Annotated in this window: 50 protein-coding genes, 3 rRNA genes and 1 pseudogene (1 of these 54 cut by a window edge); 9 read left to right on the top strand and 45 right to left on the bottom strand. The window is 45.2% G+C overall.

What is annotated here, in order from left to right:
* Positions 1 to 947 carry the 3' portion of a tyrosine-type recombinase/integrase gene (locus tag MKX64_RS06240; protein ID WP_341035525.1) on the top strand. 25 nt of this gene lie to the left of the window's left edge, so only the last 947 of its 972 coding nucleotides appear in the window; its start codon lies beyond the left edge, outside the window; it ends in the stop codon at positions 945 to 947.
* Here the strand turns inward: MKX64_RS06240 and MKX64_RS06245 are convergent.
* The 9 genes from MKX64_RS06245 to MKX64_RS06285 form a co-directional block, all read right to left on the bottom strand.
* On the bottom strand, positions 876 to 2018 hold the full coding sequence (locus MKX64_RS06245; RefSeq protein ID WP_341035526.1) for a tyrosine-type recombinase/integrase: 1143 nt from the start codon (positions 2016 to 2018) through the stop codon (positions 876 to 878). The two genes, MKX64_RS06240 and MKX64_RS06245, sit on opposite strands and share 72 nt — an antisense overlap.
* A 1765-nt stretch (positions 2019 to 3783) precedes the next feature.
* The gene (locus tag MKX64_RS06250; protein ID WP_095398655.1) at positions 3784 to 4641 is read right to left on the bottom strand and encodes a nucleotidyltransferase domain-containing protein; all 858 of its coding nucleotides are present in this window, start codon (positions 4639 to 4641) and stop codon (positions 3784 to 3786) included.
* A 222-nt stretch (positions 4642 to 4863) separates the two neighbouring features.
* Complete coding sequence (locus MKX64_RS06255; RefSeq protein WP_095267453.1) at positions 4864 to 5736, bottom strand: SDR family oxidoreductase; 873 nt, start codon at positions 5734 to 5736, stop codon at positions 4864 to 4866.
* Positions 5737 to 5883: 147 nt separating this feature from the next.
* Entirely contained in the window at positions 5884 to 6216 is a 333-nt protein-coding gene (locus MKX64_RS06260) for a winged helix-turn-helix transcriptional regulator (RefSeq protein ID WP_095267454.1), read from the bottom strand.
* A gap of 50 nt (positions 6217 to 6266) precedes the next feature.
* Complete coding sequence (locus MKX64_RS06265; protein ID WP_095267455.1) at positions 6267 to 6647, bottom strand: DMT family transporter; 381 nt, start codon at positions 6645 to 6647, stop codon at positions 6267 to 6269.
* On the bottom strand, positions 6644 to 7387 hold the full coding sequence (locus MKX64_RS06270) for an SDR family NAD(P)-dependent oxidoreductase (protein WP_217989081.1): 744 nt from the start codon (positions 7385 to 7387) through the stop codon (positions 6644 to 6646). Before MKX64_RS06270 ends, MKX64_RS06265 begins: the two co-directional genes overlap by 4 nt.
* A gap of 169 nt (positions 7388 to 7556) precedes the next feature.
* Positions 7557 to 8741, bottom strand: a complete 1185-nt coding sequence (locus tag MKX64_RS06275; protein WP_095267456.1) for an MFS transporter — start codon at positions 8739 to 8741, stop codon at positions 7557 to 7559.
* Positions 8738 to 9565 (bottom strand): MerR family transcriptional regulator, encoded by an 828-nt coding sequence (locus MKX64_RS06280; protein ID WP_095267457.1) that lies wholly within the window; start codon positions 9563 to 9565, stop codon positions 8738 to 8740. Before MKX64_RS06280 ends, MKX64_RS06275 begins: the two co-directional genes overlap by 4 nt.
* A 685-nt stretch (positions 9566 to 10250) precedes the next feature.
* Positions 10251 to 11126, bottom strand: coding sequence for a LysR family transcriptional regulator (locus MKX64_RS06285; protein WP_095267458.1), 876 nt, complete (start codon positions 11124 to 11126; stop codon positions 10251 to 10253).
* A 97-nt stretch (positions 11127 to 11223) separates the two neighbouring features.
* Between MKX64_RS06285 and MKX64_RS06290 the strand changes: the two genes are divergently transcribed.
* The gene (locus MKX64_RS06290; protein WP_095398606.1) at positions 11224 to 12417 is read left to right on the top strand and encodes an MFS transporter; all 1194 of its coding nucleotides are present in this window, start codon (positions 11224 to 11226) and stop codon (positions 12415 to 12417) included.
* Positions 12418 to 12447: 30 nt separating this feature from the next.
* Here the strand turns inward: MKX64_RS06290 and MKX64_RS06295 are convergent, their stop codons facing one another.
* Positions 12448 to 13449 (bottom strand): zinc-dependent alcohol dehydrogenase family protein, encoded by a 1002-nt coding sequence (locus tag MKX64_RS06295; RefSeq protein WP_095267460.1) that lies wholly within the window; start codon positions 13447 to 13449, stop codon positions 12448 to 12450.
* Between the two features lie 135 nt (positions 13450 to 13584).
* A complete protein-coding gene (locus tag MKX64_RS06300; protein WP_095267461.1) occupies positions 13585 to 13986 on the bottom strand; it encodes a MerR family transcriptional regulator in 402 nt (133 codons plus the stop codon).
* Positions 13987 to 14157: 171 nt separating this feature from the next.
* On the opposite strand from MKX64_RS06300, the gene MKX64_RS06305 reads away from it, so the two are divergent.
* From MKX64_RS06305 to MKX64_RS06320, 4 genes are all read left to right on the top strand, one after another.
* Positions 14158 to 15564, top strand: a complete 1407-nt coding sequence (locus MKX64_RS06305; protein ID WP_176475585.1) for an MFS transporter — start codon at positions 14158 to 14160, stop codon at positions 15562 to 15564.
* A gap of 322 nt (positions 15565 to 15886) precedes the next feature.
* On the top strand, positions 15887 to 16081 hold the full coding sequence (locus MKX64_RS06310; protein ID WP_095267463.1) for a hypothetical protein: 195 nt from the start codon (positions 15887 to 15889) through the stop codon (positions 16079 to 16081).
* 288 nt (positions 16082 to 16369) lie between these two features.
* Positions 16370 to 16810 carry an Rrf2 family transcriptional regulator gene (locus MKX64_RS06315; protein WP_095267464.1) on the top strand — a complete coding sequence of 147 codons (441 nt, stop codon included), beginning with the start codon at positions 16370 to 16372 and terminating at the stop codon, positions 16808 to 16810.
* A 189-nt stretch (positions 16811 to 16999) separates the two neighbouring features.
* A complete protein-coding gene (locus MKX64_RS06320; protein WP_095267465.1) occupies positions 17000 to 18184 on the top strand; it encodes an MFS transporter in 1185 nt (394 codons plus the stop codon).
* 254 nt (positions 18185 to 18438) lie between these two features.
* Here MKX64_RS06320 and MKX64_RS06325 read toward each other — a convergent pair whose 3' ends face one another.
* The 29 genes and pseudogenes from MKX64_RS06325 to MKX64_RS06470 form a co-directional block, all read right to left on the bottom strand.
* Positions 18439 to 19530, bottom strand: coding sequence for a HAMP domain-containing sensor histidine kinase (locus MKX64_RS06325; RefSeq protein ID WP_095267466.1), 1092 nt, complete (start codon positions 19528 to 19530; stop codon positions 18439 to 18441).
* Positions 19520 to 20212, bottom strand: coding sequence for a response regulator transcription factor (locus MKX64_RS06330; RefSeq protein WP_095267467.1), 693 nt, complete (start codon positions 20210 to 20212; stop codon positions 19520 to 19522). Before MKX64_RS06330 ends, MKX64_RS06325 begins: the two co-directional genes overlap by 11 nt.
* Positions 20213 to 20246: 34 nt before the next feature.
* On the bottom strand, positions 20247 to 20804 hold the full coding sequence (locus tag MKX64_RS06335) for a class I SAM-dependent methyltransferase (protein WP_095267468.1): 558 nt from the start codon (positions 20802 to 20804) through the stop codon (positions 20247 to 20249).
* A gap of 851 nt (positions 20805 to 21655) precedes the next feature.
* Complete coding sequence (locus MKX64_RS06340) at positions 21656 to 22861, bottom strand: cytochrome P450 family protein (protein ID WP_425320451.1); 1206 nt, start codon at positions 22859 to 22861, stop codon at positions 21656 to 21658.
* A gap of 27 nt (positions 22862 to 22888) precedes the next feature.
* The gene (locus MKX64_RS06345) at positions 22889 to 24466 is read right to left on the bottom strand and encodes an MFS transporter (RefSeq protein WP_095267469.1); all 1578 of its coding nucleotides are present in this window, start codon (positions 24464 to 24466) and stop codon (positions 22889 to 22891) included.
* Between the two features lie 105 nt (positions 24467 to 24571).
* Positions 24572 to 25150, bottom strand: a complete 579-nt coding sequence (locus MKX64_RS06350) for a TetR/AcrR family transcriptional regulator (protein WP_341036260.1) — start codon at positions 25148 to 25150, stop codon at positions 24572 to 24574.
* A 90-nt stretch (positions 25151 to 25240) separates the two neighbouring features.
* The gene (locus MKX64_RS06355) at positions 25241 to 25927 is read right to left on the bottom strand and encodes a DUF6320 domain-containing protein (protein WP_095267471.1); all 687 of its coding nucleotides are present in this window, start codon (positions 25925 to 25927) and stop codon (positions 25241 to 25243) included.
* Positions 25924 to 27204, bottom strand: a complete 1281-nt coding sequence (locus tag MKX64_RS06360; protein WP_341035529.1) for an alcohol acetyltransferase — start codon at positions 27202 to 27204, stop codon at positions 25924 to 25926. Before MKX64_RS06360 ends, MKX64_RS06355 begins: the two co-directional genes overlap by 4 nt.
* 572 nt (positions 27205 to 27776) lie before the next feature.
* Positions 27777 to 29402, bottom strand: coding sequence for an NlpC/P60 family protein (locus MKX64_RS06365; protein ID WP_341035530.1), 1626 nt, complete (start codon positions 29400 to 29402; stop codon positions 27777 to 27779).
* Positions 29327 to 30127, bottom strand: a complete 801-nt coding sequence (locus tag MKX64_RS06370; RefSeq protein ID WP_341035532.1) for a ParA family protein — start codon at positions 30125 to 30127, stop codon at positions 29327 to 29329. The genes MKX64_RS06365 and MKX64_RS06370 overlap by 76 nt, the downstream gene beginning before the upstream one ends.
* A 996-nt stretch (positions 30128 to 31123) precedes the next feature.
* On the bottom strand, positions 31124 to 31927 hold the full coding sequence (locus MKX64_RS06375; RefSeq protein WP_341036263.1) for a protein kinase domain-containing protein: 804 nt from the start codon (positions 31925 to 31927) through the stop codon (positions 31124 to 31126).
* Positions 31928 to 32098: 171 nt separating this feature from the next.
* Entirely contained in the window at positions 32099 to 34291 is a 2193-nt protein-coding gene (locus tag MKX64_RS06380) for a DUF3732 domain-containing protein (protein WP_341035533.1), read from the bottom strand.
* Complete coding sequence (locus MKX64_RS06385) at positions 34288 to 34800, bottom strand: three component ABC system middle component (RefSeq protein WP_341035534.1); 513 nt, start codon at positions 34798 to 34800, stop codon at positions 34288 to 34290. The genes MKX64_RS06380 and MKX64_RS06385 overlap by 4 nt, the downstream gene beginning before the upstream one ends.
* A complete protein-coding gene (locus MKX64_RS06390; RefSeq protein WP_341035535.1) occupies positions 34797 to 35969 on the bottom strand; it encodes an ABC-three component system protein in 1173 nt (390 codons plus the stop codon). Before MKX64_RS06390 ends, MKX64_RS06385 begins: the two co-directional genes overlap by 4 nt.
* A 764-nt stretch (positions 35970 to 36733) precedes the next feature.
* Positions 36734 to 36829, bottom strand: a complete 96-nt coding sequence (gene comI, locus MKX64_RS06395) for a competence inhibitor ComI (RefSeq protein ID WP_219930309.1) — start codon at positions 36827 to 36829, stop codon at positions 36734 to 36736.
* Between the two features lie 286 nt (positions 36830 to 37115).
* Positions 37116 to 37603 (bottom strand): annotated as a pseudogene (locus MKX64_RS06405) (tyrosine-type recombinase/integrase).
* Positions 37604 to 37731: 128 nt separating this feature from the next.
* Positions 37732 to 38271, bottom strand: a complete 540-nt coding sequence (locus MKX64_RS06410; protein ID WP_341035539.1) for a hypothetical protein — start codon at positions 38269 to 38271, stop codon at positions 37732 to 37734.
* A 148-nt stretch (positions 38272 to 38419) separates the two neighbouring features.
* Positions 38420 to 39178 (bottom strand): class I SAM-dependent methyltransferase, encoded by a 759-nt coding sequence (locus MKX64_RS06415; protein WP_341035541.1) that lies wholly within the window; start codon positions 39176 to 39178, stop codon positions 38420 to 38422.
* Positions 39179 to 39374: 196 nt separating this feature from the next.
* Complete coding sequence (locus MKX64_RS06420; RefSeq protein WP_341035542.1) at positions 39375 to 39821, bottom strand: GNAT family N-acetyltransferase; 447 nt, start codon at positions 39819 to 39821, stop codon at positions 39375 to 39377.
* Between the two features lie 101 nt (positions 39822 to 39922).
* Positions 39923 to 40441: a GrpB family protein gene (locus tag MKX64_RS06425; RefSeq protein WP_341035543.1), complete on the bottom strand. Its 519-nt coding sequence runs from the start codon at positions 40439 to 40441 to the stop codon at positions 39923 to 39925.
* A 27-nt stretch (positions 40442 to 40468) separates the two neighbouring features.
* Positions 40469 to 40882: a hypothetical protein gene (locus tag MKX64_RS06430; RefSeq protein WP_341035544.1), complete on the bottom strand. Its 414-nt coding sequence runs from the start codon at positions 40880 to 40882 to the stop codon at positions 40469 to 40471.
* A gap of 29 nt (positions 40883 to 40911) precedes the next feature.
* Positions 40912 to 41349 carry an aminoglycoside 6'-N-acetyltransferase gene (gene aac(6') / locus MKX64_RS06435; protein WP_341035545.1) on the bottom strand — a complete coding sequence of 146 codons (438 nt, stop codon included), beginning with the start codon at positions 41347 to 41349 and terminating at the stop codon, positions 40912 to 40914.
* Positions 41350 to 41397: 48 nt separating this feature from the next.
* Entirely contained in the window at positions 41398 to 41940 is a 543-nt protein-coding gene (locus tag MKX64_RS06440; RefSeq protein WP_341035546.1) for a hypothetical protein, read from the bottom strand.
* A 123-nt stretch (positions 41941 to 42063) separates the two neighbouring features.
* Positions 42064 to 42543, bottom strand: a complete 480-nt coding sequence (locus tag MKX64_RS06445) for a hypothetical protein (RefSeq protein ID WP_341035547.1) — start codon at positions 42541 to 42543, stop codon at positions 42064 to 42066.
* Positions 42544 to 42683: 140 nt separating this feature from the next.
* The gene (locus MKX64_RS06450; RefSeq protein ID WP_341035548.1) at positions 42684 to 42962 is read right to left on the bottom strand and encodes a hypothetical protein; all 279 of its coding nucleotides are present in this window, start codon (positions 42960 to 42962) and stop codon (positions 42684 to 42686) included.
* Positions 42959 to 43510, bottom strand: coding sequence for a helicase (locus MKX64_RS06455; protein WP_155619151.1), 552 nt, complete (start codon positions 43508 to 43510; stop codon positions 42959 to 42961). The genes MKX64_RS06450 and MKX64_RS06455 overlap by 4 nt, the downstream gene beginning before the upstream one ends.
* Before the next feature lie 72 nt (positions 43511 to 43582).
* Positions 43583 to 43867 (bottom strand): hypothetical protein, encoded by a 285-nt coding sequence (locus tag MKX64_RS06460; protein WP_341035549.1) that lies wholly within the window; start codon positions 43865 to 43867, stop codon positions 43583 to 43585.
* A 106-nt stretch (positions 43868 to 43973) separates the two neighbouring features.
* A complete protein-coding gene (locus MKX64_RS06465; protein ID WP_341035550.1) occupies positions 43974 to 44612 on the bottom strand; it encodes a hypothetical protein in 639 nt (212 codons plus the stop codon).
* Positions 44613 to 44715: 103 nt separating this feature from the next.
* Positions 44716 to 45786, bottom strand: coding sequence for a Gfo/Idh/MocA family protein (locus MKX64_RS06470; RefSeq protein ID WP_095267492.1), 1071 nt, complete (start codon positions 45784 to 45786; stop codon positions 44716 to 44718).
* A 210-nt stretch (positions 45787 to 45996) separates the two neighbouring features.
* Here MKX64_RS06470 and MKX64_RS06475 point away from each other — a divergent pair, with 210 nt between their 5' ends.
* The 3 genes from MKX64_RS06475 to MKX64_RS24290 all read left to right on the top strand — a co-directional run bounded on the left by MKX64_RS06475 (position 45997) and on the right by MKX64_RS24290 (position 48639).
* On the top strand, positions 45997 to 46887 hold the full coding sequence (locus tag MKX64_RS06475; RefSeq protein ID WP_341035551.1) for a MerR family transcriptional regulator: 891 nt from the start codon (positions 45997 to 45999) through the stop codon (positions 46885 to 46887).
* Positions 46888 to 47347: 460 nt separating this feature from the next.
* Positions 47348 to 47956 carry a TetR/AcrR family transcriptional regulator gene (locus MKX64_RS06480; protein WP_341035552.1) on the top strand — a complete coding sequence of 203 codons (609 nt, stop codon included), beginning with the start codon at positions 47348 to 47350 and terminating at the stop codon, positions 47954 to 47956.
* The gene (locus tag MKX64_RS24290) at positions 47956 to 48639 is read left to right on the top strand and encodes a hypothetical protein (protein ID WP_445670816.1); all 684 of its coding nucleotides are present in this window, start codon (positions 47956 to 47958) and stop codon (positions 48637 to 48639) included. Before MKX64_RS06480 ends, MKX64_RS24290 begins: the two co-directional genes overlap by 1 nt.
* Before the next feature lie 36 nt (positions 48640 to 48675).
* Here the strand turns inward: MKX64_RS24290 and MKX64_RS06490 are convergent, their stop codons facing one another.
* From MKX64_RS06490 to MKX64_RS06510, 5 genes are all read right to left on the bottom strand, one after another.
* Entirely contained in the window at positions 48676 to 50649 is a 1974-nt protein-coding gene (locus MKX64_RS06490; protein ID WP_095267495.1) for a stalk domain-containing protein, read from the bottom strand.
* A gap of 233 nt (positions 50650 to 50882) precedes the next feature.
* A 5S ribosomal RNA gene (rrf, locus tag MKX64_RS06495) occupies positions 50883 to 50999 on the bottom strand.
* 203 nt (positions 51000 to 51202) lie between these two features.
* Positions 51203 to 54254: ribosomal RNA gene (locus MKX64_RS06500) — 23S ribosomal RNA — on the bottom strand.
* 357 nt (positions 54255 to 54611) lie between these two features.
* Positions 54612 to 56164, bottom strand: a 16S ribosomal RNA gene (locus MKX64_RS06505).
* Together the 16S, 23S and 5S rRNA genes form the textbook arrangement of a ribosomal RNA operon.
* Before the next feature lie 565 nt (positions 56165 to 56729).
* A complete protein-coding gene (locus tag MKX64_RS06510) occupies positions 56730 to 57614 on the bottom strand; it encodes a UbiA-like polyprenyltransferase (RefSeq protein WP_445670817.1) in 885 nt (294 codons plus the stop codon).
* Between the last annotated feature and the right edge of the window lie 57 nt (positions 57615 to 57671).

The raw sequence follows: 57671 nt of genomic DNA on the forward strand, positions 1-57671 counted from the left end.
TTCTCATAAGTGTTGAACATCCAAGTGCCGTAAAGCAGCAATTAAGCTTCGACGATTTACTTCAATCATTTATTCTCGACTGCAAGGCCAAAAACCTTTCGCCATTGACACTTCGTTTTTACCAGGACAGTGTCCGTCAAATGAAAGAAGCTTTTCAGGAGCAACAAGTCCCATTAGATATGTATACGATATCGGTCCGCGACATTAAGAATTATTTTATTGCTTACCTCTTCGATCAGGGGAAATCGGACAATACGGTGAACGGACGAATTAAAGCGGTGAAGCAGTTTTTGAAGTATTTGCACGAGGAAGGCTGGCTCAACCAAAACATCGCCGAAGAGCTTCATGTGGTCAAAGCGGAAAAACTTATGCTGCAAACCTTTACCAAAGAGCAAGTCGCCGCTTTGCTGGAACAACCGGATCGAAAAACGTTTACCGGCTACCGCGATTTTACGATGATGACGGTACTTCTGGAAACGGGTATGCGCATCAGTGAGCTTTGCCATTTAAAAATAAGTGATATTTTCTTCAGAGAAAAGGAAATTCGGATTACGAGAGGAAAGGGCGGCAGAGCGCGGAGAGTACCCTTTCAACAAACATGCGCCAAAATCATTCGCCGTTATTTGGACATCAGGGGCGATCTGGAGACGGACGCCTTGTTCGTCAACATCAATGATGAGTCGATCAGTACTCGCGCATTGCAAGATAAAATGAAAGCTTACGGTCACGCCGCAAACATTTCGGGAGTCAGGGTTTCCCCTCACACGTTCCGGCACACGATGGCGAAGTTTTACATTCTGAACGGGGGTGACCCGTTCACCCTGCGGCGCATTTTAGGACATGCCACACTCGATATGGTCGATTACTATGTCGAATTATTCAGCAGCGATATCAAACAGCAGCATAAAAAATATAGCCCGGTGGAAAACATGAAACGCATCATCTAAAAATGGCAAGGAGAAGACACTTATACAAATCGTGTCTTCTCCTTCTTGATTACAACAATCTTCCCTTGTACAAATGCCGCATAGGAGAAGATTTCGTATGCTTGGACCGCATTTTTCTGGCCGCCACAGATTGACATAGCGTTTTACCATATCTTGCGACGTGTGGCCAAGTATGTCCTGTAAGCTATAAGGATCGCCGTCATTTAAAATATACATTTTGGCAAACGTATGCCTAAGCGTATGCGGACTCACGCGTACGCCCGTAATGCCAGCGTCTTCACCATATTTACGTAGTGAAGACTGAAACGCACGTACGCCCAGCGAACGCCCGTCCAATGTAACAAAGAAATACTGTGAGGACAAATCCCCTCTTGCTTTGATATATCGGATTAGCAACTTACGAACGTCATCGCAAAAAGGAATATCTCTCGGCTTTTTGCTTTTACCGATGACCCCGAGGAGCTGGCTCTCCTTGATGTCTACCTGATTGATTTTCAGCTTGGTCAGTTCCCCGACACGCAAGCCACAATCCAAAATGAGGGATAACATAACGAAATCTCGAAATCCCGTAAACGTGCTTTGATCTGGTTGCTTAAGCAATGCCACCACCTGCTCCTCAGTAAATGATGGTATAGTAGGTCGGTGGCCTTTTCGCAATTTTAAGTATTCCGCCGGATTATAAGGAATCCAACCTTCATCGAACAAAAACTGATAAAATCGCTTAATCGCTTTAATTCGGTTATTGATGGTGTTAAGTTTATAGCCTTTTTCCTCTACCATAACCATGATAAAATGATTCCGTAAAAAATCCGGCGTCACATCATAAATTTCTGCTTCAACTTCCTGCTCCTGCAAAATTCGCTGATAGCTTCTCAGACTGCTTTGCTCGAATTTGATGGTATCGTCACTTGATGTTTCCGCTCTACGAGCCTGAAGGAAAAGCTTGACCGCCTCTTCCCAAGTTAACCGGTAGCCAGAACTTGAGAATGACGCTACGTCATATAGCTCATTGCTGCGCCTCGTATTTCCAGAATCACTTTTGCGAAAAAGGCTGACAACATTTCCATTCATCCGTATCCCCTCCAATCTTGTATGGGTCAGCTTCCTAAAAAATGAACGAAGACAAAACACCCGTCTATTATCTATTTCATTTACAATAAAAAATCGGACCCTTTTGGGCGGAATACGGCTCCCCTTCGTCTTATTATCACGATCAGTGTAATAAGAGTTAAGCAGACCAACAATTGTGCGAATCAAGAAGTCAGGTCTGAAACGACATCCTATTCCTTCATGGTTTTGCTTTTGATAAGAGTAAACTCTTTTTCCGTAATCAGTGACCGAGCTAATTCGACTCATCATAAGCCCCCGTTTGGTTCATTACAACTAAAATAGAGATGCGACAAAGACCGATCACCTTATACGCATCTCTGTTCTTCCTTGTTTTGGTTGTATCGCATAAATCCAATTCCAACGGTCGGTGGTTAACGGCCTCATAGGTATACTCTCCCAGGATCGCTGCAAGCCGCCCTCATTGCGTGATCTGCCTAAAAGCAGAGCTGTGACAGGACGGAAGTATCATTATCCCCCCCGCATGGGTCATCGCCTTAAATGGAACCACCAATTATTATTGCACGGACAAACACTGCTCTTACCCTGCTACTTCAAACACAGATCGAAAGAACAAGCAGAGTGGTCTTGGCGTACCTGCAATTTGACTTTCCTAGACATGCGGGGAACGTACTGGAATGGATGATCTTTAATTTTCAAGGTACGGAAAAACAGCAGGGGACATACCCCTCTATCATCCGTTTCATTTTGAGGTCAAGATCGGCCTTACTGCGAAAAAATAAATAGGAGAGGATAGAAAGCTCTTGGTACAGAGATTAGTAATCTCCGGCAGCGTGAGCAATAATGATGGCGTGGTGATTACATTATGAAAAGAAATGGTCCAAACAAGAGAGGTGCTGAGCTTTGTCAGAAAGCTTGAAAAAATGATGAATCAATTTGAGGGAAAAGATCGTGAAGTATTTCGAGATATCATCATTCGCATACGCCGAAAGTTAATCTCGGTTACAGAAAAGATGGGATGTATCTGTTGCCGAAAAAAATCAAAAATAACCGCCCTTCTAGAGAGCAAATGCCATTCCTTCAATTAAAGACTTTACTCCCTATCTCCTCAAACATGTGGAGGTGACAGTTGAGTCTTGTATAAATCAAGAGAATCGCCGAAAAGCGAACGTGTACTGTTGAACAAAGGAAGTAAGGAACCTTCCTAATTTGGCATATGTGCTAGGATTCTGTTATGATCGCTATCTAGGCCTTGATTTATTTGTCCATGTACAGAAGCATTAAAACCAGTCTTGATTAACTTATAAATAAAAATACATCAATCACGATTAAAATACCGCTTACCATTATAATCATTGCAGAATAAAAATACATCTAGTTTGAATGGAAACCAGGCTCCACTTTCACATCTTACATCATCCTCTTCAAAATTAATAACCTGTTCGATCGTTCGTTGTGTTAAATACAAGTGCAGTATTATGAGCAAGCATTATTGATAGGTTGTATCGTCCTCTTTCCAACGAATAATCGTCTGCCGTGAAACGCAAAGGAGGTAAAGGGCATGCGGTATAGAAATTGATCGGAAGGCCCAATCCCCGATGATGGCGTGTTTCAGGGTCATTTAACGTTCTGACTGATGTATAATTTCGTGTTGTCGTCACTGCCGAGGGGCCGCCGGAGAGCAGCCCTTTTTCGCAGTAAATAATTAAAGTGACATCACGAATGAAGGTATCAGACATATCGAGATGTGTAAAACCTCTGCAGTCCTCTATTTATTTAACCCAGGAGACACCCTGCTGATTAAACTTTCCGTTTCTGAAATGAGCTCATGTAAGATATCAAGGGCTTGACTTGTACTGTCTTTCTTTGTCGAAAGGAATGAAAAAACTCGGTCTACTCTTTCCTTATATTTTGAAGGTTTCACACCAAAGCCATCAATCATGCGAACCGCCTTTTTTTCGTTAATACAATATTGTTTATTCACTGCAAACAATACCTGATTAAGACATGAAATCGTGCGAAAGACGTGACCCGCAACATAGGAAATGTCATCTTTATCTGCATTATCCTTCGCAAACATATAAGAAAAGGATGCTTCAAACATGAAAAAACGGGTCAAGGCATTTTGTAATGATTTCGGATAAGGCACCGTTTTTGCTTTAAGTTTAGCAATTTGATTTGTTGGATCAAACAATGGTCTACAAATGGATATTTCCCCCATATACATAACATTAAGGTAAGCGTGTGGATGCCCCGTATGATAATGAGACGAAATTTTACCTACTAAACAATCATCAATGACTTGTGAAACTCTTCTTATATCGCGATAAATTAAATCTACATGGAATCCTTGAACAACAATCCACCCACCACCATTGATCCAAGAACCCCAATCACCCAGGGCTGTAACCAAATTCTCTCTGTGGTCATCGTCCAATTTTGTTGCAGCTTTGTTAATTGCTGCGATATCCAGACTGGCAGCATCCTCATAATAGATCCCAATATCGATATCTGAATGAGAATGGTGGGTTCCCCTTGCTCTCGAACCGCCCAAAACGACTCCGACTATACCGTTTATCCCTTCGAGTTCTTGGCAGATTTGGTCAATAACGACTTGGACATTCATCAACATTCCCAACCCCTTTGTTAACTTTCTTCCTCCAAACTTCCATAAATCATTTCGTTATCGCTGTGTTGGATCATGTAACAAGTCCACAGTAAGAAATGAGCGCATGTCCGTAGCCGGAACAAATGAAATTAAAGCGTCACAGAGTCTATTATGAATAGGAACCTCATGGGACAACTGCAACATGATCCCAATGATTTCAATCCTATCTTGACCAACCTTTTAAGCAAATCCTTGCTCTGCCGCATAATTCCCCCAGTGAGGCTGGCTGCCATCCCGATCGGTGAAACCGTACTCTTCGGACAACGACCAGGTACTGAGTGCCTGTCCGGATTTTTGCGCCACCTGCGGATCTGAAGCCAAAGCCACAACCGCTCTGCCTATATATGTCGGAGTTTCGGACATGAGAAAATGTGGATCTTGCTTCCCGGCTTCCCTCCAATTGTTTTCGGTTACGCCGAAATGATCCAGCATAGCCTCCGAGCGCAGGAATCCTGGAGTTAGAGCCAATGCCGTCACGTTATGGGGACGCAGCTCAGCCGACATCGACTGGGCAAGATGGATGACCGAGCTTTTGGCCAGGCTGTAGTACAGATTGCCCCGATACCGGTAATCGGTCCCATCGGTTATCTCGATAAGCAAACCTTGTTTTCTTGCAACCATTAACGGCACTCCATAATAGCTTGTAATCATGTGGGAATGTACCGCTCGCCGCTGCATAAGCAAACCATTATCCAGTGAATGCTCCCAAAATGACGTGTTCCACTCGGTTAAAGGGTCTCCGCCCCATATATCATTGACCAGAATATCAAGTTGTCCATCCTGCTCACTCCGGATCCGTTCGAATAGCGCTTTGACCTCTTTCTCCACGGTGTGGTCAACCCGCACTGCTATCCCGTTGCCTCCCGCTTCGGTTACCAGTTCCGCCGTTTCATCGATCGTTTCCTTACGGTTCATGTTGGATAGTTGTCCTCTAGTACTGCGTCCTGTACAATAGACCGTTGCCCCTGCTTCTCCTAGTGAAACAGCAATGCCACGCCCGGCTCCCCGGGTTGCTCCAGCCACAACGGCCACTTTTCCCTGCAATGGTTTCAAAGAAATCAGCTCCTTACTATAGAGTCTCTCCAACTGTCTTCTGTTCTACTTAATCGTAACAAATTAATATGACATCTACTGTCATAATACTGAAGAGAAATCCTCTTTAACTTCCGCTCTTGCTCTTTCAAAGATCAAACGTAACCACTATCGATTTAAGCAACGTTCATTATGTTTGAAGCCCCAATCACACATGAACGATAACACAGTGCCCAAAGTTCGTCCGTAGTCTGTTAATGAATACTCAACCTTAGGAGGGATCTCTTGATAAATGACCCTTTTAATTAGGCCATCCCGTTCAAGCTCGCGCAATTGATTGGTCAGCATTCCCTGACTGACATCTTGAATCGTTCTCTTCAGTTCTCCGAATCGCATCGTTCCTTCATGAAACAATATAAACAAGATAAGGGGCTTCCACTTACCACCAATGACCTTTAAGGTTGTAACGATTCCCGTAATGTCTACCGGCAAATTATTCATACAGATAGGTCCACCTCCACTTCTACTTCATTATAATTATAAAAAGAAGTCTAGTGGAAAGTTTTTTCCTGTACCTGTTCATTCGCAATTTGCCGAGCATTCTGTTCCGGATTTCCCTCGATCATTTTTAATCCGACCATTCCTGCAAAAATTAAAGCTAAAAAGATAAACTTCTGCAAGGAAGGCTTCTCACCAAGAGCTATGATTCCCACTATCGCCACTCCGAGCGTACCTGTCCCGACCCATATCGCATACGCTGTGCCGACAGGTAACGATCTTAGTGCTAGAGTCAGCAAATAAAGACTGATACCTGCAGTCGAAATGCCAATGATACTGGGCCATAGTCTCGTGAGGCCAGATGATTGTTTTAATGCAATCGCCCATACGATTTCCAATAAGCCGGCGATAATCAGTAGTATCCAAGCCGTCATACTGCGTATCCACCATCAACGGCAAATGCCGAGCCTGTAATAAACCTCCCGGTTTGTCCGGCTAAATGCAGTGCCATGGAAGCAATATCGTCTGTGGTGCCGTAATGCCCTAGAGCAGTGAGACTTTTCTCTCCTTCCGAACCTTCGCCGTCCGCCGGATTCATATCCGTGTCAATCGGTCCCGGATGTATGACATTCACCGTAATGCCAAGCGGACCGAGGTCTCTTGCAAGGCCTTTCGTTAATCCGGTAAGAGCGGATTTGCTCATGGAGTAAAGACTAAATCCGGGACCTGGGACTCGATCCGCCAGACAGCTTCCAATACTGATGATACGCCCCCCAACACTCATATACGGAACAGCAGTCTGAATGGCGACAAACACCGCTTTGGCATGAATCGCCATCGTTCGATCGAATTCGTCTGCAGATACATGTTCAATGGGTCCAAAAGGAAATATGCCCGCATTATTTACCAAGATATCGAGCTTTCCGAATGTTTCAGCAACACGTTTCACGGCCTGCTCCACATCAGCAGATATTGCGCTGTCTGCTTGGATGGCAAGGCCGCGTCGACCGACTGACTCCATGTCCGCTAATACCTCGTCTGCCTTTGTCCGAGAATTTACGTAGGTTATGGCCACATCCGCCCCTGCCCTGACCAGCTTTCTGGCAATCGCTGCTCCAATTCCACGGCTGCCTCCCGTAACGAGTGCCACTTTACCAGCTAATGAGTTCATCATCCCTTACCCCTCCAAAAAATATGATGTAAATCTTGATTACGATTATCGTTGGTCTTTGCAATTTTGAAAAGTACGCTCTTTTTTCGTACTAGGTACGGTTTTTCGTACAATTAGGTGTTATAAGTGAGAGGAACGTGATTGTGAAATTTATTTCAATTACTTTTGGCAATTAGAGTCTGATTTTACCAAACGCTGTGTCACGACGTGTTCTTTGATCATAGCTAAATAACCATACCGCCAACAACAGGGCGGCCAATGCCATGAGTAGGCTGGACCAGCCTAGATCATCTACAGAGGAGCTATTAATTACCCATCCTCCAATTCCGGAGCCGAGCGCGAAGCCAAATTGAATAAACGACGTATTGATGCTGAGTGCAATATCCGGCGATTGTTTCACCTGGGTAACCAAATATAATTGCTGGGCCGGGGAAGTCATCCATGTTGCCGCCATCCATACCATGATCAAGGGGATGACAACATAGATCAAGCTATTGGTCCAGGCCAGCAGTAGCAGCGTTCCAGCCTGAAAGGAAAGTCCGGCATAGATGGTGAACTTGGGCCCCCTCCTATCCGCTACACCCCCTCCGAATCTTGAACCGATAAAACTGCAAATTCCTGCCAATAACAGAATGGTGGACAGCCCCGTCGCCGAGAGATCGAAATTTGATTGCAGGAATGGTGTTATATACGTAAATAGTGCGGAGTAACCACCGATATAAAAAAGCGTTATAAAAACCGCCAAAACAATCTTTTTATCCTTCAAAACAGACAGCTGCATGCCGAGCGTCACGGCTCGTTGCTCTGCAATGGTAGGAACTCTGGTGTAGACAGCAATCATAGGGATCGCAGCTAGCAGGCCAACGATGATGAATAGGCTTCTCCATCCTAGCGCTTCGCTTAAAAACGTGCCAACAGGTACGCCGAGAACGAGTGAACTGCTAAGTCCCATCAAGATCGTGCCAATCGCTCGCCCTCGATTCCGCTCATCGACCAGACGCGTAGCGACAGCCATGGCGATAACAGTGGCTGCACCTCCACTAAGCCCTTGGATCACCCGTGTCAACAGCATCAGCTCAATCGAAGGACTAAAATATACCAGGATACTGCTAAAAATAAAAATTCCGAGCATGACAATAAGCATTTTCTTACGGTCCACTCGGATCGTTGCTGCGATCAAGATGGGGGAACCGACCGCAGCTGAGAGGGCGAATGCCGTGACGAGCATCCCAGCAGCAGAAGTTGTAATTCCGAGATCACTCGCTACTAAGGGAAGAATGCCGCTGATGATGTATTCAACAGTACCGATAAGAAACACCGCCAGCGCAAGCAAATTAACGATCCACTTATTGCTCATGAGAGACCCTCTTGATCTACTATCGGAATTTGGATTTCGATCAGTTTAACCCCAGATTCCCCTGCCAAAGGTACATAGGTTTCTCTGCCAGGCAGATCGCCGCGAATAGTGCAGCCCCGCCGCTCAATCCATTCAGCAAGATATACACATGCCGTCTCCAAGTATACGGCATCAGAACGGAATAACAACGTGGTCAACGTCACCGGTGACAGGAAACGAAATTGTAGATGCTCAGGCAGCTTTAATGTTTCCGATCTCACGGCATATCCCACCTCGAGCTCAAACTCATGTGCCGCGCCACCGGATGCGTTCCACAACACTGTCTGCGGACCGGATAGAGCGGAACGGGTCCGGCTATCCAGCAGACGATCGAAAATCCCGAAAAGGTTTGGAATTTCGTCAACAGTTCCTACAGATGCGTAAGTGACCATTTGCATAGACTCAACCCGCTTCACAACGACCTCCAATTCTTTATCCATCTTCCCTTTATGTTCCAAAAGCTGCATACGCTCTTTGATCCGTGCAAGCCTAGATTGTTCCGTACTAAGCCGCTGCTCGATTTCGCTTTCTTTGAGCCTCAGCATACCACGAATCTGTTCAGCCGAAACGTCTTCTTGCAAAAGCTGTGCGATTTGCTGCAAACTAAATCCTAAATCCTTAAGAATGACGATTCGATTGACTCTTAATAATTGTTCCGCGTTGTAATACCGATACCCTGTCACCTCGTCCGTTGCGGCCGGCTTTAAAATGCCAATCTGATCGTAATAGCGCAGCGTTTGTAACGGTATACGACTCAGGTTGGAAAATTCGCTAATTTTAAACACTGTCCCACCTTCTTTCTTATTGATGAGTTAGAGTATACACCCTCAAGTCAGGTATAAAGTCAACGGTTTATCTGTTCCGAAGTGATGCGAATATGAAAGATTTCAGGATTACTTGACTGTGGAATGCTGTTGAAAAAGGTTCGAGCATTTATAAAAAATTCTCGGACTACCGTCTGCTTCAATCTTCAATACGATTCATTGAACTCGTTTTTTGGCATGTCTTCCGTCAAAGTGGATCGACCCCGATGTATGTGTAAACAAGCCTAGAGTAGTGTAAGGGAAGGTTTAACAGCCACGAATCGGTGCTGACTGGGGCATATTAGCATCTGCATGTTACTCCTGTTCCTGATCCTTATAAATATATCGAGACTGGTTTGATCAGAACAAAAGACAAGTATTTGAGCTATGCATATAAAGCTTTTGCAGAGTTAGTGAAATCAGTCGGTTCAAGCTCGCTGCAGGAAATTCAACTTTCAATCTGAAGATTCTAATCCAGTAGCCCAAGCTGTTCAATATAATGATAAAAACAAAGGTGACCCTCAAGGGAGTCAGATTTGAAGTATCCATCTTGCGGGTTATAGTCGGGTATTTTTCTAATGACAACACGGACGATTACCCATTGCCAACCTCTATACCGAATACAGTAATAAAGAAATCGCATCGACCTTCATGCTTTCCTTTGTTTTTAAGACTTATTCAAAACATGGCTGGCTACAGCAAGAAAAGCTTTTACGGCAGGAGAGGAAGCGGCAATCGAGGGGCAAGCAAGGGCGACAGTTCGCCAATGCTCCACATCCAAACGCCTGATTTGAAGGTTGGGTTGTGTCTTCAAAAACAGAGCAGGACCAATGGTAATACCAAGCCCTTCTTGTACCATATTGGCGATGGTATTGCAGTCCTTCACTTCGAAACGGATACAAGGCGCCACCTTCGCTTGCTGAAATATCTCTTGAACATGGGACTGGTACATTCCCGTCGGCATAATAAACGGTTCATCCTGCAAAGACCGAACCGGGACGACATCATCCTGGTTAAATTTATGTCCCTTGGAAAAAGCAACAACCATCTCGTCTTTCGCCAGCGGAATCCATTCGACGGCTGATTTCGCGTCTGGCTGTACGACGAACCCGATATCGATCACACCAGTAGATAACCATTCTATTATCTCTTCATACGTTCCCTCAAAAAAGCGAAACTCGATTTTAGGATGCTGCTTCTGAAAATTAGCCAGGATTTTGGGCAGCAAGCAGGCCGAAGCACTGGCAAACGTACCGATGCGGATCGTTCCAACCTCTAATTTCGCGGCTCGTGCGATCTCCTGCTGGATAATTTCCATTCGGTTTAGTATTTCCCTTATGTGAACAATCGTTCTTTGTCCTACCTCCGTAAGCAATAGTCCATTCTTCCTATCCCGAATCAGCAACGTTGTAGACCATTCGGACTCCAAGTTAGCGATCGCATGGCTGACAGCTGATTGCGTCATATTCAATTGATCCGCGGCTTTTGTGAAACTCCCCAATTCAACCACTTTGGAAAACACTTCGAAACGGGCAATAGTCATGATCTTTTGCTCATCTCCTATATGAACAACATTAATTTTACTAATCTTAACACACTGTTTAAAATAAGGGCAGGATCATGAGAAGGGAAGAGAGATAATGAATCGATTCGCAATTTTTTTACTTGCATTAGGCGCGTTTGTAACGGGTACGGCCGAATTTGTCGTTTCCGGCATTTTAGAATTGATCGCGGAGGATCTGGATGTATCGATCGCCGCTGCCGGTCAATTAGTTACGTTTTTTTCGCTTTCTTATGCTTTCGGGGCTCTTTTTCTAGTCATGCTGACAGCCAAGTTTGAACGTAAACGAGTGTTACTATTCGCCATGCTTACATTTATAGCGGGCAACCTGATCGCATTCTTTAGCAGTTATTTCGGCCTCCTGATGTTTTCACGTATTGTCTTAGCGATGAGCGGCGGGCTGTATATCGTCATTGCCACACATTATGCAGCCAGGCTTGCACAACCGGATAAACGTGGTAACGCAATCGCCATCGTGATGACGGGCTTTTCGGTATCTTTGGTGCTCGGGGTGCCGTTCGGAACGCTGATGGCTGCCTATATGGACTGGCGATACATTTATTTAACGATTGCGGTCATAACGCTGGTCACCTTCCTTTTGCTTTATCGATTCATTCCGAAGCTGGATGGAACTGAACCTACGCCATGGAGACAGCAATTGCATTTGCTGCGAAGCAAACCTTTGATTACGGGTTTGTTGATCACTGTGTTCTGGATTCTCGGTTACACGATGATATTTGCCTATATTGGTCCATTTCTGGCCCGTTTGGCTGGCTTTTCTATCGAAGGGATCAGTACGGCGTTGTTCGTTCTAGGTGTGTTTGCCTTTATCGGGGCGCGGTTCGGCGGGTATGCCGTGGATAAGTGGGGGCCCGTTCGCACGATATTTATAAGTCTGCTGTTACATGCGGCAGCCTTGATTGCACTTTCGGTGATGCAGGGGACATCGCTCGGTGTCTTCGTGATCTTGATGATCTGGGGAGCAGCGGCATGGACGACCACGCCTGCCAGCCAGTTTTATTTGATCTCATTAAGGCCGCAAGCCTCGGAAACCGTCTTAAGCTTTAATACGGCATTGATGAATATCGGGATGACAGCAGGTGCCGCTCTGGGAGGTGTAGTGATTGACAACGTATCCGTGCTGCATCTGGGTTGGCTAAGCGGAATGGTTGTCCTCATTGCGTTAGCTACAGCGATATATTCATTTACTTCGCGTGAGAAACAGCCCTGCAACTATGATGACACGCTTACCCAGATAGCTTGCGATAAATGAGCGATTGACGTTATCGGTTCCATCGCTCATTTATTTAACGTTGCCACTGGTTAAGAAGATCTTACCTTGATAGTATTCGAAGCTTGAAGCAACACGCACCGCTTCTTTGATGTCCATTAGATTAAAGTGAGATGCGGGTTTCATAAGTGTCAGTTTTTTATCAGCGATCAACGAAATGAGATGCGATAATGTTTCTTGCCACGTCTGTACGGATACTTGTTGGTTCCAATGTCGCAAATGAAACATCTTAACGTTGACTTTGGCTTTACTTGTAATGTCTGCCCAGTTGACTTGCGCGCCTGATAAAAGTCCAATGCTTAAACAAATTCCGTTGGGCCGCACGCAAAAAGCCAGCTCTGTGCCCGATGACCCGCCGACGGAATCAATTGCAGCAGTTGCGCCAACCCCTTTCGTCAACTCCATCACAGTTTCATGCAAGGACATGACGGCTGTATTGATCACAAAAGAAGCGCCGAGCCGCAGCAATTCCTCGGTATAAATGCCGCTCCTCGTAACGGCAATCAGCTGAAAACCGATGATCTTGGACAGCTGTGCGAATATGCGGCCAATGGAGGATCCGCAGGCGTTGACTATCACCACATCATCCGGTTTTAACGCTAATATTTCTTGGCAGGCAAGCCACGCAGTTAATGGATTGATATATGACTGAGCCGCTAAGTGAATCTCCATCGAATCGGGTATTGGAACAGCAAACGCTGCCGGTGTCTTCACATATTCCTGCCAAGTACCTTCCCCTCGCAGCGCCAGAACACGCTGGCCAACAAGTTGTCTACTGACGAACGGACCTACCTCCACGATTAAACCCACCCCTTCATAACCGGGGATCATTGGCAACGAGGTTCGGTGAGCATATGCCCCGCTAATAGGGATCAAGTCTGATGGATTAATCGGACGGGTGATCATGCGCACCAAGACTTCTCCGTCCCTTGGATCTTCAATGGTTTTGTTCTCGACTTTCAGGACATCTTGAGGAATTCCAAACTTACAGAATTTAATACATTTTGCTTTCATACATCCTCCTGGTCCTTGTTTATTTGAAATTTTTCTCGTCAAATAGTACCGATGTAAAAAATTTGCAGCGGTATACGGTTTTGTCGTTTCGATAAGTCCTGTATGCATAGTGAACAATGGGAACGTGAGGGGGATTTAGCTTTGGAGCTGTCGGTTGTTTTCAACCTCTAGCCAATAAGAAAGCAGATGGCTTAATTTTGCTTCGGTTTCTTTCAATTTTTTGATTTGTTCCTGCGTGTTTCTTAATTTTTCACTATACATCGATATTGCTTTCGGTGCGCATTGAGCGGGTGCCATCTCAAATATCTCGGTCGGCGAAGGTGAATCCGATGAACAGTTTAATATCGGACTAATTTCGTCTGTGCTGAAGCCGATATCCAGTAACAGCTGAATAGTCTTCACCCGTTCGATGTCCGATTGTTGATATTCGCGATATCCATTTTCCAAACGTTGCGGTTTTATGAGTTCTTTTTCTTCGTAATAGCGTAACGATCGAATGCTCACTTCCGTTTTCTCCGATAACTCTCCGATTCTCATCGTCTTCAATTCCTTTCTTATCCTGCTCTTTCTCCAAAAGAATTGGTATCTTCATTAGATGGTAAAGCATGACATTACGTCAGGGTCAAGATTCTGCTTTCGGGGATTGACCCTAACACGGTGTCATGTTTTAAGGTGAGTTTATCACAATTTCGTAAAGGGATGAAGACGATGAACAACTTGAATAGGAACACGGACCGAGCGGGGATACGAGAGTGGATGGGGCTTGCAGTGCTCACGCTGCCCGTTTTGATTCTCGCCATGGACATGACCGTTCTGTATATGGCGCTTCCGCATATCACCCAGGATTTGAATCCGAGCAGTATCCAGTCGTTATGGATTGTCGATATTTATGGGTTTATGGTAGCCGGTTTTTTAATGATGATGGGAAATTTGTGCGACCGCGTTGGACATCGAAAAATGCTCGTATTTGGGGCAATTTCGTTTTGTATCGCTTCACTGCTTGCAGCCTATTCCAATAGCACGGAAATGCTGATTGCAACTCGTGCTTTTTTGGGAGTCGCCGGTGCAGCCCTCATGCCTTCCACCCTTTCTTTAATAGGACATATGTTCAAACTAGAGAGGCAAAGAGGCATTGCGATAGGTATATGGATGAGTTCTTTTGCAGTGGGGACTATCATTGGTCCGATGGCAGGCGGGATCATGCTTGAATTCTTCTGGTGGGGATCGGTATTTCTGTTAGCAGTTCCTGTTACCATACTGCTGCTGGTATCCGCTCCGTTCTTACTTCCTGAATATCGGGGGGCGCTGACGGTTCGGCTAGATCTACCTAGTGTGATCCTATCATTGGCTTTTATTATGGCGCTCATCTTCGGAATCAAAAACATAGCCCAATCCGGATTGAATGCGCTCCCTCTGGTTTCGATTGTGGTCGGATTGCTGCTCGGTCTGATATTCGTACTTCGACAGAGGCGTTTGCCGAATCCGTTGATGGATTTGCAGTTGTTCCGACAGCGGCCGTTCAGTACTGCATTAGCCGTTTTGTTATTATGCAATTTGGCTATAGGCGGGGTTTATCTCTTTGCCACACAGTTTCTGCAGTTGGTGTTGGAATTATCACCCCTACAAGCCGGCTTATGGCTTCTCCCTTCTGCATTCGCTGTTATTTGCGGCTCGATGCTCGCCCCGAATCTCGCTCAGAAAATGAATCCGGGTTTCGTAGTCGGATCCGGATTGCTGGTCTCCGTGGTCGGATTTCTGTTCTTAAACGGGGTTAAAACGGAAGCCGGGTTGCCGTTGCTCATCACAAGTCTGGTCATTTCGTTCTTAGGAGTAGGTATGGTTCAGTCGCTCGGTGTAAATCTGGTTGTCGGGTCGGCACCGGCTGAAAAATCGGGTACAGCCTCTGCCTTATCTGAAATGAGTACGGAGCTTGGAATGGCACTTGGAGTTGCGGTATTAGGAAGTGTGGGCTCTGCTGTCATGGGAAGCACCAACATGTTAAACGCAACCCATGATTCCTTTACTTTCGGACTGCACGTAGTCGGTGCGACCAGCGCAGCAATTACATTTGGAATAGCTGTTATCACCTTTGCCGTTTTTCGGTATAAACATTGACCAGGGCAGACTCACCAAAGATCATTCATCCGCTTGAATGGCTTGGCTCATTTATACTATAATTTAATGAAACCGCTGTGCGATTAGGGGAGCATGTGCATATGAAACGCGCAAACATGCCGGAGTTAATCAGCTGGCGGCGACTTTCGCCGCCAGATACATCCCCCCCTCCCGTGCATCGTGTCCGTCTCCAAGCAAGCGAGTATTACTGTATTCTGTTCGGTGGAACAGTGGGAAGAAGTTTCCCTGACTTAAATTCCGATCAAAGCACCGCATTAAATGCTGCATTGAAAATAAGCCCTAAACGAAAGGAGTAATAAATATGCCCCCAATTATTAAGTTTTTCGTCTTACTTGCTTGTGCAGGTTTTGTGTTATTTATCATGTATGCCAATCGAAATATGCGTTCAAAAAACTTAAATGGCGATGTTGGTCCGGTCGGCAGCAGTTCAGTTGGTGAAAAAAATCATACAGATCCTGGGGCCGACAGCGGTTCTGATGGTGGTGGCGGAGACTGATTAAATAGGCTTCTTCTGTAAACATTCCCCTGCAAGGCCCCCACGCTTTTGTGCTCCATCCAATATTTCAAACATGAGTCAGCTAACAGACTCTAAAATCTAAATCATTTCCGTCACCTGTATTTTTCGACCACAGCTTAAGTTCCTTGGCGCCATATTGTACAGCATGATAGCGAATTTTTGAAATGCAGAACCTTGATCCCTTTAATAGAATACATCATTTGTTAACGCTTATCGTTGACATACGCAAGCAATGTAACTAAAATGGTTTTATTGGGAGGGATTTCAATGGCAGTCGCTAGCAGATTTACGGTTGCACTTCATGCATTGACCTGGATTGCTGAAATGAGTAAAGAGAATACGGAGCATGTTCCTTCTGATCGGATAGCGGAGAGTGTGGGCACCAGTCCCGTATTTATCCGTCGAATTTTGGGAATGCTTGGCAGGGCGCATCTTGTCTCCGTAAAACACGGGGGGAAAGATACTGGGTGGAAGCTGGCAAGACGTCCAGAAGATATTACATTGTTACAGGTATATGAAGCGGTGGAGCAAAAGCCGTTGTTCGAGCTACATCACAGCACCCCGAGCAATACCTGTCTCATCGCCAAGGGAATACGTCCGGCATTAAATACGATTTATGGAAAAACAGAGAATGCAATGAAGAATCAGTTGTCTGAATATTCGATAGCCGATTTATTAAAAGAAACGCTTACGCAAGCCTCATTATAGTGTGCGTGTTCAACGTGTTCAAAACGTAATGAATTTTCAATGCGATAAAGGATGGTTTGCTGTCGTTATGATCAAGCAGCCACCTTTTGAACACGTCTTTTTTTAATAAAAAAATGATTAGACAAAAAATTTTGACCATCAATGTAACTGGTTTAGTTGTATTGATAAAATGCGAAAGGGAGTTTTATAATGAATCGTTTGATTATTTTACTTTTGACCATCGGGGCTTTCCTGGCAGGAACGGCTGAATATATAATTGCAGGCGTAGTTGATATGGTAGCGTATGATCTCCAGGTTAGTATCGCGCTAGCCGGACAGTTAGTGACAGCCTACGCTCTGGCTTACGCCATTGGCGCACCATTAGTCGTTATGCTGACTGCGCGTATGGAACGAAAAAAAGTAATGGTTGCGGCTATAGGTCTATTTATTATCGGTAACCTGATTGCTTGGTGGAGTCCAAATTTTATCATGTTGTTCGTTTCGCGCTTATTATTAGGCGTAAGCGGTGGAGTGTACACCGTTGTTGCCATGAGCACGGTCTTCAAACTCGTCTCCCCGGAGAAGCTGGGCAATGCGATCGGCACACTGACAATGGGAATCAGCGGATCGCTTGTATTTGGCGTGCCGCTTGGAGTAGCGCTTAGCGGCTGGATCGGTTGGCAAGGTTCGTTTGCTGTATTGGCCACTGCAAGCTTTATAGTCATGCTTGGCATCGTACGCTTGATTCCTGCCATAGCCGGTGGTGAAGCCATACCTTTCAAGCAACAATTCGCGGTATTTAAGAACCGTAAGATTGTGAGTGGTTACTTTATCACGTTATTCTGGATTGCCGGTTATGCGATAACGTATACGTTTTTGATTCCTTTTCTTCGGGAAACAGTGAACATGGATACCGCTGCCGTAAGTCTTACGTTGTTCATACTAGGTATTTTCGCGATGGCAGGCTCACGCTTGGGAGGCTATGGTGCAGATCGGTGGGGTCTTGTCAAAACGGTTGTGATCAGTATGTCCATTCATGCGCTTGCTTTGCTGCTCCTTCCCATTATGAACATAGCGATGCTGTCCACAATCACAATTGTCGCGGTCTGGGTTGGCTCTGCTTGGATGACCTCCCCTACATTACAGACGTATTTCATACAACAAACACCAGCGTCTCCTGATTTGGCTTTAAGCTTAAATACTTCGGTGCTGCAGTTTGGCATTGCCGTGGGGGCCGGTTTTGGAGGAGTTGCTGTAAATGCCGCAGGCTCGGTAGCCGTCACCCCCTGGATTGGAGGGGGGCTGGTTATTCTAGGCATGATTGCCGCGTGGATTTCCTTTTCTATGCAACACACACCATCTGCTGGGCAGCATGAGAATAGGGAAACCGTTTAATTAGATTTCACGGATAGGTCCGGTGAGAGTCAGCTAGCCAGCGTCACTGCCATACCCTCCCTTATGAGTCTTGATCGCATTAACGGTGAGTGCAGGAGTATCACGATCGGTGTCTTCGTTATCTTATAAAAGTGTGAAGTCGTGGCACGGACGAACATGCCCGCCTATCAGCCCTTATTTGATCTATTTGATTGACATCGTATCCGTGCCCATCGGGCTTGATTAGTGAAAGGGTTGTTTTTAATTGCAGAACATTAAAGATGCTCTGAGCTGCACTTTGCAATCGGTAAAAGTATTGAGAAAACAAAACGCCCATCGTTGTGCTCGAATGCAATATATCCTCCATGCTGCTCAACGATATTCTGGACAATGGAAAGACCTAAGCCCGAACCTGCAGGAAGTTTTGGATCAAGATGACGACTGACTTGATAAAAACGATTAAACAGCTGTTGCTCGTCCTCTTTTGTAATCGGGGTTCCAAAGTTTTCAACCTCTAGAACAGCATAACCATCTTCGACCATGTACAATCTAATGTTGATGGTCCCGGGCCTATGTGAAAACTTCAATGCATTCAAAAGCAAATTGTCTATTGCTCTGACCAATTTTTCTGCATCAATGGACACAATCACGTTTTTCTTTTCCCATTTGGTTGTAACCGCTAACCCTTTTTCATTTGCCAGCGGCTCAAACTCATGCACGATTTGCTCGGCCAAGTGCTGAAAATCTAACGCCTGCAAGGAAAGGCGAAGATTCGGATTCATTAATCGGGTGTTCTCAAACAAATGATCAACAATTTTGTTTAACTGTTCAAGCTTGCGGCAAGCATGATCTACAAACCGCTGATATTCCTGCCGGTTTTTAAAAGATTCTGTCCGAATCAGATCGAGGTATGCATTAATACTTGTTAATGGTGTCCTGACATCGTGAGATAGACCTGTAATCAGTTCCATTTTGATCTGCTCCTGAAGGCGTTCCCGTTCAATTGTTTGTTGAAGCTGTTGCGCCATACGGTTCATTGCCAAGGCTACCTCGCCTAGCTCATCCTTTCTTGTGACCGGTATCCGGTAATCCAGTTTGGCATCGCCTATCTTTTTTAGTCCATCCGTTATTTCATGAAAATACATTCGAATCCGATAGGTGAACAAGGAAAAGCAGAGAAAAAAGGTGCCCAGAAAAGCGAATATCGGGACGTAAAAAAAAGTGAATCCATACGGCGTCGCATTCAGCAAGCTGCCAATCACTGACATGACTAGTAAAGCTAAAGCGGCACTGCCCAGAGCTGCCGCTAAAATTTGATAGCTGAGATTCTCCCTGAGGTTTAATTTGTGAAACCATTTATTGTTCAATTTTATATCCAACTCCCCAAACCGTCTTAATATACATCGGCTTTCTCGGGTCCTTCTCAATTTTTTCCCGCAAGTTGCGAATATGCGCCATGACCGTATTTTCGGTATATGACAAGGATGGGTCCTTCCAAACGCGTTCATATATTTTATCCGTATTGAAAACAATGTTGGGGTTTGAAGCCAGTAACTCCAAAATGGCAAATTCAGTCGGCGTCAGTTTAACGTCCCTTCCGTCAACCGTTACCTTGTGTCGGTCGGGATCAATGACGAGGCCCCCAATTTGAATGTTATCTTCTTCCTGTGCCGATTTCACATACATGCTATTTCTTCGCAGTTGTGCTTTCACTCGTGCCACTAATTCCAAAGGATTAAAAGGCTTCGTCATATAATCATCGGCTCCACTCGACAATCCTGTAATTTTATCCAAATCCTCTGTTCTGGCCGAAAGCATGATAATGGGCACGTTCGATTGTTGCCGGATATTCAAGCACGCTTGCACTCCATCCAAGTTTGGCATCATGATGTCCATAATAATGACATCAAATGCTTGTCGCTTCAAACATTCAACAGCCTCATGACCGTTTTCTGCCTCAATTACATCGTATCCTTCATTTCGCAGATATATATGAATGACATCCCGTATTTCCGGATCATCATCAACAACGAGTATATACGTGCTCATGCGGATTTACCTCCTTTCGACTCTTCCTTCAACATCAGTTGAATTTCTTTCTGCACACATACAAAAATGCTGGCGGTATATTTAAAGGGATAAACTTAATCTGCTGCAGATTGAACTTTTCACTTAACTCTTTTTTCATCTGAAGCGAGTACTGAAAAGCAACAAACCAGCCGCCGGGTTTAAGACAAGTTGAAATTTGCTCTAAAAGCGTCTCTCGGACGGATTTGGAAAAATTAAAAAAGGGAAGTCCGCTCCATATGCAATCCAATGCACCGATCCCTGACTGCTGAAGCATTGCCTTCATTTGAAGCGCATTGGGATAGCATCTGAAATCCGGATACGCTTTAGCCAAATTGTCTCGAAGCCGCTCGTCCTGTTCAAATAAGACCAGTTCCCGCAGTTGGATTTGCGAAAGATACTTCGTAATCGCACCGGTACCCGCACCCAGCTCTGCAGCATAATGAATTTCCTTCCACGGAACGCTATTCGCCATCTTTTGCCCTAAAAAGCTTGAACTTGGCACAATGCTTCCTATTAATTTGGGAGATTGCACAAATGTCTGAACAAATAACAATGCTTCTTTATATTCCATCGAAATCCCTCCTTGTCTTTAAGGATGATCATAGCGAATACACTTAAAGAAATATTAAGGGATTTTCTGAATAAATTCTGAAGGTAAGAAAGCACTTCGTCAATAACATTCCCACCCCTGTCGAGAGGTGTTCATTAATGCTGTTTAATGGTCAAGTTCTAGAATACTTCACACCATGTCTTCTTCACTTTACTTAAAAAATTCATTCAATCTTAGGGTTTATTATATGATTGACACAACGAAAGAGCTTTAAAATCAAAGCTTAAAACAATCGGATCAGCATACTACAAATGTCATTTTCATACTCAATATGATCACATCAGGACAGACCATTCCCTTATTTTCCTTGAAAAGATTATCTTTATTCAGTTGGAGAAAAAATCATATAGATCATGATACCGACAGCAGATCTGATGGCGGTGGCGGAGACTGATTCAGGAAAGGCTACTTCTGTCCATATCCCACTACTAATACCTCCAATTTTCATACGCTTGTAATGAATAACGGCAACAATGCTCAAAAATTATGTACTATGTAATTGTAGCAGGTAAATGTAGGTTGATCTGGTTGTTTGAATCATGGAATCACACTTGTTCCTCGGTAAGCGAGGATATTGCGGGCTGATGACCTCTACGCAGACTCAAGTGTTTCGAGAGATTGTTAGGAATCCAACTTGCATAATCGAACAGGTGTATCGTTAACTGAAAACAAGAGCATTCTGTAAAATTTGTATGTTACAATAAACGCTGCAGCCTGTGAACTGCAGCGCCGATAAGATGTTATCAAACGGGCCAAGTTTCAAATAGATTGTCCGCTCTCGGGTATAGTAGTCATCGCTCTGTAATTTAAAGCTAAAACAAAACAGGTAATTCTTCTAGACCACGCATCAGCATTCCAGGTTTCCACTTCAAATTCTCTACTTCTGTAGCTAGCCGTATTTCTGGCATTCGTTTCAACAATGCTGTAATGGCAATTTCTCCTTCTAATCTCGCTAAAGGAGCCCCAAGACAGTAGTGAATGCCTTTACCGAATGCAAGATGTTTATTTTGTCCACGAGTGATATCAAAAACTTCGGGATCTTGAAATTGCTCAGGATCATGATTCGCAGAATTTAAAGCAACAAGGACTTGATCTCCTTCATGAATTGTTTTATCTCCTAATCTAATTGTTTCAGTAGCCCATCGGTTTGTGCTGAATTGAACAGGCCCATTATAGCGTAGAATTTCCTCAAGGGCTGACTTTATTAAATTTGGTTCATTTTGCAACCTTACCTTTTGATCGGGATGTGTTAATAAAGCATAGACTCCATTAGTGATCAGATTAACGGTCGTTTCATGTCCTGCGATAATTAAAAGCGAGACAATTCCATACAGCTCTTCTTCTTTTAGACGATCACCATCTTCCTCAGCTTGAATTAGTTTACTAATTAAATCATTCTGAGGGTTTTCCCGACATTGCTCAAACCACTGCTGCAAGTATGCAACGAATTCCTCCAAATGAGTTTGTAATTCTTCTATTCGTTCTGGTTCTTGGGGTGGATCAACAAGTGTATTAGACCATTTACGAAATTCATTTCGATCTTTGCTTGGTACACCAAGCAGTTCACATATAACAATAATGGGCAATGGAAATGCAAAGTCATTGATTAAATTCATGTAACCTTTATTTTGAACTGCATCGAGTAACTCATGTGTGATTTCCTCAATACGCCCCCGTAAACTTTCAATCATACGCGGTGTAAAAGCCTGATGGACCAAGCCGCGTAGACGCGTATGATCGGGAGGATCAGAAAATAACATATTTTGTACTAAAAGATTTGCTGACCCCTTGTCCTGCTTGTCTTCAGTAGCGAAATAATTGAAGTTCTTTGTAAAACGAGGATCCTTTAATATTGCTACTGCATCTTCATACTTGGTAACAACCCATGTGTATTGACCATTATTCATCTTAGCGAGGTGAATAGGCTCATTTTCACGTAGGTTTTTAAATGTTGGGTAGGGATCTTGGCTAAACTCAAAAGAAAATAAATCTTTATTTCTGGAACTCAAAATACTCAATCCTTTCCTAATGTTTTTTTGGATACATCATTCAGTTCTGGCGGATACGTTACGCAGCAGAAAAACGGTTAACCCAGCCACTAGTAAAGCAAGCACGGCACTAGTGGCAGCAATCGTATTCAAGCCCACTGTGAATGCCTCGCGCGCCAATCCGACTACCTCTGCTGCCAGCTCTGCGGGCAAGGCTGCGCTCGCCTCCACAGCGCTTGGGAGAGAGTCCTTTACAGCCTGTACTGCGGAAACGGGAAGTTCCTCGGGCAGCGAACGGCTTATTTGGCGATCATAAACCGCTGTTGCAATACTTCCCATTATGGTAATTCCTAATGCTGCTCCCAATTCGGCACTTGTTTCCGATATCGCGGAGGCAGATCCGGCTTTTTCCGGCGGGGCTGCTCCGATAATGAGGTCGGTCCCCAGCACCGTTAACGGCGCTATGCCTATCGAAAAGACCACACTGCCAACAACCAGGACAGACAAAGCTGAAGCAGCCTCTACCTGGGTAATGGCAGCCAAGCCTGTACAGGAGATGAATAGACCCGTCCCGATCACATAAGCTGGGGGAAAGCGACGGACAAACCACGGGGCTGCCACTGAGCCCATAATAATTCCCCCTGCTGACGGGATCAGCCAAAGCCCTGCCATAAACGGGGACAGATGCTGCACAAGCTGCAAATATTGGGCAATATAAAAATTAAGGCCGCTTATGGTAAGCAAGCCAAGCAGCATCATGCACAGCGCGCCGCTAAAAACAGGAAGGCGAAACAGCCTAATATCCACTAAAGGATCCTTCACATCATTTTGTCGATACACAAACCCCCACCCAATGAGCAAACCGGCGGCTATGATCAAGATGGACAACACATCGAGCCCTTCTTTGGCCATACTCTTAATACCATAAACCACGCACAGGATGGCTGCCAGGGACATGATCGCGCTAAGCAAATCCAGACGTTCGTTTGTCGGCTCCCGATATTCAGGCAGCAAGGACGGAGCAGTAACAAGCAGCAACAGCATCACGGGTACGCCCAGTAGAAAAACAGAGCCCCACCAGAACCATTCCAGCATCAATCCCCCGACGACCGGACCAAGCACACTCCCCGCCACTAGGCACATCATCCATACGCCAATCGCACTACTGCGCTGCTGAGGGTCCAGGAACATATTTCTTAATAAGGATAATGTGGAAGGCATCAAGGTTGCACCTGCGATGCCCAGCAGTGCACGGGTTGCGATCAGCATTTCCGCACTGCTCGAATAGGCAACAAGCACGGAAGCCACACCGAATGTAGCTGCACCGATCATAAGCAGCTTTCTGCGTCCAATGCGGTCAGCCAGTTTTCCCATGATAATGAGGAAGCCAGCCAGTGTGAAGCCATAGATATCCACCATCCACAGCATTTGCGTGCTGCTCGGAGCAAGATCTGCCGCCAAATGCGGAAGCGCCAGATAAAGTACGCTAATATCCATAGACATGAGCAAGGTTGGCAGCGCAAGTACGCCTAATCCGAGCCACTCCCTGGCCCCGGCTTTAGCCGGAGCTTCTATAGCCGCAGCCTCCCCCGTCCTTTTCTGTTCACCTGTCGTTCTGTTTTCAATTTTGTCCATAGCGTTCCCCTCCTCTATAATTACTTTAAGTCACTTTTAACCAAAAAAAACTATTATTGTTTTTATAGTTTCGACAAAAAAAGAAAGGCGTGGAAGTACCCTTCTTTATTTTTCCTTGGAGATCAGCCCGAACAAGATAATATCCGTAATTTGCATGACAGCTTCTGTAGTGGAAATATTGTTTTGCATGTAGAATCTTTGATCATGCACGGATTGGATCGCTTCTCTTATCAACTTTACAATTAATGTGGCATTTTTGTTAATGATGACTCCTTCGTGTATCCCTTGCTCGATTAAGGCTTGCAGTTCGTTCCAGTCCTCCGTAAAAACTTTTGAGACCTTGCTCCACTGTTCTGGATAAGATCGCTTGATTTGCTCTAATAGGACTCGATCGTAAAGCTCTTTATGCGTTGGCAAGGCATTTATAACGCCTTTGATCTTCTCGACAAGCGTTAAATTAGAATTATTCAATATTTGCTCCGTTATATTGTCCACTTCGGAAAAGGTCTCTTCAATTAATGCATCTAATATCTCCGCCTTGGATGAAAAATGCTCGTAGAGCGTCCTTTTACTAATTCCTAGTCTGCGGGCCAAATCATCCATGGTTAACTTTATGCCACTTTCCTTCAATTCTTCAGCGAATGCCTCAATAATACGATGTTTGATTGTTACGCCTCCTTCGATACTAAAGAGCCAATAATGGTTTTATCAGTTTCGATTTATTATATAGTCTTGTATTATATTTTTGCAATGCAGCCACCGCCTCCTGATCCATCAAACATGAAATTTTAGCTTAATTTCTTCGCGAAAGCTGTTATCTGCGAGTAGCAGCATGCCGCCAAATGTTATCAACGAATGCAAGGCGGCCGCAACGGCAGTCCACAAAACTTGTGACAATTCTAATAAATATAACAGCAACGGAACAAAACTTAGGAAATGCAGGTTCAGTAAGCAACCTATAAGCCCTCGCCATTTTGACCTTCCCGTACAACAAATGAGAGTAACAAGCAGTGTTGCCGCTATCAGTACAAATGGAATCACATACTCTGTCGACCAGTAATGCGAACCCCCCACCACATCGATCCACAACAGCATAATCGACAGCCCAAACAACTGGACTAGGATTTTACGGCCGAGATGGGCGGACCCTACAATGGTATGCCTAATGGAAAGCCATATATACAGCAAACAAGGTAATAGATACAAACTCCACATGTTCTCCCTAGAACTCAGTATGTTAACAATAAGAAGAACGCTAATGACGGATACCACGATAAAAGAGAGCCACTTGGATATGTTCTCGCTAGACTTCTTATGTTGCCTATCCGACATCAAATAGAATGGGTACAATTGATTAGTTAAAGTAGAGATTCCAGCAGTCTCTCTGCCAAATTTCCTTCGACACAATGGGCATGTAGCATGCGAAGGATCTACGATAACGCCACAGCTTTCACACTTCATGTTTCCATCCCCCAATCATTGCTGACAATCTTCAACTCCAGTCCGCTTAGACCGCTAAGCAGTCGAAAAAAATGCATTATAACATCACTTTCTAAAATATTGCGTGCAAAGGTTATTGTGAGTGTTTCATTGACTGAGCACACGGCACAATTTATTGGAGTTTTAGAGGTTGGATACATCGTCGTCTCCATCGCTTCAACATATTGTGTCATACTGGACGGAATACTGATTCTGCCTAAATTCGTAAGCGTCATCGTCTTGACAGCCTCACTGTACCTATCAAAACCATACCGCATGGCTAGGTTTTTTAACTTGAGTGGTACAAACCTAGACAACCAGTTTTTCTCATATTTCATACTGTTTGCTATCGTCTCATATAAATACGGTTTCTTTGTTTTTTTCTTCATTTGCTCACTTACCGCTTCAAGCACTTGTTCAAATGTCAGTTCTTGCTTCATATATATTTCAATGTTGATTACAGTAAAAAAATTTCGCAAACTGATTGAAGGGAATAATTTCCTCAAATTGACGGGTAGGCTGATTACAATTGACTGTTGGCTCTCGCTGTTAATAGTCATAGTAGCGGCATGAACCGCCATGATCAGAATGGCCGTCAGGTAAGCTGTAACAGTTACTCCTTGTATCTTTGCTGCTGCATTTAACTGGTTAGCGTGAATAAAACCGTGCACGACATTATGTCCGTAAGGCATGAAGCGTGTGCCCGGAATTTTCAGTGCATTTGATACCTCGTCTTTCAAGTGTGATTGACTATTCGTGTAGTAAGCTCTAAAGCTATCCTGCGCTTCAGCATAGCGAGCAAATGAATCAGGAGGAAGAATTACCCCTTCCCTGTCATCTATCTGAACACCACTTGTATATAAATACTGGAATACTAATGTTTTGAGAAATTCAAGTGCCCCCCCACCATCCGTTATAGCATGAAAAACTTCAATGCTGATCTTGTTTTTGTAATACAGCACCCGTACTAAGCTTCCATATTGTTCTGACAGATCCACTGGCGCACAAGGATAGTTCGTTTCTTGCTCGACTATGAGCCGCGATTCTTTCTGGCGAAGAAATTTCCAGAACAAACCGTTTTGAAGTTCTACATTCAAATTCGGAAATCTAGAAATCACTTTGTCCAAGGCCTTTTGCAGTAGCTCAGGGTCGATCGGGCTAGTAAGAATCATCGACAATCGATAGGTAGAAGAATTTTCTTTCCCGGCTACTGCTGGAAACACCTTACCTGCGTGATCAAGTTTACTCCAATCCTCCATTAATCTGTCTCCTTATACGCGACTTGAATTTGAAAACTAAAAAAACCTTAATAGTTTCCTCGTTTTAAATTATTATAAAGCGGCATACTTTTATTTGCAAGCTCAATATTTTTTCGAACCGATTTGACCAGAATTAAGGCTCAAAAAAATCTGTGACCATTGAATCAAATGTCGTTGATGCAACCTCTTCATACTCCACTTTGTCCCTCACTGAATTCGCTACAACGTTGGGAAAAAGACTGATCGATTTGCTGAATTCGATATGCTTTTTCGATGTCATTTTGTGAAAAGAAGCGAGACGGTACATAATCATTGTGAACCAAATCAAATGAATTCGGATAAGCGCCCGACTGCCTTTCCTTGCACCGATACTCGGTTAATTATAGAACTTTATGTCAAAGCTACGCCTTAATCACATTTAACATTTGGCGAAGAGTCCGAGATGGTATGCTGAATGGGCCAAAGTAGCTACTGCTGTGACAGATTGTTCATTCCAATCAATAGCGTCAATAGATTCCAAAAGTGTTAAGTATTCATTTTTCAATCCTTCTTGAATTCGGTTCCATTGCTGTTCATCTACTGAATGAATATCCCAATTCTTTCATTTGAAACGGCCGCCCATACAGCACCTGCTGATCGGCGTCAAACAAATTCCGGTAGACCACTTGTCCGCGAGTGGATGAAGCATCGACGACTTTGCCGTTTCCGGCATAGATGCCAACATGGGTAATGTCCATAAACCGACCATTGCTGGCATAGCTCCAAAAGACCAAATCGCCGGGAGCCAAATCTTCAAAACGGATTGTCCACCCGTTATCGACGCAATGTCTGGCTTGTTCAGCCGCCGTCCGCGGCAACTGAATGCTCAACTGCCGGTACACCCATTGAACAAGATAACTGCAATCTGTATAGCGGTCTTGCCCGGCCAAAACTTGACTGTATGGATCGCCCAAGCGAGTCAATGCCAAGCGGACAGCTTCACCGCCCCATTCCCCTTCCGGCAGATCGTGATAAACGATTTCAAGCTGCTCAGGCGTTAACCCAACATTCGTATCTTTACCGAGAAGTGCGAACATAAGCGGTCGGAACTCCGCCGACAACATTTCATGCATGATCTCTCTTTGTTCAATTGTAAAGTCGTAGATGTCGGCCTGCTGCTCAGCAGTGTGACTGGCAACTGTAATGTGCAATATAGACTCATACCAGGTAATCGTTTCCTCACTCGTGCTCCCATCTTCATGTTCTACCGTAATCGTTTCCCTGTGTTCAATCGTTTCCACGTAAGAGTCTAGTTGATTCATGTCCCAAAATACGGAACGAATCACCCCCACCCGAGTGGCGTCCAGAGTGGCAACATCCATGCCGGTTTCGCTGTCCATTACGGTACGAACCGCAAAGACCGCAATGACATCCATCCAGTTATCGACGCGAGTATTATCAGCGCTGCCGAGATAATGGGTTTCTACACGATCCACTGTGCCTGCATCCCGACGTAAATCCTCCAGTCGGGCAGCAAATTCGTTGTCCATGTCCTGTACAATGTCAGAGAGCGGCAATACATCGCTATCTGTATTTTCATGGGAGACAAAGATACCAAAAGGGGACGATACGACCGCCGCTACAGCCATCATGATGCATAGCAAGATGATCACCGTACTGCTAACACCTAAAAGAGCCATCATGCCTTTGGCGAGTACCGCAATCATTTTGACCGCTACACGAATCATGCGAATGTTCCATCTGGCAATCGCTTGCAGCCGTTGCTTTGAACGACGCGTGGTCATCAATCGAAAGGCTGCTCTTTGCGCTTCCCTGGCTTTATGTTTCATCCTCTCTGTTGGATTATGGACCTGTCCTTTTTCTTGGCTAGGCTGATGAATTGGCTTTACTGAATGGGAAAGCACCTTGATGACTTTGCCGCCCGTTTTGACACGCCTGGATACACCTGCATGCGGCTTCACCAGCTTATGAGCGGAAGAACGAACGGGGGCGGGATTTCGTTTCCCCCCGATTGTCATTTCGCCGGGTTGTAGACTCGAACGCTTGTCACGAGAACGCACGGTAGTCTTGAATAGGGTGTTCGTGGTCGTGACACGCTTTTCGACAGGTTTTGGCATCTGGTTTAACTGTGTTTCACTTTTATCTTGAGCTTGGGGTTGTTGAGCTTGTTTCCGACTGACAATCCTGGCACGCACCATTTGATGAATATGCCGTAGATGCTTCTTCCCTTGGCACTCGTTTCCGCCGCGCGGATGGAAAGCGGAATTTCGGTGTTGAACACGCGTAGCTTGTCCCCATAGTCGCGCCGAAGAACCAACGCAATATCCTTGGCAAAGTTGGTGCGGTTGTCGACCATCGTGAGCAACACGCCATCCAATACCAGCTTCGGATTGATCTGCCTGCGTACGCGGGCAATGGTCTGCAGCAGTTGAGTCATGCCCTTCGCCGGCAAATAATGCGCCTGTACGGGAATTACAACACTATCCGCTGCTGCCAATGCATTGATGGTCAGCATGCCTAGGCTGGGCATGCAGTCAATGAGGACGTAATCGTAGTCCGCTTTAACGGCATCAATATAGGAACGCAAAATCGTTTCCCTGCTCATCGTGTTGACGAGAGAAACCTCGACAGCTGACAGTTCAATATTACCCGGCATCAGGTCAACGCCTTCGTGATGGCGCAAAATGCCTTCCCGCGCGTTATACGGTTCTTCCAGCATCGCTTTCCCCAGTAATGTAGCCAGCGTTACCGGCAGGTTGTCCGGTTCGTGAAACCCTAACGAATCCGTCAGGTTTCCTTGCGCGTCCGCATCGACCAGCAAAACCTTCTTCCCTTCAGCAGCCAAACCGATTCCCAAATTGACCGCAGTTGTCGTCTTGCCCACGCCGCCTTTCTGATTGGCGAGGGCGATCACCTTGGACATCCATTCATTCTCCTTTCACGCAAAAAGCCGGTTGCGCTGAACATGTTGTCAGGCAACCGGCTTTTTGAAGAGTATCTATATAAAAAGAGAGCGTCGTCGAAGACGGTCTCTTGAATTGGCATAGGTTATCTGGAACCAAAGTCAAACGCTCTTCACAGACTATAATCAGTTTTTCCGTAGTGAATCTACATTATAATAACTAGAATTAAATTTGTACCGTTCAATGAAATTGAGTTTAATTGACCTTCTCCGGCGAACGGCGGCTGACCGTTCTCATAGGCTTTTGTTGCCTCTTCCAGGATCGCTGCAAGCCGCCCCCATTGCGATAACTGTGGCTGGACGGAAGTATCATTATCCCTCCGCATGTTTCATCGCCTAAATGATGCCATCATCTATTTTCTGCATGGGTCGTAATCGCTCGCATCCATTCGGATGGTCGTGGCGTAACTGCATAACGGCTTTCCCTTTCGGGCTATGCGGGGAACGTACCGGATAAGGTGAATATTCGGTTTTCAAGGCGCACGAAGGAAACATCCCTCTACCTCCCAGTTCATTTTTTGGGTGAAATCGGACCGCCACAAAAAAATTATTGATAAAAAAAGCGGTAGCACAGAACCCACGCAGAGTTCTGTGCTACCGTTGTAAAAAAAATCATAAACTTGAAGGTTGTTCAGATATGCTCTAGCTATCAGCTTCGAATATCAAGTAAAAATCAGGTGCGTATATCCTGGCTGTTAAAATAATGCTATGCATAGAAGAAGCGAGAAAAGAAAAGTAAGGAATGGGAAAGGCCCCAGCAGCACGAGAGCTGAGGGTGTTTTGAGGATTTAAAGAACATTAGCATAATGCATTGTTTACTGATGTACTTGCATACCTGAGTCTACCTACAATGAACTTAATATATCTCCATCAACTTCAATTTTTGATTTAATAAAGTCCTCATAGATTCCCGTATATGAATCAAGCAATTTCTTTACTGATGGTCTATTATTACGATCATGCTCTAACATAGAGACGATTACTTCTAACCCTTTTACCATATCGACCCTTTATATCTTTAATCGGTTTAAGCTTAATAGGCTCAAATATACTTTCTGAAAATTCCAGTGGATTCTCCCCTGTGAACATTTCAGCAATTACTAGGCCCAATTGATATATATCTGTTCGTAAATCCAATCCTCTTTCACCGTTTGCATATTGTATCAAATCCGGGGTTCTGTAATATCTTGGCATAGCCACATAACCAATAAATTCAGGTAATACCCCTGATGCTCCTTGAACAAACAATTCCCTGTCATCCTCGTCAATTACACCATCTGCATCTTTAATTTCTTTTATAAGGCCAAAATCACCTAATATAGCCATTGAACCATCGATGAATATATTTTGAGGTTTAATATCTCTATGAATTATTTTGCTTTCGCTCAAAAATTTTAGCGCAGATAAGAGTTGCATTGAATAGATAAGACCCTTTTGAAATGAAATTCCATTCTTTATTTCATCCTCTAATGTTAATGGCATGTACTTCGTAACAACGAAAGGATAGTTGTAAGTGTCCGGAAGAAAGCTTCCGTCATCTATATGCCCCAATATTGACGGGTGATTCTGCTTTTGAAGAAACTTTACTTCTTCTGTAAATCTCTTTCTCCTTTCGATAGATGAGATTCTATAAAAAACCTTTAATGCAAAATGTTGACCTCTATATATTCCCCCTGTGCATAATACATAAAAGGTGATTCCATTCCCTCCCTTTCCTATCATTTGAATGTTCTTGTACCAAGCACTGTTATTTGAAAAGATTGATTTAAATGGTTCGAGGAAAAAAACCGTCTTTTGGCTTTAATTCAGGGGTAAATCTAACTTGGGAACTCGGCAAAAATTTCGTATTCATGACTGATCTCCTTTTCGTATTTTGCAAGGGTTTCAGCTAACACCACATTTAAGCACTTCAATACGGAGTGTTATCGGCTACTACTCTTCCGACAACAACAAACTAACTATTAAATCAAAATCTATTAGTCCAGAAAACTCAAAAGTCCCTTGGTCAGGAGATTCTACTAATGCATTGAATGTAATCCCGTCTACGCTGAATACCGCATTTGTAATTCTGACCCTGCACGCCTCATCCCCTACAGCTTGCCTACAAGCAGGTTCAATATGGGATTCGAATAAATCATCTGCTGCGTACTGAGCGTTTTTACCGATCATCTTTGGATCAATTTCGTTGCTCCAATGCCAAGGAATCATCTTCCGTCCTTTACGCCACCTCTCCACAAGGTGTACATTCTCCAGTCCGTCTACAACGCTCTGACCTGCATGTTCACTTACAATTACCTGCAAATTTCCATTTGTTCTTTTAATTCCAGATGAAAGTGCCTGAAAGACTTTATTAACTGCCTGTAATTCTTCATTTTCTGACTCCTCTTCGGTATCATCAGGAAAGTGAGTTTGACTCGGCTGATCAATAACCAATAGCCTTGGAACGTAGGGGATCTCTTGGCTAATGAAGAGTTCATGTAATGCTAGTAATGTAGTTACATGATATCCCAACCAGTTAGCTCCACTGCCAATTTCACGCATCCATGCACTACGACCCTTCTCGTCAATGACTCGGATGGTCAACTTATTAGTATCTAATTGAATAAGATCATCACCAGTTTCAAGTTCCAAGATCTCACCGTAGTGACCGGCAAAGCGTGAGAACTTAAACAACGCTGTTTCTTTCCTTTGAGCAAAAGCTTCAAAATCAACTTCCTTTAGTAATCGTGCTTCCTCATCCTTTAGCGCGGCGATTTCTTCCGCAAATACCCCTTCGTCAGTAAGCGACTCGTGAAGATTGATGAACTCTGCAGTTCTACCAACGAACATTGCCCTTTGTTCTCGGGTAGCCTGCATCTCTTCAGTTTCTTCTTGAATATATTCACGTTCCGCCCTTACCTGACGAAGTTCAGATTCCTTAAGCGATATCTGCTTTTGAAGGTCTACTTCTTCTGCATCTAACATAGGTGGAACGAGTTCAACGGCTTTCCACTGACCTTCAACTTTTTGAGTAGTCTCGACCAGTTTTTTAAGCTCTTTGGTAGGAGAGTCACTGTTATTTCCACAAAGGGGACAAGTATGATCAGTACTTAATCGCTCGACGAGCCATGAAGTTGAAGAGAGTCTGTCCCTTTTTCGCGAGATGTTTATCTCTGATGTTGCCCTTGCAAGCGAAAGCTCCTTTAGTTGGGTTAGCCTTACTCTCAATGTTGTGATTTCTGAATATAATGCTGCTTCCCGCTCGCGTAACCATGAAAGCCTTTCAGTATTAATATGATGTCCATCAGAATCCCAGTAGGTCGGATCTTTCTTCCATGATGCAACGATATCCTTAAGTCGCTCAAATAAAACCTGCGTACTTGTTTCATCTATCCGTAGACTAGGCACCAAACCATGTTGTGCCGCGGCTATGTATCTGCCTCTTACTTCGCCTGAGAAGTTCTCAATGTTTATTTTCAGTGCCTCGAGTTGCCGTTGTTTCCGTTCTATTAACCGTCTAACTTCTTGTAAACGGTGCTGTTTTATCAAAGTCTCCGCATCGACTACCCCTAACACTAATGGAAAAATCTCACGTATCTTTCTTGCATGTTCTTCAACATCTGCTTCAAAGAACATTGTCTCATTGTTCGCAACGATCCGTTGTGGTTGAAACATAAAGGCAGTCATATCAGAAATAGACGCTCTTCCCTTAAAACCACTACCTGTTTCATTAAAGTCCGAGTTTGCTTGAGGTATTTTTGCCAACCTTTCCAAGATGCCTTTAGCATTGTCGCGGTTCCCGTTCTTTTCGGGAACATCCGGAACTGAAACTTTCACCCCTTCGACAATCATGTAATCGTCGGTGGAATTTTGGTCACCTGGATCTCTGCGTACAAATAGTTTTTCTCCCTCTACCGTTTTGAACAATAACCCATACCAAGATGAGGTACGTCTAATTGGACCAATCTTGGGAATGGAGCAACCTCCCGATCCAAGACAATAATCGATTATTTCGATAATTGCGGATTTCCCGCTTCTGCTTGAACCTGTTATGTAATTTATCGCCCCTGGTTTAAAATCAAGTATGCGAGGAGCCTTATCAAGTTTTTTTGACCAGATGATGATTTTCAAAATAGCAAAGTTCATTTTAACGGCTCCACTCCTAAAATCGTTAGATATTCGAACGAGGACATTTTCCCAGCCCATACCCCGAGCTTATTCGCTGCCTTTAATATATCTTTTGATTCACCCGAAACCTTCTTTGGGAGCTTGTAGGAAACTGTGGATGTAAAATATCCATCTTCAAGGATAATAAGATTACATGCAATGGCTACATTCAGTGATCGAAAAGTTCTGTTCTCCATTGCCTTTAACCGGCTATCAAAATTAAAAATGACCTCGTTCTGAGCTACTGAATTTACTGTATCGCGGTCAAGAATCGAACGTAAACCTGATGACTCTCTTCTCTTTAGAATCATTTTTCTACTCGTATCATGAAACACCAAAGGAAGAACAGTCACTAAATGCCATAAGGTTAATTGCTGCAGTTCCTCCGTTGGTCGGGCTAGAAAGCCCTGGGTAAACGCCCAAAGTGCATTTGCACCAAGAGCAGGGTTTTGCATTATTTCGTACTCACGTAGGAGCGCACCGCTCATGGCTTTGTACTTCCTTTCGATAAAGATTTGAAGCGTGGATGCCAGCCAATGACTGGCTCCTGCTCATAGGTGAAGTGAGCCAGGGCGTGAAAATTCCCACAAGAGATTGACTTCGGCATAATCTCATTATGGATGAACGTGTTCTGCTCCAAGGTCAGGTCTAAGCATTCCTGTCCTTTAAGCTCTTCTGTGGGGAAGGGTTGCCTGTAAGCTCGTCTACTTGCAGTTTCCCAACATTTTTTCAAGTCCTTCTCGTATTGAAGTAGTGTTGTCTCGGAGACTGCATTATTATCTGACCATTTTATCCGTGTGTCCTGCGCGTGCAAAAAATTTAAAATAGCTTCCCTCATTACATCCTCATCCACGTTAATCCAGTCAAGCTGTTTGACAAAGCCATGAGATTCGTATTCGCTTATATCGACATCCATATCGAAAGGTTCAATGATCGCCGACAACCGAGCGACTGTCACTTTTCTGAATAATCCTTGCAACTCTTTATCAAAATCAGCTCGGGTAATTCGAGGTTGTTTTCTACTCTCAACCTGTTCCCTAATTTTACGTTTTACCCAGCTACTCATTTGATCGAATAGCCCAACTTTCATACCTGGCTCGAATACACGTAGAGCCTGAAGTTCGTCAATATTACCCCCAAATTTGGAACTCATCTTATCAAAGACGGTGATTTTTACGATCAAATTACTTAACTGTTCGTCACTCAGTTTACTGATCGTTTTCCCGTAAGGAACTAAGTCATCCCTTAAAGTCGGGATGATGCCCTTTATTTCATCACGAACAACTACTGCGGTTTTTGCATCAGCTGCTCCATTAATCCGACGCGCTAGGCAATTCGCTGAAAGTGACCCGTTTGTAACAAGATGAAATTCAGTGGTGTCAATGACAGATGGTGAACCGAGAATCGTCTCTGCCCAAATGTGAAGGGTCTTCCATAGTGCGACACTTCTGTCGGACAGTGGTGAACCAGAGTTGATCGTAGACTTATCCTGTTCCCGGATCTCGTTGCCATTATCGAGATGGACGCTTACATCATCTATATCTTCGACCCCTATTTCGAGAACATCTACCCCAGACTGGAAAAGTCTATATGTGGCACGATCAAACTGATATACATATCCTAAAGCTTGACCTGACGCAGAATGATCTGTACTCATTGATTACCTCCAACTGAGAAGTTCGAAAGTCCTACATACTAAATACGACAATTTACTTATTTTTTCCTCCCTAGTCATTGGAACTTTTGAGTCATTATTGTTACTGCCAATGCATTGTTAAAAGGATGACAGCCTAACTTGTCCGAGTGTAGACGGTAATGATGCCCGAGACAGTTTGTTCTACATTAGCCACTCAACATTTACTCCATGCATTTTCTCTATGCATTTGACTGATTTATTACAACAAGTTATACTCTGCTCATCAGCTTCGTATATCACGTAAAAATCAGGTGCGTATATCTTTTTCTGCGTATAACCCATAAGCACCTGGGTTCGTATATCTTGGCTGACAAAATTAAAGTTATGCGAATACGAAGCGAGAAAAGCGAAGTTTTGGGATGGCGAAAAGCCTTATGGGACAAGGGATTCCGGCTTTTTTGACGGGTCGAAAAATGGTTCGCATAATATGGTGTTAGACGAGGTTAACACAAACGATTTGATAGTCTTTCAATATGCTTCTATTACGCCTTTCATACGCCTTTTAATACGATTTGCTATTCCAGTTTTTTATCGCCTTTACTATGCTTTTTAATATTTTTTAAATGCTTTTCCAGTTCACTTCTTTTTCCAATTGTGTTATCATACTTTGTAAAGAAGCCGAGTGCGGCTAACACTCGGCTTAACAATTGGCTTGGATGGGGTATCCCTTCTTAGTCGAATGGATAGAAAAACCCACCTTCGGCGGTCAACCTTGGGGTGGGTTTTTATTTTCTCTTGTTGTTAGAGTTAATGTATGTTAAAAGTGCCAGGATAAACGATCCGAATAAAAACATGATCGTGATTGCATCCTTAACTTCCATGGCTTCACCTCCTTTCGAAGGGAAACCATGCCCACCCAAGATTCAATTGTCTCCCCTATTGTACCATCATCTACCAATAAGATGAAGAACAATTGTTCGATGTTTTAATCATTCTTGTACCCGTTAATTTCATCTAACTCCATATCTACGAACTTCGCTAATACCACCATCATATGACTATTACCGTATTTCGTAAACACCTATATACTTGTGGAGTTAACGAAGCCCAATGCTTGGTTTGAAATTTGGAGTGGCTTGTCGTTACCAAATCCTAGTCCTGCCTCTCCTACAAATCCAGGGGACTTCGTATTCTCCGTGCATCTTTTAGAGTCACGTGAGTGTATCGTTCTGTCGTGCGACTGCTTTCGTGGCCTAGCAACTCCTGAATGTAACGTAAGTCCGTTCCTGCTTCCAGCAAATGTGTTGCAAACGAATGACGTAGTGTGTGCAGGCTAGCTTTTTTTGCAAGTTGGATTTCAGTAGTGCTTGTTCAAACACCTTTTGTACCGTTCTTTCCGTGATGTGCTTGTCTGAGGCTTGGCCGGGAAACAACCATTTCTCGGGAGGGTGTTGTTCTACGTATTCCCGAAGAACATCAAGTGCGGATTGCGAAAGAATCGTATAACGATCCTTTCTTCCTTTTGCCTGCCTGACCTTGACTAAATAATGTTCCACATCGATGTCTTCTAGTCGTAAACGAACCACCTCACTTACCCGTAGGCCGGAGGAATACGTCAGATACAATATGGCCTTATGTTTCAGGTTATGTAACATGTTCCAACACCCGCCTCACTTCCTCTAAAGTTAGCCGTTCGGTAATTTCCCCTCCTTTTTTGGTCTTATATATGCGTCAAATGCCAAGAATTCGTCTAAGACATGTTTTGTATAGAATTTCAATGCGCTCACAGCCTGATCACATACGCATGCGAATAATGATAACCAAGCAGAGACAGCAGATATTGTTGAATACGTATTGCATTTCCCATAGACGTCCCATTATCCTGTGTAAATTGAACATAGCGACGAACATGCCCCAAATAGGTTTTGATGGTTCGCCTGCTGTAGCCTTTCAATATTAATACATCCTTCATTCTCCGTTGTTCTTTCGAATCCCACCGTACATGCTGGTTCTCACTTTGCGGTTCGGCTTCGGATCGAATCCTATTCCCAATCACCGTTTCATTTGCATGGCTGGCCGTCACTCCTTTCTCGTATAACTCCTGAATATCTGTGAGGTCCGGATCGATCGAAAATTGGCCTTCAGGATATCTTGTAAACAACGAGTGGACCACCTCTTTACGGTCAGGAATCTTCCACGCCTTCTCATCAGGCAACCATCTTCTGCCCGGAATACTTTTGATGAATGCAATATCTTCTGCAATAAAACCTTTTAGCGATACCGCCAAGTGTCGATCATCCCATCGGGTTATGACCACTTCCATTCTGATCTCCTCCTTCATAATCTCCTCAAATCCACTCCTACACAAAAAGACCCACAGTCCGTCATATCCATGACCGGGCTGCAGGTCCTCCGTGCTTCGAAGCCTATTGTTACGCTGGAATCCTATCGCATGATGTTTGTTTCCATTACTATACTGGTTTCTTAGCTTCAAAGGTAATCATCTGCTCAGCTCTATCGGGTTCAATCATAAATTTGTAATCTGCTGATGTTATGATCTCTTTATATCCTATTCTCTCAAGAATTAATTCGAATTCATATTTCCCATACCAACTAATAGGAAATCTTTGGAGCTCTGTTTGGGTTAGTCTTCCGTCTTTCCATTTTTCATATTTCAATAGGGATACGGTTTTCTGTTCAAGTAGGTTAAGTTCGATTCGTTTGTCCTCTACAATAATCACTTCATTGTTGGGGGTATTCCATGTCCTTGTTGTGCTTAGATTCGTATTTAAATCCGTCGGAATAAACAAATCGATCATTAGCCTACCATTAGGCTTCATATAAGAATTTAAATGTTCTAAGGTTGCAATGGCTTGACTTCGTCCTTCTATTAACTGAAATGATCCAGCAGGAATAATAATGGCATCATATTTGCACGGTTTTGAAAAATTATGCATTTCACCTTTATAGAGATCGGGACTAAGGTCTAATTCTTTACACCTTCTCCTACAAGAGTCAAGCATCGCTTCGGAATAATCCAATCCATCAATATCTATGCCTGCTTGCAGTAATGGGATCAAAACCCTGCCTGATCCACATCCCACTTCGAGTACTTTTCCCTTTATGTTTGAAAGACGTTCTAAGTAAAACTCTACATCTCCAAACGAGAAACCAAGTGGTTTACTAAGGTCATAAACTTCAGTACAAAGTTCTCCGTACGAACTATACATAGGGTTGATCACTCCGATTCTGAATTTAGCTCAAAGAGCCGGCTGCTCCTGGTCGGCAGGTTAAGTGGGTAGGATAAGTCTGGCGAATCTGCCACACAGAAATGCCCCTTGCGGATCAAGGGGCTAGCTTGTCTCGGGCTTCGGCGTTGACTACGAAGTTAGACGGTGGACATGCCTTTTTGAATCTTCCTTCTGATTATTTTGTGTTTGTGTCTTTATGTAAGAATATGATTCTGTCAATCACAGCAAATCCATTCTTCTCATAAAACAACTCTGCAGGTGTCCCTCGATCTGTTAAGCATACGATATTCTTGATCCCGCTTAGTTCTAACTGAGCCTCTAAATATTTCAATAGACCTGTTCCAATACCCATGTGTTGTTTCTCTGTGCTAACACACAATTCATGTACAAAAAATTCATCACCGCTCCACCACCGCTTACGAACACCAAAGACAAACCCCATGATCTCTTCCTCATCTTCTGCTACAATCCCTAAAAATCCTGGAGTATTCACAAAGTCATTTAAGTATTGATACGCCTTTACCTTTGTCCATTCATCATTCCATGGCGGTTGGTTAAAAACATGAACAAATACATTCGTACACTGCTCGAGGTCGCTTTCAGTAAATAATTTCAGGTTCATATCCCTTCACATCTCTCTTCCGTAATTTCACTTAAGTAGCTCTTTTATTATACTCCAGCATGAATATTCGTTAGAGGATGGTAAAGGCTTTCTGCGAATTTTTATATCCCCTGACTCCACTTTCTAGCTTTCGCTAGTATCTGTTGGATGATTTCTGCCTTCTCATCTGAATATTGTAATAGTGTTGTACCACCCGAATGAACAATTTCTTGCTTCACTTCTGAATACTTGAACACATCTTCAGGATGGCTTCTCAGGTAGTCCCTGAATAGAATATTATGAACCCAAATGCTCGAGCCTTGTATTGTTACCTGTAAATTAATATAGGGATTTGTTCGTTTTCGGTAATATAACCGCCCTGGAACTCCTGCTTCCCCGAATCCTTCGTATCCCAATCCCTTTAATTGTTCCTCTATCATCGTGTCGATTTCTAAAGAATTTAAGCCGATCATAATATCAATGATTGGTTTAGCTACCATTCCTTCGATTGAGGTGCTTCCAATATGTTCATAACGCTCATCATTTCCCTGGAATACCGCCGAGAGTACGCGCTTCTCTTGAAAATAAATTTCTTTCCACTCAGCTTGATATGTACTTAGGCTAATCGTCTCGTCCAGCATTCTTGATTCATCCCCAGTACCGTTTCACTACTTTTTGGGTTTGCCCCCGCCAAAGACAATGACATATCCGTCTAAATCCCTGACACCAAATTCCAGCCAATCCTGGTTCCCCATATCTTCAGGCACCGGATCATAGGCAATGATTGCGCCTTTCGCCTTGTATTCCTCATAAATGTTAGCGACTCCATCATAATCGGTATAACAGTAAGTGTCCCACCCCGTAGGCGGACCTGCCCAGTCAGCACTGCTGTAATAAGATCTCTGATTGGGCTGCACATCTTCAGGTTTACATGTCTGTTGTAATAAGAACCCCACTTGATCCCGTTCTGCATGTCCCCACCCGTCAACAGTAAATCCTAGCACATTCGCGTAATACTCCCTGGCCTTCTGTAGGTCTGAAACCAGCCTCACTTGCCTTGACTTCTTTAACTGCACACTCATTTATGATCAGCCCCTCAATCATCCTTGTTCTATATGTCTTTAATGAACGCAACGATCCGATTCACTTCTCTATATCCGATCTTTTTATGAAATGCCTGACTTCCGTCATTATGCAATTCTGCATCTGAGGCCACCTGAACACATCCTAACGACTTTGACCATTGTTCCCCTGCTTCAACTAGCTGTCTGGAAATGCCCTTATTCCTGTATTCTTCTTCTACATATATTCCTTCAATATACCCTACGGGACTTGATTTGGAACCTTCCACATAATCATATCGCAACGACATATGGATGAACCCCACAACCTTATCTCCAATTACCGCTAGATAGAAAATGTCCCTTTCTGAACACAATAATTCTTCATATTCCGCTCTTAAATGTTCCATCGTATTGTCCGGCCATAATTTCAAGGCTAAGGATACTAATGCTATGAGTTCCGATTCACTCGCCTTTACAATTAACATGAGCTTCACCACACTTCTATCATTTTCCGTAACGTTGGCAGGATAGACTTAACACACATCCATGGCTCTCATACGCTTCATATACTCATAAACATCATCCATGGGTGCTATCCCTAGTCTTGTGCCTAATAAATCTGAGATAAAGTCCAGCTCTTCTTTACGGGATTCAATCCCTTGCTTATAGTGCTTTTCAATATCCATCTTCATGTCTTCCCTCGTCTTGTACCCATCCATACGCTCCAGGATATAAAATTCTCTGAGTGTAAGAAAGATGGATAACAGATCTCGAATATTATGGGACACTCTTTTCACAGGATTGCTAAACATCATCGGCTGTATAAATAGTACAGGGGCTTCATCAAGGTCGGTTATTAATCCCCTATGGGTGTTAAACGCGAAATGGTCGCCCCCCGTCCCCGTGTGTGCGAAGACGAGGGCATCTTCCGGCGTGCATTCATAGGGAAGTCCGGCCTCACCATAGATGTAGATGCCAATATATTCATCGAGCGGTTTCCCTTTCTCCTCCATCAGTTCTTTGTTGATCGAAAGTAAGGTATGCAGTACGGAACTATTCAATCGGCTAGAATTCATGTGCTACCTCCGACACTCACTTCATATCTCGGTGCTTGATTGGCTCTTGTCCGTTCTGGATCAATTTTTTGTTCTATTAAATCACGCTTGTTATACGAATTATATAGGAGTGGCTTATAAATATTAGGAACTTATGTACTCTTGTCTTCTATACTTGTCCTGAACTTTCGGGAGTAAACTAACGATTTGTATAGCTAATCCAAGCGCGATATACATGAAATGTATCATTGAAAACGAATGAATGATATAGGCTTGAATGGCGATCCACATAATCAGTACAAAACCTGAATATAAAGAAAAGGTCCATGACCAATGCCAATCTTGAAATACATTCAGTCTTTCTGCTAACGCCGATCTCGTTTTCTTGGCTAAGCCAACGGATATAATAACGGGAACAACGCCTAACATCATAAATAATATCAGCCCTGGAACAAAATAATTCGTAAACCACGAATTTTCGATTAAGGAAAGAGGCAGACCGATGGCTTCCCCGCTTGGATCCATCATCAAGGCCGCCCCACCAACGATCGTCCCAATCCCCAACAACAGTTCAAGTAATATTAATACAATTGATTTGCCGGATGTGTTATTCCTATTGTTCATGTAGTTCGCCCTCTTTCATGAATTTTCCTCCATGCCTTTAGATCATTGGCGCGATTCACAAACGCTCGAAGAGGTTCATACAGTCAGTCCCAGCTTCCTCGAACCTGACCAACCATTATTCGGCCCTCTCACACCTGGGATCAGAATACGAAGATGATGAGCGCAAAGGCCATGATCCAAATGGAAGGAACGAGATTGATCGCTACGATAGAAAGAGGACGCATCTTCTTCACATAGATCCAAGATAATAAGGAGCATACCGCAACCGCTATTGGATATAATGTGACCATGATCATAATGCCTACTCCCCAAAGCGAATAACCGCTATCAAACACCATGAACGATACGCCCCACACGATAAACCAAGGCACTAACATCAACGCGTAGATGGACTGACTGATAAACAGAAATAATTTCATGACCTGGGCTCTGGCTTAACAAAAATAAAATGGTCGTAAGGATTCCAGACATGCAGATGATCAGCGCGATATCCTCTTAGCCACAACGCATCATTCATCCGCCGAAGGTAGAAGCCTTTCGGGAAATCATCATCATCCGTCAGCCTCCTCGAGGCTAACGTAATGGAGCCCGATGGCGCTTGATTTCGCTGTACACCGTCTCCTGAATCCCCTTCTGGCTGGTCGGCGTACTGCAATCTTATATATGGGCCCAGCTCAAGCGGGCATAATGCCAGGCCGAATTCGGCTGCTCTTTGGTATATCTGATCCGTCGTCGCTCCATCGCGAAAACCAAGATCGCCAACCGTGACTTCAACGGTTTGCAGGCTGTATCTAGTATCTGAGGTGGTAAATCGATCATCCGTTAATAATCGCTCGGCGTACTCATTCATCCTAATATCACTTTGTTTCAGCTTCTGAATGAGCTGTGCTTTCGTAAGCCCACCTATTTCTACTGTTCTTGTAGTTACTAGACGATTCGGGTACACTTCTTCGTTGTCGACATGCATTCCTCTTCCTCCTGTCAGGTGTCTATTAGATAGGCTAAAGCATATTCTTGCTCAGCCTGCAAATTTGGGATTTCATCCGGATTTGAAGCGTACATGATGCACATTCCATAATTCACTTAGAAAAAGCATCTCCGAAAGGATCTCTTCTTTACTTAATTCGTCCGAGTGGATGCGAAGCAAATAGATATCGCTGGAATCGGTTTCGATTTTATAAGTAATCGTGTCCGAAACTTGAATAAATTGAATACAGCTCCAATCCAGATCATAATATTGAAGCGCAGTTAGTGCGACTTTCCTTGCACGGGACAGCAAGTCTTTCCTTCCTTCGTCCGTGTCATAGTGAAAGAAAGATTTCATAGTGGGTTCTCCTTTATGGGAGTAACTTTGATGATGGGCCGCCTGTCCATTTCCCGGACTTATGCTGTCAACACCACGGAGCGCATGGAGCGAGATTTATGCTGTGCTACGTTGTGTTTCCACTTCTTCGCATACTCCCGACCCACATATCGCCTGTTTTCATAAAATAGGATCGTTCAATCCTTCCATCCACCTCGGTTTCAAAGGTTTTGAAGGCTTTATTCTGTATTTCATTCACTTCTTGAGCAGTTTCTAAATCACTTTCCCACACAACGTATCCATTCACACATCTTTTCCAGACAAAACGATCCATTAACGGGTGGTGAATCCTCAATGGAAAGTCCTTATGTTCTTCGTGATCCATAAAGATATGGTTGTAATAATCAATTTCATCGTTAATAGCCGCGACAATCTGAGAGTCCATGAATTCCGGATCGCCTAACCATATTTTTAAATAATAGGGTTGATTCAGCTGTTCAAGCTGTTCTTGCCAAGCTACATAGATTTCAATCAATTGATAGAAAATTTGTCTTCTGAATTTATACGGGGGATTTTTCCTTCCTATGAGGTTGGGGTTTATTTGATATAAGTTATAGAATGGGCTAATCCACAGCTTTACATATTCCTTATTATATTGAAGTAAAGAATCAACGTGGAGTTGTTTATGATAATCGGCCCAGGTTTCAAGCTTCCTCGCTTTCTTCCTCATACCGCGTATCTTTTTATGTATGGATGTTAATTTCATCGATGTACTCCTTCAAGTAGTTCGGCAAATTCACCTAATGTCCTGGTATTTTCATACACCCGGGCTTCGGCTGCCGGCATCTTCAAATACTCACATGACGATCTCATTTACGCTTTACTAATGTCATGGCTTGACTGGCAGCGGATTCATATACGGCATCCATGACCAATTGTACGCGATGACCGTCTGCAAAGGTAGGTACGTTTAAATCCACCTTCTGATTAACGATGGAATGATAAATCTGATCGACCATCGGATATAATCCTCTATAATATTGATTCGCTGGAGCTGGCAAATGACTTGGAAGGCTTTGATCTTCTATTTGCAAATTATGAAATTCTCCTCCTGAACTTATCATTAAATCCCTATCATTGTTCATGACCAGCGTTCCCTTAGTCCCGAAAATCTCCAATTTCCATCCATTTCCTCGTACTGCAGGATAGAATACATCTACCATAAAGGGCGTCCCATTCTCAAAATGTCCCATTATAGTAAAAGCATCGTCAGAGTCTCTCTGCTCAATCCCAGCGGATCCATGAAATACTGGAACTAACGTTTTTAATTCTGCATATACATCCGAAATGGGCTGATCCATCCACCACATCAATGAATCCAGCATATGTGATCCCACCGCAGATAAAAACCCACCTCCATCCTGTCTTCTTCCCTCCCAGCCTCTGTACTGTGATAATAAGTTGTTATAACCCGAGAAACTTCCTATATATTTAATGTATTGAATCTCCCCTAATTCGTTATTGCTAACCATTTCTTTGATTTTCATTCTCTCTGGAGTAAGTCTCCATTGAAAATTAACAAACCCCATCACATTGGAGTTTTGTTGTGCTTCGAGCATGCTCGAAGTTTGACATGCGCTTATTCCTAAAGGCTTCTCGCATAACACATGAACATTTTTGTTTATCGATTCCATGGTCATCTCATAGTGGTGACTGGGAACGGAGCATATGGTTATGAGGTCCAGTTCTTCTTTATCCAGCATCTCTTTCCAGTTGGTATAAATATGATTGACTTCAATTTCTTTGAACGCGTCATTGGATCTCCCTCTATAGACACTGGCAATAGCCTTAACTTCAAACCCCTCATGTAGTCCCAAGATAGGAGCATGAACCGTAGCACCGAATCCAGTGCCAATGATTCCAACTTGAATTTTCTTCATAGACAAATTCGCCCCTTAATATTTATAGTTTCGACCAGCTGGTTCGTAATAACGCTCCTGTATTCCCGCGTGCACCCGATTTTATACGATATCGACGGTATTCTCGAATAATTAAATGCATAGTTACTATCCTCTACGTAAATCCTTCATACGATTTCTACAGATTGACTGTTCCCTTGGGTGCTGGTTTACAATATTCTCGAGGTGATCATGATGCGGATTCAAGAAGTATGCGCAGCGCTAGGATTAACCAAAAAAGCGGTAGAATACTACATCCAGCAGGAGCTGCTCTCGCCTAAGGCGCTTGATAACGGCTATCGCCAATTTAGCAAACAGGATATAGAACGGTTGCGGAAAATTAGTGTTTTACGCAAGCTTGGATTAACAATAAAGGAGATTAAGCAGACGCTTGCCGATCATGGGGATGCCATGCTTCAACAGAAACTAATGCATAACGAACAGCGCTTGATGCATGAGCATATGAGGCATTCGCTGCTGGCTGAATTAAGCGCGGACGGCGATTGGCTGAAAATCGAAAGCAAACTGCGTGCCCTGGAGCAGCAGGAAACGTTAAGCAGTAAGCTGCTTAACGCCTTTCCAGGAGAATATGGCCGCTTTATCGCTGTCCATTTCGCTCATTTTCTTCCGGATGCAATAGAAAGTTCAGACCAGCAAGAAGCATTCGAGGAAATCATCAGCTTTCTGGATGATACAGCCACCTTGTCATATCCGGCGCAGGGGCAGTCAACGCTGGACGATCAGGAGGCCGGTCTGGAGGATGACCAGCAAGCGATGCTAACGCTATCGCACTGGCATCAGCTATCGGCAGACATGATTGAGCATGTGCGCCAGGCGGAGCATTTTCTAGAGGAGCATGAGGAGAGCATCAAGGCATATCTGGCCTTCAAACAATCTGAACAGTATTTGACTTCCCCTGCCTTTCAGCTGCACAAGCGGCTGCGTGAATTTCAGCAAGCCAGCGGCTATTACGAACGCTTTATTCCTGCAATGAAGCGACTAAGTCCGGCTTATCGCGAATACACCGAGAAGCTTGAACAAGCTTCCGATGCGCTGCGTGCCAAATATGGTGATCGGCGTTAAGCCAGCCACTACCCGTTATTGGGCTGAGAACGCTTGATTACCCCATCATAAGTAATACTCCATAGCCAATAGAATATGTTTCTTATAATTGACCGTGTAACCGTCTAACTTATGGTCACTAAGAACCTGATGCATGGATACACACAAGCTTGCCGTATTGGCATAACCCAATCATAATAGCATTTTGTGATTCAAGCAATTCACAGTAGGGTTTCCGCTGTAAGGAATGGCAATCTATTCGTCAGCCTGTATGATGTGCCCAACCGCTTTCAATCCCATAGCTGCTATTTAAGATGACTATGGCTCGGATCCTCAGTCTCGTATATCTCGTCATGATAATCAGGTGTAAATAGCATGCAGGAAAAGGCCTTGCAGCGCCCTTCGTTACGTTATGCGTTGACAGTTTACCTTGTCAATTTTATAATGAATAATAATTCATTCATTAAAAGGAGTAACTAAATTGCCCCGTACACCTGAACAATACGAAGCTATGCGCCTTGCAACCCGCACCAAAATCCAGACAGCGGCGATGCGGCTGTTCGTTCGTCAAGGATACGGCTCCACCAATGTGCAGCATATTGCCGATCAGGCTGGCATTAGCACCGGTCTGCTGTACCGCCATTACAATACTAAGGAGCAGCTATTCGAGGAATTGGTGCAGTTCGCCATGACCGGACTTGAGGAACTGATCACCAAATTTCAGACCAGCGATGAGCCCGTTGAGGACCTGGCACGGTTCGCTAACGAAGTGTATCACGATCTGTCCGCCGGCGATGACTTTGGGCACCTCTTACTGCTGATGACGCAATCCTTCTTCTCCACGGAGACGGACGATCGGAAAGAGGCTCTCAGGCAGCTCAATACCAATCTCCTCCAAGCGACTGCAGCGCTCATCCACCAAGGGCAGCGGCAAGGCAAGCTCCGGGAAGGGAACGCTTTTGAGATGGCGCAATATTTCTTTGCCTCCATTCAGGGACTGGCGATGATGAAGGTGATGCTCGAGGATGAATTTTCCATGCCATCGAGATCGCTCTTGACCATAATATTCGATAAGGAAGGTGAAACGTAGTGAAGCACTCAGGCTCATTTAAGGTTGTCCGGGCAGATCGCGCGGGTGTAGAGGTCAGAAACCAGATGGCGGAGATTTTCGCCGACGGCTTCTCGCAGTGGCTCATGTATTTCTCTAAGGACCGGGATATCACCGCGAAGGCATTCGCGCATATGTTCGTTCTGGACCAATTTTATGTGGCGCTCGCTGGTGATCGCGTGGCGGCCTTTGGCGCATGCACGGACTGTCAGAGATTCTCCACGGAGCTTCAAAGCGCACCGCTTCGCCGGCATCTGGGCTGGTTCAAGGGCACGATGGCAGCGCTCATTCTGAAGAAGGAGTCCAAAAGCCGTTTATCAACCCGCCAGCCGAAACGGGCTCCATCGAGTTTATTGGTACTGCCTTATCTTTCCGCGGCCAAGGAGCAGCCTCGGCAGTTATACAACATATGCTGGATCATTTGCCGTACCGTAACTATCTTATCGAAGAGGTCGCTGATACCAATGCCCCGGCCATGCGCTTATATGAGAAGCTGGGGTTCACCGAATACAGACGCAAGCCCCTATCGTCAATGCAGGCCCGAAGATCTGGCATCAATCACATGGTCTCGCTGCGTTTGGAGAAGTCCTGAACCACAACAAAGCCTGCCCGGTACTCGGGCAGGCTTCCAGATCAGCTCTTCTTTGAACAACTTGAGGCAATAACATTTATAAGATTTGCATATCTCTCATAACTTTCATCTACATCAAGATCAATATGACTTTTCCGTCCACAAAAGAAACGACATTAAAATTGGAATATCCCCAAGTTTCAATGGTTTTTCCGCCTCCGGAGGTAATGTCCTTAGCAGCTGGATCCCCCCATGACAGCTGTACCTGCTCCTTCGTCATGCCTAGAGAAACCTGTCCCGCCTTAATCTGTTTCCAGATGGAGGCGGACCATTTGTATTTTTGATAAGGGTCGTACGTTAATAACGAAGACCGGTCTGCAAACAGCTGCGTCACTTCCGAAGAGCGCATAGAGTAACTTTTCACCGTTTTCCCTGATGCCGTTTTGAAAATCACGTTGAATTGACCCTTGTCGTCAGGCACAATGTCAGTTACCGTCAATTTCGAGAAGCGTTCCAGGTTCTCGAAATCATTCACCCAATACGTCCGGCCGATAAACTTAACCAAATTGCCTTGCATCGCTTTTTTGATCAATCCAGCCGTTTCGGTGGAGACCACAGTCATGGTCGCATCCGTGCCGAGGGAGATATGCGCTTGCTTCCACTTGGCATCCCAGCTGGTTGTAGCCCCTAATGCATCAGATAATAGAGAGGCCGGAATGAGCATTTCGCCCTTATCGTTCATTGGCGCAGCCTTGAGACGGATGGAGCGTTCATTCAGCTTGGCTTGGTTACTGCCTGCTTTGAACCAGAGCACACTCTGTCCGAATTTCGCCTCCACGCCTCCGTTTTTAGCCGAATAGGTACCTCCCAGTGCTTGGATAACGGACTTCGCCGGAACCATGACATTGCCTTTGACCTGTTTGGCGTATTTCAAATTGTTGCGCAGGCTGGACGATACCGTTACCGATTTGGATTGTCCGCCCGATGTCACCGTCATTTGCGTCTTTCCGACACCCGTAGATTTCAACGTGCCGTTCTTCTGGACAGTCAATAAATAAGGTTTTTCGATCTCGATGCTTGCATCTTTAACGGGCACCTTGATCTTGGCTCCGTTCGTGTAGTTCTCCTGGATACTCACTTCCAAGGAATCTCCTACATAAGGCGTCGTATTGGATATCGCAACGGATAAGCTTTTAACTACCGGGACATCCACATTCTTGTTCTGTCCATCCTTGTGATGTATCCAGCTTCCGTCACCTCGCTGCGCATAGAAGCCCTCCGACAAATCCTTTGCATTCCCGTAAATGGATGTCCTTACAATCCCGCTAAGTCCCGTGATCTGCTCCTTGAGCTTCCAGCGGTCTTTGTACGTTCCGGTTGTCCACACGGTTCCGTCCTGGAGTGTCACGATCAGAAGATCCGTCGGCTCATTGGATACATAAACGATATGAGCTGCATGTTGAGCCACGGTAACCGGGATGATCCGCCCGTTATCGTCGAAGTTCGACGTCTCGTACACTACCACGTCGCCGTTATCATGCAGCAGAGCGACGCGTCCACTGTGTACCGTCATGGATTTGACAGATGCCGGACTGTCCACGATCCCGAGCTTTTTAAACTGTCCCTTCTTGTAGTTATCCTCCAGTAGCAGTTCTCCGCTTGAGGACAATGCAGCGAATTCCTGATCCGCATTGGCAATCAGCAGAATGCCGCTGAGATTGTTTACTTTTACATTGCCGCTCCATACGGTACCATCCGACTTCAGCCAGTAGTAACCCGAAATCTGCTTCACGCCGCTTGTGCCCGGAACAACCTCGGGGCCCTTGCCAACGCCCCACTCCACTAAGCGGCCCTCCTGCGTCATCCCGATGCCCCTGTACTCATAACCACTAATGGCTACGAGGTTGCCTGGGGTTCGAATGCTATGGCGTCCGTCAATCAAGGACCACATGGAGCCGTCGCTCATCAGATAGGTATTCTTTCCCGCAATGTCCCGGATCTTGAGCTCGGCCCCTTCGGCAGAAGTACTGTCGGGGCTGCCCCCCGCCAAACCGAGTCCCACCAGCATGCTAAACAAAACGAGAACATACAACGATCTTTTCACTTATGACCTCTCCTCATCGTCCAAGTAGGAATATTTTTCTAACAGCCTCGATTGATTTCGACAAGATAGGCTGTATTTCCTGCATATGTAGTGAGACGCTGATCAATAAGGAACTAAAGAGCACTCACCGATGGATAACAATCTTCTACACTCAGTTCTTGTTGATAAACGGTGTCCCCCATAACCACAAAAAAGCCTATTGATCAGTAATTGATCAATAGGCTTTTATTATTGCCTGGCAACGTCCTACTCTCCCGGGACCCTTCGGTCCAAGTACCATCGGCGCTGGAGGGCTTAACGGTCGTGTTCGGTATGGGTACGCGTGGAACCCCTCCGCTATCGCCACCAGACATGATTTTTCGAAGCTTCCGCTTCTCAAAATCGCTGCGAGAAAATATCAATCCTTATAAAGGACATGCAGCTTGATTTCAGATGTTTTGATCACCTGAAAACTAGATACGAAACGATTTGCGTTATATTATCCGTAGCATACCCCAATGTTGTATCGGGGTTAGCATATGCTTCCGTAGCGAGCTTTACTTCGTAAAGCTTGTAGGATAAGCCCTCGACCGATTAGTATTGGTCAGCTCCATGCATTGCTGCACTTCCACCTCCAACCTATCTACCTCGTCGTCTTCAAGGGGTCTTACGAATTGGGAAATCTCATCTTGAGGGGGGCTTCACGCTTAGATGCTTTCAGCGCTTATCCCTTCCGTACGTAGCTACCCAGCCGTGCTCCTGGCGGAACAACTGGTGCACCAGCGGTACGTCCATCCCGGTCCTCTCGTACTAAGGACAGCTCCTCTCAAATTTCCTACGCCCACGACAGATAGGGACCGAACTGTCTCACGACGTTCTGAACCCAGCTCGCGTACCGCTTTAATGGGCGAACAGCCCAACCCTTGGGACCTACTTCAGCCCCAGGATGCGATGAGCCGACATCGAGGTGCCAAACCTCCCCGTCGATGTGGACTCTTGGGGGAGATAAGCCTGTTATCCCCAGGGTAGCTTTTATCCGTTGAGCGATGGCCCTTCCATGCGGTACCACCGGATCACTAAGCCCGACTTTCGTCCCTGCTCGACTTGTTGGTCTCGCAGTCAAGCTCCCTTATGCCTTTGCACTCTTCGAATGATTTCCAACCATTCTGAGGGAACCTTGGGGCGCCTCCGTTACTCTTTAGGAGGCGACCGCCCCAGTCAAACTGCCCACCTGACACGGTCCCTGTACCCGATAAGGGCACCAGGTTAGAACCTAGATACGATCAGGGTGGTATCCCAACGGCGCCTCCACCCAAGCTGGCGCTCAGGTTTCCTAGGCTCCCACCTATCCTGTACAGATCGTACCCAAATTCAATATCAAGCTGCAGTAAAGCTCCATGGGGTCTTTCCGTCTTGTCGCGGGTAACCTGCATCTTCACAGGTATTAAAATTTCACCGGATCTCTCGTTGAGACAGCGCCCAAGTCGTTACGCCATTCGTGCGGGTCAGAATTTACCTGACAAGGAATTTCGCTACCTTAGGACCGTTATAGTTACGGCCGCCGTTTACTGGGGCTTCGGTTCACAGCTTCGGATTGCTCCTAACCGCTCCCCTTAACCTTCCAGCACCGGGCAGGCGTCAGCCCGTATACTTCGCCTTACGGCTTCGCACAGACCTGTGTTTTTGCTAAACAGTCGCTTGGGCCTTTTCACTGCGGCCCCCTCGGGCTATTCACCCTACCGAGGCACCCCTTCTCCCGAAGTTACGGGGTCATTTTGCCGAGTTCCTTAACGAGAGTTCTTCCGCGCGCCTTAGAATTCTCTTCTCGCCTACCTGTGTCGGTTTGCGGTACGGGCACCTTCACCTGACTAGAGGCTTTTCTTGGCAGTGTGAGATCATGACCTTCGCTACTGTAATTTTCACTCCCCATCACAGCCCAGCCTTAACGATGTGCGGATTTGCCTACACATCAGCCTCACTGCTTGGACGGACATCCATCAGTCCGCGTCACTACCCTCCTGCGTCCCCCCATCGTTCATAACGGTTTATGGTGGTACAGGAATTTCAACCTGTTGTCCTTCGACTACGCCTTTCGGCCTCGCCTTAGGTCCCGACTTACCCTGAGCGGACGAGCCTTCCTCAGGAAACCTTGGGCTTTCGGCGGATCAGATTCTCACTGATCTTTTCGTTACTCATACCGGCATTCTCACTTGTATACGCTCCAGCGCTCCTTACGGTACACCTTCAATGCTGTATACAACGCTCCCCTACCCCTGAATCGACTTCACTCCGCCTTCGAAGTGATGTGTTTATCCCCGAGAAGCATTTGGTCATCCTTGATTTCATCGCAAGTCTGACAAAAATGTTCATCCTGGGTCTTCACAACCTCAAAGAAGCAGTGAAGTCGATTCAAGCCATAGCTTCGGTGGTGTGTTTAGCCCCGTTACATTTTCGGCGCAGAGTCACTCGACCAGTGAGCTATTACGCACTCTTTAAATGGTGGCTGCTTCTAAGCCAACATCCTGGTTGTCTGTGCAACTCCACATCCTTTCCCACTTAACACACACTTGGGGACCTTAGCTGATGGTCTGGGCTGTTTCCCTTTTGACAATGGATCTTAGCACTCACTGTCTGACTCCCGGACATAAGTCGATGGCATTCGGAGTTTGACTGAGCTTGGTAACCCTTGCGGGCCCCGCACCCAATCAGTGCTCTACCTCCATGACTCTTTATTCCGAGGCTAGCCCTAAAGCTATTTCGGGGAGAACCAGCTATCTCCGAGTTCGATTGGAATTTCTCCGCTACCCCCACCTCATCCCCGCACTTTTCAACGTACGTGGGTTCGGGCCTCCAGTGCGTGTTACCGCACCTTCACCCTGGACAGGGGTAGATCACACGGTTTCGGGTCTACGCCCACATACTAATATCGCCCTATTCAGACTCGCTTTCGCTGCGGCTACGGCTTCTCGCCTTAACCTTGCATGGGAACGTAACTCGCCGGTTCATTCTACAAAAGGCACGCCATCACCCATTGAACGGGCTCTGACTTCTTGTAAGCACACGGTTTCAGGTTCTATTTCACTCCCCTCCCGGGGTGCTTTTCACCTTTCCCTCACGGTACTGCTTCACTATCGGTCGCTAGGGAGTATTTAGCCTTACCAGATGGTCCTGGCAGATTCATACGGGGTTTCACGTGCCCCGCACTACTCGGGATCCGTCTCGGAGGGTTCACATTTTCGACTACAGGGCTTTTACCTTCTATGGCCGGCCTTTCCAGACCTGTTCAACTAATCTAAACCTTTGTAACTCCATGTGAGACGTCCCACAACCCCGAAGAGCAAGCTCTTCGGTTTAGGCTGTTCCGCGTTCGCTCGCCGCTACTGACGGAATCACTCTTGTTTTCTCTTCCTCCAGGTACTTAGATGTTTCAGTTCCCTGGGTATGCCTCTTCACAGCCTATGTATTCAGCTGTGAGTGACTGGTTATTACACCAGCCGGGTTTCCCCATTCGGACATCCCCGGATCAAAGCTTGCTTACAGCTCCCCGAGGCCATTTCGTCGTTCGCCACGTCCTTCATCGGCTCCTAGCGCCTAGGCATCCTCCGTGTGCTCTTAGTAGCTTAACCATTTGCTCCGGTTTTGCGCTCCTCGCTCTGTTGTCCGTTTGTTTCCCTGATTGGATAAAACCGCTCAGTGGTGGAAACAAACTTCCAAAGGATCGATGATCTCAAAACCTTCGCGTGCTACTTTTATTGAAACTTGTTGTGACACAAGTTCAGCTAAAAGGATATTTCTAAAACGCAAATTCGTTTCGTTATCTAGTTTTCAAGGATCAACGCAGTTACAATGCAACTGCTGTTTGAGAGTTGAACTCTCAAAACTGATCAACGAGTGGGTGGCGACTTTACGATGTAAAGTCGATCCGGCAGCTTGCGCTGACCGTGTATTTGAATGCTCTCGTCTCAGAGAGCGATTCTCCATAGAAAGGAGGTGATCCAGCCGCACCTTCCGATACGGCTACCTTGTTACGACTTCACCCCAATCATCTACCCCACCTTCGGCGGCTGGCTCCTTGCGGTTACCCCACCGACTTCGGGTGTTGTAAACTCTCGTGGTGTGACGGGCGGTGTGTACAAGACCCGGGAACGTATTCACCGCGGCATGCTGATCCGCGATTACTAGCAATTCCGACTTCATGCAGGCGAGTTGCAGCCTGCAATCCGAACTGAGACTGGCTTTTTAGGATTGGCTCCACCTCGCGGCTTCGCTTCCCGTTGTACCAGCCATTGTAGTACGTGTGTAGCCCAGGTCATAAGGGGCATGATGATTTGACGTCATCCCCACCTTCCTCCGGTTTGTCACCGGCAGTCACCTTAGAGTGCCCACCATTACGTGCTGGCAACTAAGATCAAGGGTTGCGCTCGTTGCGGGACTTAACCCAACATCTCACGACACGAGCTGACGACAACCATGCACCACCTGTCTCCTCTGTCCCGAAGGAAACCTCTATCTCTAGAGGGGTCAAAGGGATGTCAAGACCTGGTAAGGTTCTTCGCGTTGCTTCGAATTAAACCACATACTCCACTGCTTGTGCGGGTCCCCGTCAATTCCTTTGAGTTTCAGTCTTGCGACCGTACTCCCCAGGCGGAATGCTTAATGTGTTAACTTCGGCACCAAGGGTATCGAAACCCCTAACACCTAGCATTCATCGTTTACGGCGTGGACTACCAGGGTATCTAATCCTGTTTGCTCCCCACGCTTTCGCGCCTCAGCGTCAGTTACAGCCCAGAGAGTCGCCTTCGCCACTGGTGTTCCTCCACATATCTACGCATTTCACCGCTACACGTGGAATTCCACTCTCCTCTTCTGCACTCAAGTTCCCCAGTTTCCAGTGCGTCCCGAAGTTAAGCTCCGGGTTTAAACACCAGACTTAAAGAACCGCCTGCGCGCGCTTTACGCCCAATAATTCCGGACAACGCTTGCCCCCTACGTATTACCGCGGCTGCTGGCACGTAGTTAGCCGGGGCTTTCTTCTCAGGTACCGTCACCCAAAGAGCAGTTACTCTCTCTGGCGTTCTTCCCTGGCAACAGAGCTTTACGATCCGAAAACCTTCATCACTCACGCGGCGTTGCTCCGTCAGACTTTCGTCCATTGCGGAAGATTCCCTACTGCTGCCTCCCGTAGGAGTCTGGGCCGTGTCTCAGTCCCAGTGTGGCCGTTCACCCTCTCAGGTCGGCTACGCATCGTCGCCTTGGTAGGCCATTACCCCACCAACTAGCTAATGCGCCGCAGGCCCATCCTCAAGTGACAGATTGCTCCGCCTTTCCATATTCGGCCATGCAGCCAAATATCCTATCCGGTATTAGCTACCGTTTCCGGTAGTTATCCCAGTCTTGAGGGCAGGTTGCCTACGTGTTACTCACCCGTCCGCCGCTAAATCTCAGGAGTGCAAGCACTCCATCGATTCCGCTCGACTTGCATGTATTAGGCACGCCGCCAGCGTTCGTCCTGAGCCAGGATCAAACTCTCCAATAAAGATCGAACATCTCTGGATTGCTCCAAGAAATCATCCAACCGATGAGTTTGTAGCTCATTTCAAAACTGACGAGAATTTGTTCAATTCTCTATTCATAACTCCCCGCCGAAGCGGTTCGTTTTACCCACTCGTTGTTCAGTTTTCAAAGATCAACTGCTTCGTTTGTCACCAACACGTTATCGCGTTAGCAACTTTTATAATATATCACATTCTGTCGAACTATGCAAGTTTTTTATCAAAACCATTTTTTTCTTCAATCGCTTGCTTTGTTCATTCGATATGTCCGCCTTTTTATCGGCCGGAATTAGAATATAACACATATGTTGTTCTATATGCAAGACATTTATTAAAAATAATTTCTGCGAATGCCTCGAGCCTTCATAAACTCCTCATCGACGATAACATCCACATCTCTGACGTGCTTTTTCCTTCATATATAAGAGCCAAAGTGTCCGCCTCATTTCCGTACAATGCCCACAGCAGCCTCCCTCCGCTTCAACGTACTTCACGATTTAAAGGACAGCAATAGCCCTGCAAGACAGCGTACGAACGAATCTCGAACCTCTACAACAAGAAGAAATCCGCCAGCGTAAACACGACAATAATCATGCTGATCACCTGATTCAGATTATAGGACGCCAGCTTCATCCGCTTCCGGCTGGATGGCTTCACAATCTGATGCTCGGCAGCAAGAAGCACCGCAGCTAATACGATCCCGATCACATACAGCCAGCCCAATCCTTCAATATAATACAGCAGCATGAGCAGCAGCACCATGATCCCATGCAGTCCCTTCGCCCAGCGCAATGCCCGCTCCACCCCATATATACTGGGAACACTCCACAGCCTCGCCTTTCGATCGAACTCCACATCCTGTGTCGCATAGATGATATCGAAGCCCGCAATCCATAACATCACTACCGTGCCGAGCACGAATGGCGTGAACGCGACCGTACCTGTAACCGCAAACCAGGCTCCGACCGGCGCCGAAGCAATTGTAAACCCAAGAAACAGATGGCACAGCCACGTAAACCGTTTGGTATAGGAATAAGAGCAGACCAGCAATATTGCCACCGGCGATAGCGCAAGACATAACGGATTCAGCATTCCGGCAGCGATAATGAACAGTACAAAATTCCCGATCACAAACCCATACACCTCGCGAGGGAGAAGGAGTTTTCTTGGCATGTGCCGCTCCGCGGTTCTCGGATTGGCCGCATCATACGGCAGATCCACGATCCGATTAAACGCATTGGCCCCGTTTCGGGCGGCCACGAGCGCAATGAGTGACCATAACATCACCCGCCCGGACGGGATGCCGCCAGCAGCCCAGATTAGCGAAATCAACGCAAAGGGCAATGAAAATAACGTATGCGAGAACATCACCAGCTCCCCGAACAACCGAACCTTGGCCACCACCCGCTGAATTGATTGCACATATACCTGCATAGCCACTCCATCCCCTTTTGAAGTCTTTCATCGTTCTCTCGGTCATTCCATCGTAAA

This window comes from Paenibacillus sp. FSL M8-0334, assembly GCF_038000405.1.
Classification (GTDB): Bacteria; Bacillota; Bacilli; order Paenibacillales; family Paenibacillaceae; genus Paenibacillus_AQ; species Paenibacillus_AQ campinasensis.

Coding starts and splice junctions, on each gene's coding strand:
- MKX64_RS06245 (WP_341035526.1), bottom strand. CDS start 2,018: ATGAATGGAAATGTTGTCAGCCTTTTTCGCAAAAGTGATTCTGGAAAT.
- MKX64_RS06250 (WP_095398655.1), bottom strand. CDS start 4,641: ATGAATGTCCAAGTCGTTATTGACCAAATCTGCCAAGAACTCGAAGGG.
- MKX64_RS06260 (WP_095267454.1), bottom strand. CDS start 6,216: ATGAATAATTTGCCGGTAGACATTACGGGAATCGTTACAACCTTAAAG.
- MKX64_RS06265 (WP_095267455.1), bottom strand. CDS start 6,647: ATGACGGCTTGGATACTACTGATTATCGCCGGCTTATTGGAAATCGTA.
- MKX64_RS06270 (WP_217989081.1), bottom strand. CDS start 7,387: ATGATGAACTCATTAGCTGGTAAAGTGGCACTCGTTACGGGAGGCAGC.
- MKX64_RS06275 (WP_095267456.1), bottom strand. CDS start 8,741: ATGAGCAATAAGTGGATCGTTAATTTGCTTGCGCTGGCGGTGTTTCTT.
- MKX64_RS06285 (WP_095267458.1), bottom strand. CDS start 11,126: ATGACTATTGCCCGTTTCGAAGTGTTTTCCAAAGTGGTTGAATTGGGG.
- MKX64_RS06290 (WP_095398606.1), top strand. CDS start 11,224: ATGAATCGATTCGCAATTTTTTTACTTGCATTAGGCGCGTTTGTAACG.
- MKX64_RS06295 (WP_095267460.1), bottom strand. CDS start 13,449: ATGAAAGCAAAATGTATTAAATTCTGTAAGTTTGGAATTCCTCAAGAT.
- MKX64_RS06300 (WP_095267461.1), bottom strand. CDS start 13,986: ATGAGAATCGGAGAGTTATCGGAGAAAACGGAAGTGAGCATTCGATCG.
- MKX64_RS06305 (WP_176475585.1), top strand. CDS start 14,158: ATGAACAACTTGAATAGGAACACGGACCGAGCGGGGATACGAGAGTGG.
- MKX64_RS06310 (WP_095267463.1), top strand. CDS start 15,887: ATGCCCCCAATTATTAAGTTTTTCGTCTTACTTGCTTGTGCAGGTTTT.
- MKX64_RS06315 (WP_095267464.1), top strand. CDS start 16,370: ATGGCAGTCGCTAGCAGATTTACGGTTGCACTTCATGCATTGACCTGG.
- MKX64_RS06320 (WP_095267465.1), top strand. CDS start 17,000: ATGAATCGTTTGATTATTTTACTTTTGACCATCGGGGCTTTCCTGGCA.
- MKX64_RS06330 (WP_095267467.1), bottom strand. CDS start 20,212: ATGAGCACGTATATACTCGTTGTTGATGATGATCCGGAAATACGGGAT.
- MKX64_RS06335 (WP_095267468.1), bottom strand. CDS start 20,804: ATGGAATATAAAGAAGCATTGTTATTTGTTCAGACATTTGTGCAATCT.
- MKX64_RS06345 (WP_095267469.1), bottom strand. CDS start 24,466: ATGGACAAAATTGAAAACAGAACGACAGGTGAACAGAAAAGGACGGGG.
- MKX64_RS06355 (WP_095267471.1), bottom strand. CDS start 25,927: ATGAAGTGTGAAAGCTGTGGCGTTATCGTAGATCCTTCGCATGCTACA.
- MKX64_RS06360 (WP_341035529.1), bottom strand. CDS start 27,204: ATGGAGGATTGGAGTAAACTTGATCACGCAGGTAAGGTGTTTCCAGCA.
- MKX64_RS06365 (WP_341035530.1), bottom strand. CDS start 29,402: ATGGTGCGTGCCAGGATTGTCAGTCGGAAACAAGCTCAACAACCCCAA.
- MKX64_RS06370 (WP_341035532.1), bottom strand. CDS start 30,127: ATGTCCAAGGTGATCGCCCTCGCCAATCAGAAAGGCGGCGTGGGCAAG.
- MKX64_RS06380 (WP_341035533.1), bottom strand. CDS start 34,291: ATGAACTTTGCTATTTTGAAAATCATCATCTGGTCAAAAAAACTTGAT.
- MKX64_RS06385 (WP_341035534.1), bottom strand. CDS start 34,800: ATGAGCGGTGCGCTCCTACGTGAGTACGAAATAATGCAAAACCCTGCT.
- MKX64_RS06390 (WP_341035535.1), bottom strand. CDS start 35,969: ATGAGTACAGATCATTCTGCGTCAGGTCAAGCTTTAGGATATGTATAT.
- comI (WP_219930309.1), bottom strand. CDS start 36,829: ATGGAAGTTAAGGATGCAATCACGATCATGTTTTTATTCGGATCGTTT.
- MKX64_RS06410 (WP_341035539.1), bottom strand. CDS start 38,271: ATGGAAGTGGTCATAACCCGATGGGATGATCGACACTTGGCGGTATCG.
- MKX64_RS06415 (WP_341035541.1), bottom strand. CDS start 39,178: ATGTATAGTTCGTACGGAGAACTTTGTACTGAAGTTTATGACCTTAGT.
- MKX64_RS06420 (WP_341035542.1), bottom strand. CDS start 39,821: ATGAACCTGAAATTATTTACTGAAAGCGACCTCGAGCAGTGTACGAAT.
- MKX64_RS06425 (WP_341035543.1), bottom strand. CDS start 40,441: ATGCTGGACGAGACGATTAGCCTAAGTACATATCAAGCTGAGTGGAAA.
- MKX64_RS06430 (WP_341035544.1), bottom strand. CDS start 40,882: ATGAGTGTGCAGTTAAAGAAGTCAAGGCAAGTGAGGCTGGTTTCAGAC.
- MKX64_RS06440 (WP_341035546.1), bottom strand. CDS start 41,940: ATGAATTCTAGCCGATTGAATAGTTCCGTACTGCATACCTTACTTTCG.
- MKX64_RS06445 (WP_341035547.1), bottom strand. CDS start 42,543: ATGAACAATAGGAATAACACATCCGGCAAATCAATTGTATTAATATTA.
- MKX64_RS06450 (WP_341035548.1), bottom strand. CDS start 42,962: ATGAAATTATTTCTGTTTATCAGTCAGTCCATCTACGCGTTGATGTTA.
- MKX64_RS06455 (WP_155619151.1), bottom strand. CDS start 43,510: ATGCATGTCGACAACGAAGAAGTGTACCCGAATCGTCTAGTAACTACA.
- MKX64_RS06460 (WP_341035549.1), bottom strand. CDS start 43,867: ATGAAATCTTTCTTTCACTATGACACGGACGAAGGAAGGAAAGACTTG.
- MKX64_RS06465 (WP_341035550.1), bottom strand. CDS start 44,612: ATGAAATTAACATCCATACATAAAAAGATACGCGGTATGAGGAAGAAA.
- MKX64_RS06470 (WP_095267492.1), bottom strand. CDS start 45,786: ATGAAGAAAATTCAAGTTGGAATCATTGGCACTGGATTCGGTGCTACG.
- MKX64_RS06475 (WP_341035551.1), top strand. CDS start 45,997: ATGATGCGGATTCAAGAAGTATGCGCAGCGCTAGGATTAACCAAAAAA.
- MKX64_RS06510 (WP_445670817.1), bottom strand. CDS start 57,614: ATGCAGGTATATGTGCAATCAATTCAGCGGGTGGTGGCCAAGGTTCGG.